This is a genomic window from Nocardia sp. NPDC004260 (assembly GCF_053603155.1).
In genome coordinates, this window is record NZ_JBSGEZ010000017.1 from 54,386 (window position 1) to 108,250 (window position 53,865).

The following is a 53,865-nucleotide window of genomic DNA, read 5'->3' on the forward strand; positions in this document are numbered from 1 at the left end:
CATAGCGCCACGTGTTGATCGGCATGCCCTGTGGTCCGAGCACGGTGAAGGCGAACTCGCGACCCGGCTCGCACGCGACGATGCGGCACACCGTCGCGTATTTCAGTCCCCAGCCGTTGCGGTTGACATGGCCGCGGAACTTCACGCCGACCGCGGGCCCGGTCGCGCCGCCGAGCCACTCGGCGGCGAACGTCTCCGGACTGAATCGCCCGGTGTTCTCGATGTCGCTGACCAGTTCCCAGATCTTGTCGGCCGGGGCGGCCATCCGGACCGTGACGCTGTCGTGCATGCGCCGAACGCTAGCAGGCGGTCCGGACGCCACCCCCGGCTCCGACCGGGCCGCGGCCAAGCGGGCCGCCCAGCCGTCCACGTCCGCCAGCCGCTGGCCCGGCCGCAGTACCCAGCAGGCGGCGAGCAGATCATGACCGAAGTGCGCCAGGGCCGTGTGCTCCGGCCAGTATTCGCGGGTCCACTCCGGGTCGTCGGTCGCCGAGTCGATGCCGCTGCGCACCACGCCGACCAACTCGAACTGCAGATGCTGGACCAGCACCCACGCTTCGGCGTCCATCGGCTTACGGCGCAGCCGGTCGAGCAGGGCGCGCGCGGTGGTGCGCACCCGGTCTTCCAGCCGGCGAAAGGTGCGCCGGTGCCCGCGGGGTGCGACGCCGTGCAGCGCGAGCACGGCGACGGCGACACCGAGCAGAGACGGTGAACCGCCTGTTCGTCGACGGCGCCGACGGGCCCGCGCTGGCCATCGCCGCCGAACTGGGGGACGCGGTGCGTCTCGGCGCGCCGGTGACACGTATCCGCAGGCAGGCGGATGGCGTTGTGGTGAGTGCCGACTCCGGTGACGTGCACGCCGAGCACGTGATCGTGGCGGTGCCGCCCACCCTCGCCGGACGTATCACCTACGATCCGCCGCTGCCCGCCGCGCGCGACCAATTGACCCAGCGCATGCCGATGGGCTCGGTGCTGAAAGCGTTCGCCGTCTACGAGCGGCCGTTCTGGCGGGACGACCTGCTCACCGGCCAATCGCTGAACCTGCACGATCCGGTGCCGGTCACCTTCGACGCGACCCGGCCCGGCGGTCCGGGCGTACTCGGCGCGCTGGTGCCCGGCCGGGCAGCTCAGCGGCTGGCCGCCCTGCCCCCGGCCGAGCGACGCGCCATGATCATCGGTTCGCTCGTCCGTGCCTTCGGGCACGCCGCCCGCGAGCCGATCGAGTGGCACGAGAAGGTCTGGGCGGACGATCCGTACACGCGCGGCGGCTACGGGGCCTTCTTCCCCCCGGGCGTCCTGACCACCGCGGGCTCCGCGCTGCGCGTCCCTGTCGGTGCGATCCACTGGGCCGGAAGCGAAACCGCGACGGAGTGGTCGGGCTACATCGAGGGAGCGATCCGCTCGGGCGAGCGCGCGGCCGCCGAAGTGCTCGCGGCGGATCGCTCCACGGCCACGGCGTGATTGCCACGGTGTTGCTGGAACGCTGGCTCTGGCCCAGCCGAGGGATCACAATGGAGAGGTGTTCCAGCGGATCGTGGTGGGTTACGACGATTCACCGGGCGCCAGGGCCGCCTTGACGATGGCGCTCGAGTTGGCGACGGTGCACCACGCCACGCTCACGGTCGTCGCGGTCGAGGAGTACCTGCCGCACTACGGACCGGTGGTCGGCGAGATCGAGGACGAACGCTCGATCGGCGAGTTGACCTGCCGCCGCTGGCTCACCACGGCCGCCGAGACCGCCGAACGGCACGGCATAGCGGTGCGGGCCGAGGTGCGCGCGGGTCAGGCCGCGCGCGAACTGGCCACGGCCGCCGCCGATCACGATGCCGACCTGCTGGTGCTTGGGCGCACCGGGCACTCGGGCATCTGGGGGCGGTTCATGGGCAGCACCGCGGAGAAGGCCGCCCGGCACGTCGGTTGCTCGGTTCTCGTCGCGCACGACGGCGCCGGAGAGGCCGAGCGCCGATGAGTGCGGCGGCGTGGTGACCGGCGGTGGCGCCGCCGCGGACGGTCGGGTAGAAGATCTGCGTGGCGGGTGAACTGACCGAGGAACCGACCGGCATCGCCGATCGCGCGCGTGGCCGCGCTCGCCGGTGGGAATTCTGGCGTACCCACGGCCCGGTATCGGTCGTCGTCGCCTTCGGCGGGGCGCTCGGCGCGCTCGCCCGCTACGGCCTGGCGCAGGGGTTGCCCGCTCGCCCCGGGCATTTCCCGCTGGCCACCTTCGTCACGAATGTCGCGGGATGTTTCGCGATCGGAGTGCTCATGGTCGCGGTAACCGAGATCTGGGCTGCTCATCGGTTGCTGCGTCCCTTTCTCGGAGTGGGTGTGCTGGGCGGGTTCACCACCTTCTCCACCTACGTCAACGAGATCCGCGCCCTACTGCGGCCCGGCACGATCGTCGTCGCGGCCGGTTATCTGGCGGGCACGCTGATCTGCGCCCTGTCGGCGACCCTCGCCGCCATGTGGCTCACCAGGGCGGGATACGAACGCCTGCGACGCGCGCGAAAGGCGGCTCGATGACGGTGTTGCTGGTCCTGGTGGGCGGCGCGATCGGCGCACCGCTGCGGTATCTCATCGATCGCGTGGTGCAGGATCGCCGCGACAGCCTGTTCCCGTGGGGCACCTTCATGGTCAACCTGCTCGGGTGTCTCGTCCTCGGCGCCCTCAGCGGAGCGGGATCGGCGCTGTCCTCGCCGCTTTTCCTGCTGCTCGGCACCGGGTTCTGCGGAGCGCTGACCACGTACAGCACGTTCAGCTACGAAACCGTGCGCCTGGCCGAGCGGGCCGCGTATTTCTACGCGGCGATGAACGTGGTCGTCAGTGTCTCCGCGGGGTTGATCGCCACCGTGTCGACTTATGCGTTGGTGCACGCCCTGTTCGGGTGAGGCGTTCCGTCGATTACCTCTGCGACGTGATCCAGCTCACTCGGCTGCCCTGTCGCGCGCCCCTGGTGGTGGGTTAAGCTGACGGAACAGATGCAGATATGCGCATACATCAGGTGTGGGAAGGGCTGGGTCGATGGGACACGAACACGGTCACGCGCATGGGCACGCGCTCTCCGGTCAGGCCGATCGCCGGTGGCTGACCATCGCGCTCGCCCTCATCGTCGGCTTCATGTCGGTCGAGGTCGTGATCGGTCTGCTGGCCAACTCGCTGGCCCTGCTGTCCGACGCGGCGCACATGCTCACCGACGCCGCGTCCATTGTCCTCGCGCTCGTCGCGATCCGGCTCGCGGCGCGTCCGGCGAACGGCAAGTACACCTATGGCTACAAACGCGCCGAGATCCTGTCGGCGCAGGCCAACGGCGTCACGCTGCTCGTGCTGGCGGGCTGGCTCACCTACGAGGCCGTGCGCCGCCTGCTGGAGCCGCCCGAGGTGACCGGCGGGCTCGTGCTGGCGACCGCGCTGGCCGGTGTGGTGGTCAACATCGCGGCCACCTGGGCGATCAGCAAGGCCGATCGCGCCAGCCTCAACGTGGAAGGCGCCTTCCAGCATGTGCTCAACGACCTGTACGGATTCATCGCCACCGCCGTGGCCGGCCTCGTCGTGCTGACCACCGGCTTCGCGAGGGCGGACGCCATCGCCACGCTCATCGTCGTCGCGCTGATGGTCAAGGCGGGGCTCGGGCTGGTACGCGAGTCCGGCCGGATCTTCCTGGAGGCCGCTCCCGCGGGCGTCGATCCGGACGCGTTGGGGCGCGGGCTGGTGGGCATCGATGGCGTCGACGAGGTGCACGATCTGCACGTCTGGCAGATCACCTCCGGTGACATCGCGCTGTCGGCGCATGTGCTGGTCCGGCCAGGCGCCGACTGCCACGGCCTGCGCCAGCGGATCGAGCATCTGCTCGACCACGACTACGGCATCACCCACACCACGTTGCAGGTCGACCACTCCCATGCCGTCGCCTCCTCGCCCGTGGTGGACGCGCAGCGCCTGCTGCCGGTGCTGGAGGACCACTGCGACGACGCCCACGGCCCGGTGCACCGCGACCGTCCGTCGTCCGCGGCGAATGTCGTCTGACCCACCGACCGCCACGCGCACGAACGACGCGAACATCGGATGGCTCAGCGATTCAGGCGGGGGAACGGCCGTTCGGCCTCGATCAGGTAGGCCAGCTCCAGCAGGGTGCGCTCGTTGCCGCGGGTGGCGGCGAACTGTACGCCGATCGGCAGTCCGGCGTCGGTCAGGCCCGCCGGAACCGTGATCGCCGGCGTTCCCGTGATGTTGTTGATCGGCGTGAAACAGACGTAGGCGCGCAACCGCTCGATGAGTTCGTCGAACGGCACGGTCGGGCTGAGATAGCCGAGCTCCGGCGTGGTGTGACCGAGCGTGGGGAGCAGCACCGCGTCGTAGGGTCCGAGCGCCCGCTCGTAGGTGGCGGCCGCCGCGCGGAGCCGGTATAGCGTGAGCGGGGCGTGCAGTGCCCGGCGCAGGAACAGGGCGCGGAGACCCACGGTCAGGTCGTCCACGCGGCGCGCGTCGAACCGGCGGTCGAGGAACCGGCCCGTCGTGGTGATCGCGGCCGCGAGCAGGCCCCAATAGTGCAGGAAGGCGCTCTCGATCGCGGCGTCGAACGGCAGCGGCACCGGCTCGACCGAATGGCCGCCTGATTCGAGTGTGCGCGCGACATTTTCGACGGCCGCCCGGGTGGGCCCGGCGGCCAGCGGCCCCGCGAGATTGTCGAGCACCAGCGCTACCCGCATGCGCCGGGTCGGGGGGCCGTCGACGCGGCCGATCGGCTGGAGCGCGGGATTGCGCCAATACTGTTCGGCCGCAGCGGCGTACGCGGCCGTATCGCGCACCGTCCTGGTCAGCACACCTTCGCTGACGATGTCGACCGGCAGCGTGCGGGCCAGCCCGGACACCACGTGCCGCCCCCGCGTCGGCTTCAAGCCGACCAGCCCCGCGCACGCCGCCGGAATACGGATCGAACCGCCGCCGTCGTTGCCGTGCGCGATCGGGACGACACCCGCCGCCACCAGCGCGGCCGCCCCGCCCGACGAGCCGCCCACGGAATGGCCGGTGTGCCACGGGTTGCGCGTTGGCGCGAGATGCGGGGTCTCGCTGCTGGCGTTGAAGCCGAATTCGGGCATGGCGCTCTTTCCGAGCACGGTGAGGCCGGTGCTGAGGAACTGCCGGGTGTAGCCGCTGTGCGCGCGGGCGGGCCGCGCGTGGAACGCGGCCGTGCCCTGATTGGTCGGCATGCCCGCGACGTCCGTGTTGTCCTTGACGAAACTGGGCACGCCGTAGAAGGCGCCGGTCGGCTCGGCGGGCAGCAGCGGCTCCGCGTAGCTCCGGTAGGCGACGGCCGCCAACTGTTCCACCTGCTCGGCGCGCGCCACCGCGGCGGCGGCCAGTTCGCGCGGCGACACCGCACCGTCGCGCACCAGCGTGGCCAGGGCGACGGCGTCGTGATCACCGAGTGCGTCGTCGCCGAAGGCGTGGACGCGCGAGGGTAGCGGAAGATGAGCGTCGGCGGTCATGACCCGAATCTAATGTGTCCAGCAGGTATATCGTCCAGAACAGAAAGGACAGCAGGTGGCCGCGACATACCCGGATCCGGTGCCACCGAAGGGCCGAGTCGGCTCGCTGTTGTTCGCTTTGCCGCCCGCGGGCCGGCGGTGGAGCGTGGCGTTGCGTGCCGCGCTCGCGTTCGCCGCTCCCGCCACGATCATCACCGGTCTCGGCCATCCGGATGCGGCGGTGTTCGTCATGTTCGGCGCCTTCGCCGTGCTCTACGGCGAGGGGCGGCCGTTCCGGGTGCGCGGCCGGGTGGTCCTTGCCGCAGGCTCGGCACTGCTGGCCGCCTGCGGTGTCGGTGCGATGGTCGGCAGCCTGCTGGACATCGGGTTCGGGTCATCGCTGCTCATGGTCGTCGTGGTGTCGGCGATCGCGGTCGTGGCCGTGTTCGTCATCGACGCGCTGCGGCTCGGTCCGCCCGGCGCGCTGTTCTTCGCGCTCGTCTGCGCGGGCGCGATGAGAGCCGCGGAGGTCGGGACCCCTGTGCTGACATTGTTGTTCTGCACGGCCTGCGGTGTCGTCGCGTCGATCGTAGTCTCGATGGCCGGGGTGCTGCGGGATCGCCGCAAGCCCGAACGGGTGGCGGTCGGCGCGGCGGTCCGGGCGGTCGACGCCTATGTCGCGGCGCGGGAGGCGGGAACGCCCGCCATCGACCTGCGCCACCGGGCGGGAGCCGCGATGGCGGACGCGTGGGCCGCGGTCTACGACGCGGGCTTGCCCTCGGAGCCAGGGGAAGCCGAGCTGCTGGCGACCTTGCAGGAGGCGCGCCGCAACCTCGCCGGGCACGCCCCCGACGACGACACCGACGATCTGCTGGTAGATCCCTTGGTCTCGTTCGCCCGCCCGGGCATCGGTTTTCGGCTCGAGCGTTCCCTGTCGTTCTCCTCGCACGCGGCGATCAGCGCGATGCGCGTCGCCGTGGGGTGCCTGGGCGCGGGTGCGCTGAGCGCGCTGCTCGGTCTGGAGCGGCCGCACTGGGCGGTGCTCAGCGCCCTGATCGTGTTGCAGACCGGACCGGACCGAGTGCGCGGACAGGTGCGGGCCATCCACCGGTTCGTCGGCACCATCGCGGGCCTGGGCCTGTTCGCGCTCATCTACCAACTGGGGCCGACCGGTTACGCGCTGATCGCGCTGGTCGCCGCGCTGCAGTTCTGCATCGAACTGTTCGTGCCGCGCAATTACGCGCTGGCCGTCGTCTTCATCACTCCGGTCGCCCTGATCGCGGGCGGAGTCGCCACGACGGGCGGCCCGATCGGACCCGTGATCCGGGATCGGTTGTGGGAGACACTGGCGGCGACCCCGGCCTCGACGCCGCCCGCCGAACGGATCGTGGTGAGCAGACCGAGCATCGAGATGCTGCCGACGTCCACGCACAACTCCTCGCCGATCATCACCTCGGCCAGGTTCCGCGCCCGCCGCTCCGGCAGATTCCGGCGCAACCAGGTGGCCGCCGTCATCGCGTCCAGCCGATCGGCGCCCGCTGTGGCCCATGGCCGCGTGAGATCCACCCGTGCGGCCATCCGTTCCAGCCGCCACATCGCCTGGGCGAGCACGACGAGGACGAACGTCGGAAGCGGTGGGCGGGCTCCGGTGAATGGCCGCCGGACCACGCCCTCGACCAGCAGGTCGACTCCTTCCGGCGGTGGATAGGTCGCGGCGCCGTACTCTTCGGCCAGCGTGGCGAATCGCGTGTGCGCGCCCGAGATCCACTGCCCGCCGAGGTCGACGGCCCATCCGGCGCCGACCCGCACGGTCCGGGTGCGACCGCCGACGCGATCGCTCGCCTCCAGGACGACGACATCCCGGCCGGCCGCTCGCAACGCCCGCGCCGCGCACAGCCCGGCATATCCCGCACCGACGACAACGACGTCCGTACGGTCCATGGTGGCCTCCCGTCGCCGCACCGTAACTCGACAACCACTGTTGATCACCCGTCGCCGTTCCGCAACCGCTTGCCCGCGCATCGACCGGGCGCCGATGCTCCTGACTCCCCGCCGCCCGGCGCGGTCCGACTGCACGCGAGACCGACCCGGCGGTTCGGTGTCTCGACGGCTGCACATCTCGGGCGCGCCGCGGCGGGACGCGCCACTCGGCCGAAGCCGTAGGAACCGCGGTGTTCGTCGCATCGCCACCCGAACCCGCTGCGCCGGTTCGCCTACGGCGCGCCGCCGCCTAGCGAGTCAGCGTGGCGAGGGCGGCGATGGCGGCCTCTTGAAAGGTCGCCGTCAGCGTGCGCGGCCGCGCCGCGACACGTCCGCGCACCCATTGCCTGCAGTACTCCTGCGCCGGTCCGGCACAGATCGCATGGGCCATCGGATAGCCGCCGCCGCGCGGCTCCGCGGTTCCGAGCAGCTCCCGATACCGGCGTTCCAGCGCATCGAAGAAGACCCGATTGTGCTGGGCGAGTTCGGGTTCGGCGAAGCCGGCCACCTCGTCCGGCAAGGTGGCGAACAGGAACCGGGCCAGGTCGCGATGGTCTTCCACCCAGGCGAGATGGGCCGCGAGCATCGCGCGGATCGCTTGCTCGGCGCCGACACCCGGCGCGTCGAGGCACGCCAGCATCGTCCGCTGGTAGTCGAGCATCCCGGAGACATAGACCGCGGCGGCCAATTCGGCTTTCGAACCGAACGCGTGGAACATGCTGCCGCTGGACAAACCGAGCCGATCACGCACACCGGCCACCGTGAACGACGCATACCCCTTGGCCAGGAGCTGTTCCGTGGCTTCGGCCAGAATGCGCTCGCGGGTGCGCACGGCGGACTACTCGCCGAACTCGGCATCGATGCCGGAACGGACCGCGGCGAGCACCTGCGCGCGCACACGCAGCTTCGTACCCGTGTGCGCCGCGAAGTCGATTCCGGTCAACCGGTGCGCTTCGGCCGTCGCGCGCGTGCGCAGGTCGTCGGCATCGGTGGTGAGCACGTCGAGAAAGCCCAGTTCTCTGGCCTCTTCGGGCGCGACCAGGATCCCGGTGTTCGCCGCCCGGTCGAAGCCCGGCGCGGTGAGCCGGTGCCGCGCCAACTCCACACCGTAGTGCGGAATGGTCAGCCCGATCGCGACCTCGTTGAGACCCAGCTTGAAATCCCCCGCTACGCCGAACCGTACGTCCGTGGCCAGCAACGCGAACGCGCCTTGGGCGATGGCGTGCCCAGGGCATGCCGCCACGACGGGATACGGGAACCCGAGCAGCCGGTGCACCAGGTTGCCGCCGGCACGCAAGGTGCGGCGGATGTCGTCGGCGGATCGGGAGAACGTCGCCAGGTCGTAGCCGGCGGAGAACACGCGCGCGCGGCCGGTCAACAGGACGACCGCCCGGTCCGCCTCGGCCCGGTCCAGGGCGGCGGCGATGGCGCCGAGCATGTTCTCGGACATCACATTCGCCTTACCGTCGTCCAGCGTGATCGTGGCGACGCCGCCGTCCAGCCGGTAGGTGACGAGTTCGGTCATGGCAGCCTCCTCTAGAGCATGACTCTAGAGTATCACTCTAGGAGCCGCTGGCTAACCGCGAGCTGCGGGGTCGGACGACCGGACCCGGACAAGGTGGCGTTGTGGCAACGACGCGAAACAGCGGCCCATGATCGCCCGATACAGGGAACAGACGATGCTGCCGAAAAAGCCTGGTGCCTCCGGGCTTCGGACTAGCCTCGGGACAGGCTCAGGTGAAGGAAGCGACATGACCGCAGCAACCGTCATCCGCCCGCTGGCGCCGAGCGAGGCGATCTTCGCCAACAGCGAAGTCCTCGTCGGCTACTCGATTCGGGTGGCGGGTCGGTTGGATATCGCCGCGCTGTCGGCGGCGTTCGAAGCCGTGGTCCGCTCTCGTCCGATCCTCAGCGCCCGCCTCGAGGCGGACGGCCGCGGCGGCCACCTGCTGCTCGAATCGCCCGGCGCCACACCGGAGCTGACGGTCGCCGCGGGCGATCCCGAGCGGCTGCTCACCGGAGCCAGGCTGGACCAGCGCAAAGCGCTCTCCTCGCTGTGTGTGGTCCGGGACGGCGATACCGCCGGAATCACGTTGGTGACCCACCACAGCGTCGCGGATGCCTACCATTCGCTGGCCGTGTTCGGCGAGCTGTGGTCCTGCTACACCGACCGCACCGAGAGGCGATCCGCCGAACTGCCGCCGCACGGCTTCCCGCGCTCGGTGGAGGACCTGCTGCGCGAGCGCGGCGTGCGGAAGATCGACACACCGGTCATGCCGCATCGCCCGGTGGGCGTCGCTCGAAGCTACTCCGGCCCGGACGATCCCGACTACCTCGTCCCGCGCACCGCGCGCTGCAGACTGACCCGGCAGCAGACCGCCGCGCTGATCGAACTCGGGCACCGGGAGAACACCACGATCAACGGCCTCGCCTCCGCCGCGATCCTGCTCACCGAGGCCGAGCTGCGCGGATTGCCGCTGGCCGAGCTGGCCTACACCTACTCGGTCGACCTGCGCACCCGGGTGTCCCCGCCGATCGGGATGACCGAAGGCACCAATGTGCTCGGCTTCGCGAATTTCATCCCCGCGCTCCGGACCGGCACGACGCTGGTCGAACTGGCCCGCGGCATCAGCGACACGCTGCGCGCCGGACTGGACACCGGCATCGTGCAGCAGACCCCACTGCACATACCCGAGATCGCCGCCGGTCCCCCGCCGCGCGCACCGGGAATCGTGCTGGCCACCAATTGGGGACGCGTGTGCAGGCCCAGGGTGCCGGACGAGTTGCGGATCACCGACTTCCGCTCGATCATGCTCGGCAAGCCCGACAAGACCGGGCACCGGCTCCAGCAGCCGAGCGGCACCATCATCATCAGCACCTTCGACGACCGGCTGAGCATAGAGATCCACCATCCCGAGGAAACCACCGAGGAGCAGCGGGTTCGGGTACGACTGCTCACCACCCACCTGTCGGAGTTCAGCGCGGCGGGAGCCGCCTGAACCCGTCAAGCGCGCGCGGCCTGCTTGCGGGACAAGGTCTGCAACGGATCGGTGAGCACGTCGGTGAAGGCCAGTTCCGCGGCTCCGATCAAGGTCGCGTCGCCCCCGAGCGCGCTGGTGCGCAACCTGACCCGTTCGCGGACGGCTTGCAGGCCGTTCACCGCGACGCGGCTGCGCACCTGGGCCGCCGAGGCCAGATAGATCTCCCGCAGCACGCCACCGAACACCACCATCGACGGATTGAAGATGTTCACCAGATTGGCGACGCCGTAGCCGAGCCATTCACCGACCTGGTGCAGCGCGTCGCGGGCCACCGCGTCGCCGCGGGCGGCGGAGTCGACGATCGCGTCGACCGCCGCCTGCCCCGCCGGATCGGTCCGTCCCGCCGCCGCGATCAACCCGAGTTCACCCGTTTCGGCCTCGAGGCAGCCGCGGGAACCGCAGGCGCACGGCCGCCCGCCGGGATTCACGATCATGTGCCCGACTTCCCCGCCGTAACCGCCTTCCCCGCCGAGCAATTCGCCGTTCATGATGATGCCGCCGCCGATGCCGACATCACCGTGCAGGTAGATCAGGTTCGCCAAGCCTTCGCCCACACCGCGTTCGCGTTCGGCCAGCGCGCCGAGGTTGGCGTTGTTGCCGACCGCGACGCGGAGGCCGAGTGCCAGTTCCCGCGTCAGCTCGGCGCCGAACGCGACATCCACCCAGCCGAGATTCGGCCCGTACCGCACCACGCCGTCCGCCTCGCGGACCATGCCGCAGAACGCGACCCCGACGCCGACGCACCGAGCGTCCGGAGCGGCCGCCGCGATCATCTCCCGCGCCATCGCCGCGAGCGCGGCGATCACGTCGCCCGGGTCGAACGCGCCGCCCGGACGGGCGGTCGCGGTGCGCTCGAGCACCGACCCGCCCAGCCCGACGCGTGCGGCGGCGAGCCGGTCCGCGCCGACGTCCAGCGCGACGACGTAGACCCGCTCCGCCTGCGGGCGCACCACCAGCGACGGCCTGCCCGCCCGTCCGGTCTGGCCCGGCAATTCCTCGCTGACCAGGCCCGCCGCCGCCAGATCCGTGGTGAGGGCGAGAATCGTGCTGCGATTCAATCCCATTCGCTCGGCGAGCGTGGCACGCGACACCGCCCCGTCACGGTGGACGTGCCGCAGCAGCGCGGCGAGGTTGCGCGTGCGGATCTCATCGGGCGAAGGTGCTGCTCGCATTCACCGGGCTTTCGTCACAGGGCTGGGATTCATCGCCGCGGGAGCGCACGCTTACGGGAGAGGGCGTCCACTCCGGCCGCCAAGAGCAGCACAAATCCTGTCACAACGAATTTCGTGCCCGCGCTGTAGCCCATCAGCCCCATGCCGTTGTTGATCACGGCGACCACCGCGGCGCCGAGCACCGCGTCCAGCATCCGCCCGCGGCCGCCGAAGAGGCTGGTGCCGCCGATCACCGCCGCGCCGACCGCGGTGAGCAGCACGTCGCTGCCGCCGGTGTTCGGGTCGACGGAGTTGGCGCGCGAGGCCGCGATCAGTCCGCCCACCGCCGCCATCGTCGAACACAGCACGAAGGCGGTGATCTTCACTCGATCCACCGCGATGCCCGCGCGCCGGGCGGCCTCCGCGTTGCCGCCGACGGCGTAGACGTGCCGCCCGAACGCGGTGCGGTCCAGCACGAACGTCCACAGCAGCAACAGCGCGGCGATCATCGGCACCACGATGGGCATCCCCGTCAGCGAGTGCACCGCGGGATTGCGGCTGCGCTCGCCGTTGAGCACCAGCACCGCCGCGCCTGCCACGAGCGCCAGCAGCACGACTCGCACCACGACCACCCGCGCCGTCGTGCCGGTGAGCCCGAGTTTCGTGCGCGCCCGCCACTTCCGGTACTGCACGAGGGCGAAACCCGCGACCAGTGCCGCGTACAGCGCCCAGCCGAGCAAGGGCGGCACGTTCTTGTTCGCGATGGCGACGATCGTCTCGTCGTGGATGGAGATGTTGCGGCCGTTGTCCATGATCTTCAGCGCCACGCCCTGCAACGCGAGGAATGCCGCCAGCGTCACCACGAACGACGGGATCCCGATCTTCACCACGACCGTGCCGATCACCAGTCCGATCACCATCCCGGTGAGCAACGAGACCAGCACCGCCGAATACCACGGCCACCCTTCGTCGGTGAGCAGCACCGCGAGCACGGCGGCGCAGACCCCGCTGGTGAAGCCGGCCGACAGGTCGATCTCCCCCAGCAGCAGCACGAAGATCAACCCCATCGCGATCACCGCGATCCCCGCGCCCTGCGTGAACAGATTGGCGAAATTGGCCTCGGACATGAAGACCGGGCGCGCCGCCCAGAAGACGGCCGACAGGACGACGAGCGCGATCACCGAGGGCAACGCCCCCATGTCGCCGCCGCGCACGCGGCCGACGTAGTCGCTCATCAGGCCGGTCACCGGCGCCGCCACCGGTCGCCGCTCGGTGGTGGTCACCGCGGTCATCGGGTCGCTCCGCTCGCCTCGAGGCCGAGCGCGCCGCTACGGCCTGCCGTGATCAATTCGACGACCTGCGCGTGCGTCACGTCGGAGGTTCGTACCTGGGCGGCCATCCGGCCGAGATAGAGCGCGGCGATCCGGTCGGACACCGCGAAGACGTCGTTCATGTTGTGCGAGATCAGCACCACCGCCAGGCCCTGGTCGGCGAGCTTGCGGACCAGTTCGAGCACCTGCTGGGTCTGCGCGACGCCCAGCGCGGCCGTCGGCTCGTCCAGGATCACCACTTTGCTGTTCCACAGCACGGCTTTCGCGATGGCCACCGTCTGGCGCTGGCCGCCGGACAGGCTGGCGACCTGCTGCCGGACCGACTTGACGGTGCGCACCGACAGGCTCGCCAACGTCTTATCGGCCAGTTCCTCCATCGCGTATTCGTCGAGCACGAGACCGCTCTTGCGTTCCCGGCCGAGGAACATGTTCTGGACGATGTCGAGGTTGTCGCAGAGCGCGAGGTCCTGGTAGACGATTTCGATGCCGAGCGCCGCCGCGTCGCGCGGGCTGTGCACCTGCACCGGCGCGCCCTCGAAGAGGAACTCGCCCGCGTCGATCGAATGGGTACCGCCGATACATTTGACCAGCGTGGACTTGCCCGCGCCGTTGTCGCCGACAAGTGCGGTCACTTCGCCGGGGAAGGCGCTGAAGGTGACCTGGTGCAGGACGTGGACCGGGCCGAAACTTTTCTCTACTCCGCGTAATTCGATGACCGGCAGTTCGGACATGGGTTGGCTCCTCCGAAGAATGGAGCCCCTTCCGCAATCCCCTCATCGAACCGCGGAAGGGGCGTGCGATATCAGATCCCGTTGTCCGCGCAGAGTTTCGCGAACTCGCCGGTGCACAACTCGGTCTTGGTGACATAGCCGTCGGCCACCACGTCCTTGACAGTGCGCGGGTAGACAACCTTCGGTTCCAGCAGCACCGACGGCACGTCGGCGTTCGACTCCGGATCGCGCACGGTGCCGTTGGTCGTGCCCGGTTCCCCCTTCACCAGGCCCACCGCCAGTTTCGCGGTCGCGTCGGCCTCTTTCTGGATCGCCTTGTAGACGGTCATGCACTGGTCGCCCGCCAGCACATTCTGCAGTCCCTGCACCGTGGCGTCCTGCCCGCTGACCGGCACCTGACCGTTGAGCTTCTGCTTCTTCAGCACCGCGATCGCGGCGTTGGCCAATCCGTCGTTGGCCGCGACGACGCCTCCGATATCCGGCCTGCCGGTGAGCATCTGCTCGAAGATGGTGCCCGCTGTCGTGTTGTCCCACCCTGGGACAGCCTGATCGGGGCCCTTGACGTACTGGCCCGCGTCGAATCGTGGCTTCAGCACACCGTCGTAGCCGACCTTCAGCAGGGCGGCGTTGTTGTCGGTCGGTCCGCCGTTCAGGTACGCGACCACCGGGCGCACCGCGCTGCGATCGGTCAGGCACTGCGCTACTCCCTCACCGAGCAGGCTGCCGACCTTCACATTGTCGAAGGAGACGTAATACTGGGCGCCGCCGCCCAAGGTGAGCCGGTCGTAGTCGATCACGGTGACGCCCTGCGACTTCGCCTTCTGGATCACCGCTTTGCCGGTGCCGCTGTCCAGGTTGGTCATCACCAGTACCGAGACGCCGTTGGTGATCATCTGGTCGGCGATGGTCTGGAAGGCGTTCTTGTCGCCCTGGGCGTTCTGGATATCGGCCTTGACGCCCGCGGCTTCGAACGCCTGCTGCAGGTACTTGCGGTCCGCCGTCTCCCAGCGGGCGGAGGTCTTACTGTCCGGAAGGATCACGCCGATCTGGGTTTTGCCGCCGGAGTCCCCGGAGTCGCCGCACGCGGTGAGCGTGGCGGCCAGGAGCGCGAACGACAGCGCGGCGGCGCTGAAGATGCCCTTACGCATAAGTGGGCCTTTCATCACCGGCCGGGACGATGCCCCGGCCGGTCGGAGTGGATCAAATGTTGTTCACAGCAACATATTGGACTGTGACGCAGTGCACAACAGCTAATTTGTTGTTCCGAATAACAATCTCGACACGCGCGCGTTCGCTCAGGTGGACGCCGCCGCGGCCGGATCGGCGAGGGATACAGGATGGCTCGTGAACAGGGATGTCGGCCGCCGCGCCACGAGGCGCCCGCGGACGCTTCGAGATCGCGCCCGCGCCGCGCGGAGGGTCGGACACGCGAAAGCGTTGGCCTACGCGCGAAACCGACCACCGAGGAACAGGCGCATGGCGGGGCTCCGGCACAGTACCCTTGGCGGTGAATCATGGCGCGGTAGCGACAGACTGGGATCCGGGAGGGGAACAGTGGATACGCTCAGGCTCGACCCGGCGGCGGTGGCCGCCTACACCGCGATCGCGGACGCGGTGTCCGAACAATTGGCGTCGGCGGCCACGGTCGCCTCCGGCGCGGTGGACCCGGAACGGCTGGCCGCCGATCTCGGCGTCGTCGGCGCGGAATTCGCGGCGCGCTTCTCCGCGGCCGTGTCCGAACACGCCGAAGCGTTGTCGACGGCCGGACAGCTGGTCAGCGCATACGGCCGGGTGCTGCGCGGTTACAGCGAGAACGCGCAGGATGTCGACGCCGCGACGGCGAGCGCGATCACGCGGTCCGGGGAGGCACCGGCATGAGAAGCCTGATGGGACTGCGCAAACGCGCCCACACCACCCAGCCCGCCGCCGAGACCACCAGGCCGGTGAGCACCGAACCGGGCGTCGATCCGCCGATCGTCGCCGCGCTGGTCAAGCCACTGCTGACGCTGCGCTCCGCACTCGGCACCGGTGTCGGCGTGCCGAGCGCCGCCGCGACCGGGGCGCTCTCGGCCGCCTCCACCCAGGCGGCCGACACCGAAGGCCCACACCGCGAAGGGCTGCACGCACTGGAATCGACCTGGACCTCCCAGGCCGCCGACAGCGCGGTGCCCGCGATGCGCACCACGCAGACCCAGATCGGCGACATCTCCGACCGAGGTCCGGCCTACCTGTCCGTTCTCGCCGACGCGCACGCCACCTCCGGGCGCGCGGCGCGGCGCGTCGACCAGATCATCGCCGACTTCCGGCGCGACGCGCGGGAGATCCTGGACAACGCGACCTCCGCACCGGAGACCGACGCCGTCATCACCCGCGCCACCCAGGCGCTGCGCGACGCGCTCACCACCGTGACGGCCGCACGCACCGAAATGGACGACCACACCAGGAAACTCGACGACATGGGACCGCTCACGGTCACCACGCCGTCCGGCGTCAGCCAGGGTCAAGCCGTCTATCCCGGTAGCACCGGGCAAGTCGTACCCGGCACCACGACACCCGCTACCACACAGCCCATGGACCCGGCCATGGTCGCGCAACTGCAATTGCAGCAGCAGCTCATCTCCGCGGGGGTGGACCTCGGCACCACGGCCATCAACGCGGGCGTCGACATCGGAACGCACATCATCGACAAGATCGCCGAAGTCGGCATCCACGGCATCGACACCGTCGCCGCGGCCGCGGCCGCGGACAAGGCGATCCCGGAACTGATCCACCCGGGCTCCACCACCAACTCCGGCACGACCGGCGACGACTCGAAGAATTCCTCGAAGTTGTTCGACTTCGGCGGATCGCCGGAGCACAAGTCGTCGACCAGCGGCCCGGGTTCGCTGATCCCGCCCGGCAATTCGTCGCCCGCCGCGCGAGCGGATGCGCCGAAGCCGGAGAGCAGGCCCGCGCCCGCGGTCGCGCCGCCCGCCGTCGACTCCGCGCCGCCAGCGCCCGCGAGCAGCCCGGACCATCCCGCTCATCCCGGCCCGACCGGCGGCATGGTGGTACCGCCCGCTCCGCCGCCGGGCGGCGAAGACCAGGAGCACAAGCCGCGCGACGGACAACTCGGCGTGACCATCCCGTCCGCCGTGACAGCGGTCGTACCGGTGCTGGGCGAATTCGACGATGACGCCCCCTGACCGGGAGCATCCCAGTCAGGGCGCGAGCCAGGCCAATCCGTTCGACACGGGTCTGCCGATGCTGCGCATTCCGGCAGGCAAGCCGTCCAAACGACGTCGTTCGCCGGGTCGGCGCAAGCAGGTTCGTCGTCGCGAGCCGCAGTACGACGCGCCGGAGCCACCGCGCCCGCCGGAGCGGCAAGACACCCGGCCGCGCCTCGGCGAGTGGGAGCAATGGCTCGAACCCGCGCCCGCCGACGTGCGACCGCCGCGACCCGTTGCCCCGCAGCAGCGCAGCGCACCCGCCGAGCCGGTGCGGGCCGAGCCCGAGGACGGCCACGTCCCGGCGCCCGCCATCGTCAACCGATCCGGCATCCATCCCGGCACCCCGGTGCGCCATCCGCGGCGCACCGAACAGCAACGCGGCAACCGCTCGCTGACCGTCTTGATCGTGCTCGCCATCGTGATCGCCACCGTCTCGATCGGCCTGGCCATGATCTACGGCTCCGAGGCGAATTCGCGCACAGCGGCGGCGACGTCACCGCCGCGCGCGGCCGGACCCGCGCCGACCACCTCGACGTCCACCTCACGGGTCAGGCCGCCGTGGGCCATCGCCACGCCGGGATGCGAGCAGAAACGCACCGCCGACGTCGTCTCCGGCACCGATCCGGGCGGCACCGGCAACGGCCCCGACGCCATCTTCGCCTTCGAGTACGCCTACTACGCCGAACGATCCGGGTATCGGGCTCGCGCGGTGGTCGCCCCCGACGCGGCGGTATCGCCCGCCGATCAGATCCAGCGCGGCATCAATCAGGTACCCGCGGGCACCCGATACTGCGTGCAGATTTCCCGGGCCGGGGACGGCCCCGACGGCCAGGCACGGTGGGAAGTCCGCTTGACGCAGCAGTTCCCCGGCGAGGAGGCGAACACCTTCACGCAGTTCATCACGACCCGTACCGGCACGGATCAAACGCTGATCACCGGAATCACGGCAGGCTGACGCTTCCGTTCGGCCACGACCGGGAACGGCACCGCCCCAGCTCCGCTCAGTGCGGCGTCAGTTTGACGACGGGAATCACCCGGTCGGTCTTGTCCTGGTATTCGGCGAAGCCGGGCATCACCTCGACCATCGCGGCGTAGAGACGGTCGCGCTCCGCGCCTTCGGTGACCGGAGTCGCGGTCGCCGCCAGGGTCTCGGTGCCGATCTCGAGCGTGACCTCCGGGTTCGCCCGCACGTTGTGGAACCAGTCGGGATTGGTCGGAGCGCCCGCTTTGGAGGCGATCACCACGATGTCGTCGCCGTCGCGAACGAACGCGAGCGGATTGGTGCGCGGGCGACCCGACTTCGCGCCGGTGCTGGTCAGCAACAGCAATTCGCGACCGGCGAAGGGGCCGCCGACCTTGCCCTGGTTGGCGCGAAATTCCTCGATGATCTGGGTGTTCCAGTCGCCTGCCATGGCTTGTCTCTCCTGGGATTCGGGTGCGCCGGTACGTCCGCGAGCCTACCCAGATCTGCCCGCCGTGGCCGGACTAACGTCCGCCCAACAGCGGTAGAGGGCACGATGGCGGGGTGCGGGTGCTTGTTGTCGAGGACGAGAGATTGCTGGCCGACGCGATCGCCGACGGGTTGCGCAGGCATGCCATGGCGGTCGACGTGGTGTACGACGGCGCCGCGGCGCTGGAACGCACCGGCGTGCACGACTATGACGTGGTGGTACTCGACCGGGATCTGCCCGGCGTCTCCGGTGACGAGGTGTGCGGCACGCTGGTCGAGTCCGGCGGCTCCGCCCGGATCCTGATGCTGACGGCGGCGAGCGCGGTGGCGGAACGGGTAACCGGTCTGGGGCTGGGCGCCGACGACTATCTGACCAAGCCGTTCGCCTTCGCCGAGCTGGTCGCCCGGATCCAAGCGCTCGGGCGGCGAGCCCGCAGCGCCGCTCCCCCGGTACTGGAGCGGTCCGGCATCCGGCTCGACCAGCACCGGTTCGCCGTCACCAGGAACGGTGAACCGCTGACCCTTTCGCGCAAAGAATTCGCGGTGCTGGCCGAACTGCTGCGCGCGGACGGCGGCGTCGTCTCGGCCGAGCAGCTGCTGGAGAAGGCATGGGACGAGCACATCGACCCGTTCACCGGCGTGGTGCGGTACACGATCATGAACGTGCGGCGGAAGCTGGGCGACCCGCGGCTGATCGAGACCGAGCCCGGCGTGGGATACCGGATCCGATGAGCGGGCGCACGATCCGGCTGCGGCTCACGCTGCTGTACGCGACGGCGTTCTTCCTGGCCGGCGCGGTACTGATCGCGTTGATGTACTTCTATCTGAATCAGTCGCTGGAGCGACGGCCCGGCGGCGGTGCGCAGCAAGTGGTGCGGGAGTATCTCCTCGAGCGGGCGGAGCGCAACCGTGCTCCGGTGTCCGCGGAACTGTTCAAGGCGCTCGGCGAGCAAGCCCAGCGGAATCGGCGGGATACTTTGCGCGCCATGCTGGTGTGGTCGCTGGTATCCCTGGGCGCGGTGGGGATCGCCGCGGGTGGATTCGGCTGGCTGCTGGCCGGACGCGCCCTGCACCCCTTGCAGCGGATCACCGCGACCGCGCGGCGCGTGGCCGACACCAGCCTGCACGAGCGCATCGCCCTCGACGGTCCGCAGGACGAGATCAAGGATCTGGCCGACACCTTCGACGCGATGCTGGAGCGCCTGGACCGGGCCTTCGACGGACAGCGCCGATTCGTGGCGAACGCCTCTCACGAACTGCGCACACCGCTGACCATCAACCGGACCCTGATCGAGGTGGCGTTGGAAGACCCCGAGGTTCCCGACTCCACCCGCAGGCTCGGCGCCACGCTCCTCGAGGTCAACCGCCGTCACGAACGGCTCATCGACGGCCTCCTGGTGCTGGCCACCAGTGAACAGCGGCTGACCGAACACCGCCGCGCCGACCTCGCCGACCTCGCCGCCGACGCGGTAGGAACCAGGGCAGAGCGGCCAGGGGCCGAGATAACCGCCGATCTCGAAGCCGCGCCCGTGCAGGGAGACCCGCTCTTGCTGGAACGCCTCGTCCACAATCTGCTCGACAACGCCGTGCGCTACAACCTGCCCGAGAACGGCTGGGTGAGCATCCGGACCAGGTCGGCAGGCGAGCGCGCGGTGCTCACCGTGACGAACAGCGGTCCCCCGGTGCCCGCATTCGAAGTCGACAGTCTCTTCGAACCGTTCCGCAGACTCGCCACCGCCGAACGCTCGGCCGATTCCGCTACCCGCGGCGCCGGGCTCGGCTTGTCGATCGTGCGCTCGGTCGCACAGGCCCACGGCGGCGCCGTTCACGCGACGGCCCGCCCGGAGGGCGGTCTGGCGGTCACCGTCGACCTCCCACGCGCGCGGGCGTAGCGAGGTGCGGGCGAGTCCGACACCTCGCCCGCAGCGTGTTCAGTAGTTGTGGCAGGTGTCGGCGATGACGCGCAGCTTCTCGCGGTGCTGCTGCGCCTCCGGCGAGTTGCGGCGCTCCTCGAACCTAGCCTTGGCCTCCGGGTGCTTGTCCAGGAATTCCTTGGCGCGCTGCTTGCGCTGCTCGACCGGGAGACTCAGTAATTCCTGGAGTTTCGCCTTCCGGTCCGGGTGCGCGTCAAGCCGGGCGGCGGCGTCGGGGAACTGGGCATGGACGGCGGCATCGATCTGGGCGAAGCTGCACGTCGTCTCCAGCAGTCCGCCCGGCTGCGGCTGCGCGGAGGCGGTCGCCGGAACCAGCAGCGCGCCCGCGGCGAGCAGACCGCCCAGAGCGAAGGTGGCTCGCACGATTCTCGTCATGTCGGATAACCCTTTCGGTGGGGACGTGGGGCCACCACCTCGTGACCCGGCGTTCAGTCCACCAGAACGGGTGTTTGGACGGCGCTAGGTCTTGCCGACCCTCATCACCTACCGTGGGTGTCGCTGTCGTGTACGGATCGGCCGGCCCACTCCGCTGGAGGCGTCTTGCGCACCATCGCTCGTGTATTGCTCGTCCTCGTGGCGCTTGTCTGCGCCGCGGTGTCCACACCGACCGTGGCACTCGGCGCTCCGGAGACCGTGCGCCTCGACGACGTCACCGCGAGAAAGCTCGACGAATTGCTGTCGCTGCGCGCTCAGGCGCCCGCCTCGGCGAGCAAGGCGGAACTGATCGAGCTGCTGTCGCGCCGGTTCCTCGGCACGCCCTACGGCGCGAACATGCTCGTCGGATCGGCGACCCAGCCCGAACAGCTGGTCATCGACTTGCGCCGGGTGGACTGCTTCACCTTCCTCGACTACGTCGAGGCGCTCACCCGCTCCACCGACCGCGAGCAGTTCACGACGAACCTGATCCGTACGCGCTACGCGGGCGGCCGCGTGGACTTCCAGCAGCGCAAGCACTTCTTCACCGACTGGTCGAACGTCCCTGACGTCGCGGCCACCGACATCACGGCGAGGTTGAGCACCGCCGCGGTGACCGTCACCGAACACCTCAACGCGAAAGCCGACGGCGGCACCTATCTTCCGGGGCTGCCCGTGGTCGATCGCGCCATCACCTACATTCCCAGCGCCGCCGTCGGCCAGGACGTCGTGAGCGGGCTGCGCACCGGCGACTACATCGGCGCCTATGCCGGCCAACCGGGGCTGGACGTCACCCACGTCGGCATCTTCGTCATGACCGACGCCGGTCCGGTCTTCCGCAACGCGTCCTCGCTCGCGGGCAACGACAAGGTGGTGGACTCGCCCTTCGCCGAGTACGTGCGGTCGACACCGGGCATCGTCGTCCTCCGGGCGCGCTGACCCCACTCCTCCGTTACGAGTCAGGCGACGGGCACCGGCCGCCGGACCGCCGATTTCGGCGTCGCGGTGAGCGTCTTGTCCAAGTCGGTGCGCAGCGTGGTCGCCGAGTCGAGCAGGTAGTTCTGGCGCACCTTCCACGGATGACGGCCGCCTTGCCGGGGAAAGTCGCCGATGGAGCGCTGGACGTAACCGGAGGCCAGATCCAGCAGCGGGTGCTCCTCGAGCGTGCCCCGTGGCTCTGGCACCACGGAGGCGTAACCCTTGCGGTCCATGTGGTTGAGCACCTTGCAGACCAGCCGAGAGGTGAGGTCGGCGCGCAACGTCCACGACGCGTTGGTGTACCCGATGCACACGGCGAAGTTGGGGACGCCGGTGAGCATGGCTCCCTGCCAGACGAACTGCTCGGACAAGTCGACCCGCACGCCGTCGACACTGGGCGCGATGCCGCCGAAGGCGAGCAGTCGCAGCCCGGTCGCGGTGATCACGACGTCCGCCTGCAGCACCCGGCCGGACTTCAGCCGGATGCCCTCCGGCACGAAGCTGTCGATGTGATCGGTGACGACCTCGGCCTTGCCCTTCTTCATGGCTTTGAAGAAGTCCGCGTCCGGGACCGCGCATAGACGCTGGTCCCAGGGGTTGTAGCTGGGCGTGAAGTGCTCGGCGACGGCCTGTTCGTCCTTCAGGATGCGCGTGGTGAGGCCGGTGAGCAGCTTGCGCGCCGCCTCCGGCCGGCGACGGCAGTACTGGTAGAAGCCGATGCCGAACAGGATGTTCTTGGTTCGGATCAGGCGATGCGCAGGCCGCGGCGGCAGCAGCTCGCGGATCTTGTCGGCAACTTTGTCCCGCCCCGGGACGGCGCTGATCCAGGTCGGCGAGCGTTGCAGCATCGTCACCAGCTCCGCCCGCTCCGCCATCGCCGGGACCAGGGTGACCGCGGTCGCGCCGCTGCCGATCACGACGACGCGCTTACCGCGATAGTCGATGTCCTCGGGCCAGAACTGCGGGTGCACCACCTCGCCCGCGAACGACGCGATGCCGGGGAATTCCGGTGCGTGCGGCTGGTCGTAGTTGTAGTAGCCGGCGCAGGCGTAGAGGAAGCCGCAGGTCAGCGTGCGCGTCTCGGTGGAGCCGGTCGCGTCGCGCTGCTCGAGCGTCAGCGTCCAGCGCGCGGCGCCGCTGTCCCAATCGGCCGCGAGGACCTTGGTGCGGAGGCGGATGTGCCGGTCGATGCCGTTCTCGGTCGCGGTCTCGGTGATGTAGCGCAGGATCGACGGACCGTCCGCGATCGACTTGGCGTCCCGCCACGGCTTGAACGGGTAGCCGAGGGTGAACATGTCGGAGTCCGAGCGGATGCCCGGGTAGCGGAACAGGTCCCAGGTGCCGCCCAGCGTGTCGCGGGCCTCGAGGATGGCGTAGGTCTTGCCACGGCACTCGGTCTGCAATCGGTAGGCAGCGCCGATACCGGATAGTCCCGCGCCGACGATCACGACATCGAGGTGTTCCGGTGCTGCGTCGGTCTGCGTCATGTGTCCAGTGTGCGAGCCCGACGGGGTCGCTATCTTGACTTTGCGCGACAACTATTTGATCCTCGACGACATGTCGGTGATTCGGTCCGCAGGGCTGCGCGGTTTCCGCGCGACCGTGGCCGAACTCGGTGGCGACGCGGAGGCGCTGGCCACGGCGTGCGGTCTGCCGGTGGCCGCCTTGGACGCCGACGATCTGCTCGTGCCGGACGAGCGCGTCGCGGCCGTCCTGGAACTGGCCGCGCAGCAGCTGCGCTGCCCCGACCTGGGTCTGCGGATCTCCCAGCGGCAGGATCTGGACATGCTCGGCCCGCTGGCGCTGGCCATCCGGAATTCGCCGTCGCTGGCCGACGTGCTCGAGTGCACGGCGCGGTACCTGTTCCTGCACGCGCGGTCGCTGAGCCTGACGCTGGAACCGGACCCCTACGGGGATCGCGGCGTGATCGCGCTGCGCTACGGCGTGCGGCCGGGACTTCCCACCCCCGTCCAGGGCACCGACCTGGGCTTGGCGTTCGTGCATCGCACCATTCAGCGCTTGGTGGGCGACCGATACGGGTTGCGCTCGGTGGAGCTGCCCTATCGGCCCGAGGCCGCGGTCGCCGGTTACGAGGAATTCTTCGGCGCCCCGGTGCGGGTCGAGCGGCCCTTCGCGGCGCTACGTATGCCGCGCAGCCTGGCGGGCAGGCCGCTGACCGGCGGTGACGAGAACCTGCACCGGCTGGCGATGGCCTTCCTCGCGGAGCAGTCCGGTGACGCGGCGGCGGCGCTCGCCCCGCAGGTGCGCGCCGCCGTCCAGCAGCTGCTCGGTACGTCCGCGCCCGAGATAGGCGCGGTGGCACGGCTGCTCACCGTGCACCCGCGCACCTTGCAACGACGCCTCGCCGCCGAGCACACCTCGTTCGCCGCGATCCTGGACGAGGTCCGCCGGGACGCGGCCCGGCGTTATCTGACCACGACGGATATGCCGATGAGTCAGGTCGCCTCGCTGATCGGGCTGTCGGAACAAGCGACCTTCACCCGATGCGCCCGAAGATGGTGGGGCACAACGCCGACCACTCTGCGCCGCGTGGAATCCGACGGAAGAACACAGCAGCACAACACTTTCGGGTGACAGGCCGGCAACGGTCCGGTGTCCGATCCGCCCGTTTCGATAACGGTTGTCCCGGAAAGCCCTCAGCGCATTCCCTCCTCGCCGCGGTGTCTTTACCGTCGAAGACGGGGTAGGTGTGCACCGGAAGGGGGACTCCATGAACGCCTGGCTTTCGCGTGTCACGGACACGCTGACCCGCATCCCCGGCCTGACATCGCACCAGCGCACATTTCTCGCCGAGGCGCTGGCCGAACCGGGCCGATACCTGCTCGTCCACCGCGACCCGGTGGACCTGCCCGCCGCGCACGCCCATGCGTTGCTGGTTTGCGGGACAGGACTTTTCGCGTTGCGCTTCGCCGAGGGCGTCCCGGCCGAACTCGACGAGATCCGCCGCGATGTCGAGGCGCGGTTCGGCCGATTGCAGTTCGGGCGCGAGAAGCTGGTCCCCCATGACGTGCAGCTCGTCCTGCTTGTGCCGGCCGGAACCGGGGTGCGCGTGGACGGCCGGTTCGCCGTGGCCGGGCCGGGCGAGCTCGATCGGGTGATCCGCGCACGACAGCGGCACTTGCGACCCACCCGGGCACAGGCCATCGCGAACACCGTCGCCCACCAGTCGGCCCGCGAATACGACTTGCTGGAGTTCGAGGAAGCGGCGCAGGGCGCACCGGATCCCGCTCTGCTCGATCGGTCGGAGGTGCTCGCGCCGCAGCGGAATACGGCGTTGCAGAGGCCGTTCCAGCACTGGATGACCTTCCTGGATCCCGAACAGGAGATCCTGGTCGCGCGCAACTACACCGGTCCCGCCCGGCTGACCGGCCCTGCGGGGACCGGGAAGACCGTTGTGGCGCTGCATCGAATGGCCAGGCAGGCGCAGCGATCCACCGGCCGTCAGCTGTACACGACGTTCGTGAAGACGCTCGCGAACTGCCAGGAGACCTACTTCCGCAGGCTCGCCCCGGGAACCGAGAGCCGCGTCCAGTTCGCCGGTCTGCACGCCTGGGCCCTGGATTTCCTCGCACAGCGGATCGCCGCGCCGAAACTCGACCCGCACGGGGCCGACCGCGTATTCGGCCGCGTCTGGGAGCGGGCGAGGGCCGACTTCGAGGACATCGAGCCGTACGCGAGCTATTGGCGGGAGGAGATCGACCGGGTGATCAAGGGGCGTGAGATCGACGATCTGGACGTCTACCAGCGCGCGGACCGATACGGGCGCAACGGTATTCGCCTCGGCGACGACCGGCGCGCCGACGTGTGGCACAAGCTGTACGTGCCGTACGTCAGCGAGATGCGCGAGCGGGGCATTTCCGACTACAGCGACGTCATCGCCATCGCGCTGGCCGAGATCCGCAACGAACCGCTCCCGGAACCCTATGACGCGGTCGTCGTCGACGAGGTGCAGGACATCACGCTGGCCGGGCTGCGGCTGGCCCACGCCATCGCGGGCGGCAATGGGTCGAGTCCGCTGCTGCTGCTCGGCGACGGCCAGCAGCAGGTGTACGCCGGAGGCTGGCGCATGGCCGAGGCGGGCATCGATCTGCGCGGCCGTGGCGAGATCCTGCGGGTGAACTACCGCAACCGCCGCCGCGTCTGGGAGAACGCCGCGGGCATCGATGCGGTGAACGAGCTCGGCGATTTCGACGACGCGCCCGGCGTGCCGCTGCGCGATGCCGACGTCACCCTGCCCGACGGCGTGGTGCGGATCTGGCGCGGACCGGATCAGTACCTGGAGGCCGCGCTGGTCGACGGTATCCGCGGATGCGGAAAGCCGTTGTCGGATATCGCCGTACTCACCCGGACGCGGCACGAGGCCGGACGGCTCGCCGGGGCGCTGGAGGCCGTCGGCATCGCGACACTGCCCCTGGAAGACTACGACGGAACACCGCGGGCAGCGGTCAAGGTCGGCACGGTGCATCGCGCCAAGGGGCTCGATTTCGCGGCGGTCTTCCATCCGACCTGGCCCGCGGACGCGGACTCGCGCACCGGCGCGGGACGCGAACGAGCCGAACTCGCCGAACGGCAGAAGCTCGTCGCGATCACCAGGGCGCGGGATTACGCCTGGATCGGCATTCGAGACGACCGGCCGCAGACCCAGCGCGGCGGCGGGTAGCGCTCCACGACGATCCGACTCCCGGCTCGCAGTACCGCGTACGTGCGAGGATCGCGACCTTCGTTCACCCGAGGACCGGGGCGAATCCGAACGCGGTGACCAGATCCGGGTCGCCGAACGCGGTGACCCGGATGATCGAGTCCGTGGTCGTGGTGAGCACCGCGACGCCGAAAGCGCGGTAGACGCAACCCGATTGCCGGTGATAGGCGACCGCGGCGAGCTGCCCGTTCGCCGCGGCCGGGAACAGCAACCACGCGCCGGGAGCGCCGAGGACGTGCTCGGCCAGGTAGGCGACGCACGTCCGCTTACCTGAGAACCAGGTGGCCGACGGCGGCATCTCCAGCACCGCGTCCCGGTGCAGCAGGCGTTCGATGGCGGCCGGGTCGGCGCGCCGGAAGGCCGTCAGATACTCCTCGAGCAGCGCGCGCTGCCCCGGCTCGCTCGGCGGCACCGCCTGCTCTGCCGCCGCCGAGACCTCCGTCAACCGGGCTCGCGCGCGCTGCAACGTGCTCTTCACCGCCGCGGTGCTGGTATCGAGCACTCCGGCGACTTCGGCCGCGGGCATACCGAGCACGTCGCGCAACAACAGCACCGCGCGCTGCCTGCCGTTCAGGTGTTGCAGGCAGGCGATCAGCGCCAGGCGCAGGCTGTCGCGAGCCACCGCGACACCCGCCGGGTCCGCCGACTCCGGCGTCACCAGGGTGTCCGGCAGCGGCTCGAGCCACCGGACGCCCGCCGCGGCCACGGGCCGCGCCGACGGGTCCGTGCCCGCGGCGCCGAGTCCGGACGGCAGCACGCGCCGACCGTGGTGCTCGAGCGCGGTCAGGCACGCGTTCGTGGCGATCCGGTAGAGCCAGGTCCGCACCGAGGAGCGGCCCTCGAAGGCGCCGAACGAACGCCAAGCCCGCAAATAGGTCTCCTGCACCACGTCTTCGGCGTCGTGGATCGAGCCGAGCATGCGATAGCAGTGCGCGAGCAGTTCCCGGCGATACGGCTGAGTACGGCGAGTGAATTCGGCGTCTGGTAGCGCACTGGTCGAGGTCATCCGCGGGTCCTTTCCCGGTTCACGAAGCGTGAGCCGTCGCAGATATGGACCGGGTGGGACTCGGCCCGCACGCCGCCGTACTGGCCACCGCGAACGCGGACGGCCGCCCGCAGTCCTCGGTGATCTTCGTCGACCACGACGGCGACACCCTGCTGTTCAGCACGATCGAAGGACGCCTGAAGACCCGCAACATGCGGCGCGATCCGCGGGTGAGCCTGCTGGTGCTCAGCCGCTCCGACGGCCGCTACGCGGAGGTGCGCGGCCGATCGCGCGGATCGCGCCGGAGCGCGTCTACGTCTTCCCGCCCGCTTGAATCGTCACTGGGAAGCCGCGATTCGGCCGCTAGACTCTCCGAACGACTGGGAAGGGGGCCGCATGGACGCGGTTATCAAGGAGGTCGCCGAGGAGGGCAAGCGGCTGATCGACCGGGCTTGGCTCGGCGAGCTCAGCCGCGACCAGGCCGTGCACATGTTCGTCCAGGTCGGCGACGGCATGGTGCGCTACGAGACGGCGCTGACCATCATCGACGACGGTGTGCAACGGCTGGCCGCCAACGCCAGGCGGCTGCGGATCCTGCGCTGGTGCGCGGTACTGGAGTTCCCGGTGTTCGGCGCGTTCGCCGTACTGGCCGTTCTGGTCGGGGATTTCACCACCGCCGGACTCTCGGTGCTGTTCCTGCTGATCCTCCAGATCATCCACCGCACGATGCCGCCGCATCCGTTGGCGGTCCCCCGCCAACCCCGCGCTTAGCCGTGCGAGCTGTGCGGTTCCCGCCCGCGTCGCACCGTGGCGATTAGGGTTGCGTTTCATGGATCGCACGACCGACGCCTCCGGCGCACATCCGCACGAACCGCATGGCAACGGCTTCGCGTCCAAACTCAACTGGCTGCGCGCCGGTGTGCTCGGCGCGAACGACGGGATCGTGTCCACCGCGGGTCTGGTCGTCGGCGTCGCGGCGGCCACCACCGATACAGCGGCCCTGTTCACCGCGGGCATCGCGGGCCTGACGGCGGGCGCGATCTCCATGGCGGTGGGCGAATACGTCTCGGTCAGCACTCAGCGCGATTCCGAGCGGGCCCTGCTGGCGAAAGAGCGCAGGGAGCTGCGCGACGAGCCGGACTACGAGCTGATCGAGCTCACCGGGATCTACCAGGCAAAAGGGCTGACGCCCGAAACGGCGCGCAAGGTCGCCGAGGAACTCACCGCGCACGACGCCTTCACCGCGCACGCGGAGGCCGAACTCGGCCTGAATCCCACCGAGCTGACCAACCCCTGGCTGGCGGCGTTGTCCTCGGCGGTGGCCTTCACCCTCGGCGCGCTGCTGCCGTTGCTGGCCATCCTTCTCCCGCCGGTCGACGCGCGTATTCCGGTGACGTTCGCGGCCGTGCTCGCCGCGCTGGCGCTCACCGGGTCGGTCAGCGCCCGGTTGGGGGGAAGCGCCCGTGGCCGGGCGGTGGTCCGGGTGGTGCTCGGCGGCGCGCTGGCGATGGCCGTCACCTACGGCATCGGACAACTCGCCGGAATCGCCGGAGTCTGACGCGCACGCGAGAATTCGGGCGTTCCCTTCGCGAGAACACGACGATGCCGGGCGGAGGCCATCGGCCTTCGCCCGGCACCGGTCGAGCGGTGCGCGGTCAGCGCTTGAACGCGTGCCGCACCTTGTCCGCGGCGCGTTTCAGATTGCCGCGGGCCTGCTCCCGCCGCCCCTCGGCCTCCAGCCGGGAGTTGCCGGTCGCTCGGCCGACGAATTTCTTCACGCTGCCCCTGGTCGCTTGCACTTGATGCGCGAGGCGATCTTCGAACTTCATGCGGAATCCCTAGTAGTACCAGCGGCGGCCACCCACCGGACGGCCCACCGAACCAGCCACCAGCAGCACGAGCCCGATGATCAGCACGATGATGCCCGCGGTGGTGAGCAGCCCGATTCCGAGCAGCCAACCCAAGACCAGGAGGATGAGGCCGAGAATGATCATTGTCGTATTCCTTTTCTTCTCAATTATTTCGCGGTCACGGGTTTCGAGGTCGATACCGTGGCGCCGCGATCGGTGCGGGCAGTACCCGAACCGGGTGTGCGCAACCACCGCCGCCAAGCCGGCTCCTGCGAAGTGCGTTCGACCGGCGCGGTAGTGCCTGCGGCCAGATCGCGCCGCACCGCCGCCATCTCGCGACGGGACTGTGCGAGTTCACGACGCGCGGCCACGCCGCGGCGGGTGACCCGCCAGGCGCCGGTCAGGACGAGGGCTAGTCCGAACGCCCCGATCGCACCGAGCGTTACTCCGTAACCGAACAGTGCTCCGGTGGAACCGTGGAAGTGATAGTCGAATACCGCGAAATCGCTCGTCAGTTGCTGAGCGGGGCCGGTGTTGCCCACTACCGCGGCAACTCCGATGATCACGGCCGCGATCAAGGCGATGAGCCCGATGATGATGATCATGGCAATTCCTGTTGCGTCGAGTCGTTTGACAACCCGGCTATTCCCGGGGTCCCCACGATCAAACGGGACGGAAAGGAAAGTTTGAGCGAGCGCGATCGGTCAATGCGAATCACATGACGTACACGGTTACTCTGCACAACGTTACCCGCGAGTCCGCGTCCGCGATCGAATCGTCACTGCGCGGCGTCAACGGTATCGATTCCGTCGACATCGACGTGGCCTCGGAGCGCGCGCTCGTGAACTCGACCACGCTGACCTACGGTGAAGTCCTCGACGCGATCCGGCAGACCGGAGCCGCCGCCTCCTGATCGGCCCGCCGCGGGCACCGGCAGCCCTCGGCAGCCACCGTCCCCAGGACACGGTGCGGGATGATGGCCGAGTGACGGATGTGTTCGACTCCGACTTCGCCCGCAACCCGTGGCCCACGCTCGAGCGACTGCGCATCGAAGGGGGCGTTCACCGCGTTCGCACGCCCGACGGGCCACCGGCCTGGCTGGTGACGCGATACCGCGACGTACGGGCCGGGCTGCTGGATGAGCGGCTGTCCACCCGGGTCCGGTATGCCGAGGGAGACGACTACCGGGGCTTCTCGGTGCCGCCACCACTGGACGCGATGCTCAGTGCCGCCCCGGCCGACCACGCACGCCTGCGTAGTCTGGTGACCTCCGAGTTGTCGCCACGCCGATTGGCCGAGTGGACCGACCGCGCGCCCCGCTTGGTGGATTCGCTACTGCACGAGGATGATTCGGGCGAGACCGTCGATCTCGTCGAGCGTCTCGCCGTGCCGCTTCCCGGCGCCGTGCTGGGCGAACTACTCGGCCTCGACGACCACACTGCCGAACGCCTTCGCGGCTGGGCGAATTCGACGCTACTGCCGTCGGCCGCACCACCCCGCGCCCGCGACACCCTAGCCACCATGCTCGCGATCATCGCGGACGCCACCGCGCGGCCACCGCGCTCCGACACCGCGCTAGGGCGCTGGGTAGGCGCATACCGGGCCTGCGGGTCGCCGACCGGTGCTGAGCTGACCGGACTGCTGTTCTACCTGCTGTTCGTCTGGTACGAAGTGCTCGCCGATCTGATCGCGGGTTCGGTGCTCACCTTGCTCGGCCGTCCGGGCCTGCGGCAGACATGGTACGCCCTCGGCGACAAGCAATCAGCCGTGGACGAGCTGCTGCGGCACCTCTCCCCGCAGGTGCTGGCCGGACCGCGCTTCGCGACGACCGACCTGGTCATCGGCGACATGACGATCGCCGCGGGACAGACGGTACTGCTGTGTCTGGCATCGGCCAACCACGATCCCGAGATCTTCCCGCGCCCAGCGGAACCGGACCTCACCAGGGACCGCGCGGACCAGCTCGCGCTCGGCTACGGCATGCACGCCTGCTTGGGGAACGCGCTGGTACGCACCGTCACCGCGGCCGCTCTCGAGCACGTTCTCACCCGATGGCCGGATGCGGCGCTCGCGGTGGACGAACGAGAGATCGCCTGGCGCTCCGGTTTCCGCCATCGCGGACCACTGGCGCTACCGGTGCGGCTCCGATGAGATGGGGCGAGCGACGATGATCGCCCCACCTGCTACCGCTCTGGGATGCCGGGCCTCTCGTGGTCGGCGCCCCTTCGGGGGCGACCACACCGGCATGTGCCGGCGGAGCAGGGACGAGTATGATCTACGCCACAGACCCTGTCAACCACAGGAGACACGCTGACATGGGGGACGGCTTACACCCGTTTACGCGGGCTCTCAACACACTCATCAACGGAATGCACCCGCCCACGGGCAAAGATGGGCGGCCGCAGGAGATCACCCACCGGGCGCTCGCCGAAGACATCCACCGCACCACCGGAACGCGCCTGTCCGCCAACTACCTCTGGAAGCTGCGCACCGGGCAGGCGGTGAACCCGTCCTACGAGACGCTGGAGGTGTTGCGCGGCTACTTCGGGCTCGACAGCCTGGATCCGTTCACCGACCCGCGACTGGCGGCATCGCGCGGCAGCGAATTGGCATTGATCAACGCGCTCAAGGGAAATGCCGAACACGAGGTACTCGAACTGGTGCTGCGCGACGGGCTGCAACAGGGTACGGTCCGCGCTGAATCGGTGCTGGCGATGCTGGACATCCTGCGGCGCATCGAGAACGAGCACAACGGGTGAGCGATGCGGATCGCGGCTTGGAGCAAGGACGGAGGTGACCAGCCGGTGCTGGATCGTCGCTGGCTGCGCCGGGAGCTGCGCGCCATGGGACTGCCCGGCCGGTTCACCGTCGCCGAGCTGGCCGAGGCCGTCGCCGAGCGGCGCGCCCGTCCCCTGCGGCTGCGCCCGGAGAGCTTCCCGGTCACCGGCCTGACCGGCGGCCTGCTGGTCACCGACGCGATCGATTTCATCGCCTATCAGCGCAACACCTCCAAGATGCATCAGGATCACATCGTCTGTCACGAGCTCGGCCATCTGCTCGCCGGGCACCGCACCGTCGACGTGCGCGGCGCGGAAGCCGTGCGGCTGCTCGCGCCGAACATCGACCCCGCGGTCGTGCGGCGCATGCTCGGGCGCACCAGCTACGCGCAGCCACAGGAACGCGAGGCCGAACACATCGCGAATATGCTGATGACGCACCACATCACGCAGTGGACGGCACGGGAGGAGTGGGTCCTGCCCGATTCCGCGCCGGTCGCCGCGCGCCGACTGCTGGACGCGCTGGGGCCGGGGCAGGGCTGAGCATGTGGTTCGCGCTGGTGTACGGCGGCGTGGGCGTCTTCGCCTTCGCGGCGTTCCTGTGGCGAACCGGTCTGGCCCTGCGCAACCCGGGCAATCCCGCGCGCTGGGCGGTCGCGTTCGCCATCCTCGCGGCGGGCATCGGGTTCGAAGCGGCTGTGCCGCGCACCTATACCTGGATCGATGACGTCTCCGGCGTGCCCAACCTGGCGTCCCTGGTGGTGTACGGGGCCATCGCGGGCGCGGTGCTCGCCCAGGTGGTCTGGACCGGGTTCATGGTGGCGGAGCGGGAACCGGACGCGAGCGCGGCACGGCGGGTGCTCGTCCCGCCGATGCTCGTGCCCGTCGTGCTGGCGGCGCTGTTCACGACGGCGCCGGTGCACGACGAGAGTCATCCCACCGACTTCGACGACCACTACGCGAGAGTCCCGCTGGCGGTGGCGTTCCTCGGCGTCTACCTCACCGTCTACTCGGCGGCGCTGATCCGCATCATCGTGTTGTGCCGCCGGTGGATGGGCGAGGTCGATCGAATCTGGTTGCGCCGCGGCCTGCGGTTGCTCGCGCTCGGCAGCGCCGTCGCGCTCGGCTACAGCGTGGGCAAGGTGATCGCGATCGGCGCGGCGTGGTTCGGTATCGATCTGCGCCGCCTCAACACCGATATCGCGCCCGCGTTCGCGAGCCTGGGCGCCACCGTCATGCTGATCGGCTACCTGTGCCCCTCGTTGGCGCCGTGGCTGCTGCACACTACCGCCCGGCTGCGGGCGCTGCCGCGTCTGCGCCCGTTGTGGCTGGCCCTGCGCGAGGTGGACCCGGAACTGGCGCATTTGCCGGACCGGCGCGGCACGGCGGCACGAGATCGGGTGTACCGCAGGGTGATCGAGATACGGGACTGGCTGTTGCGGTTACGACCGCATCTGTCCGCCGAAGCGGTGGCGATCGCCGAGCGGTTGGCGACCGAACTGGAGATCCCGGATCGCAACAGAGCCGCCGCTATCGAGGCCGCCAGCATCGCCGCGGCGCTACGGGCGCACCGGCTCGGTCTGCCGCCCACCGGCGACGACCAGCCGTTCCGTGAACCGAGTCGACCCACACTGGCCGCCGAGTCGGCCTGGCTGGTCGAGGTCGCCGTCCAATTCGCTACGGGGCCGTTGGTTTCGGCGACCCTGGCCGAGCTGGAGAACACCGGCGATCCAGCGGCCCCGCGCTGAACTCAGTACGGACGGCTCGGCACGCGCGTCCGCCGGATCGGCACCACCGTCCACCAGGTGACGCAGCGCCACACCCATTCCAGCGGGCCGTACTCGAACAACCGCAACCACACGGCACTGCACACCGCTTGCACCGCGATGATCCCGACCGCCAACCCGAGCACCGCCGCGTAGCTGCCGAAGCCGGACAGGCCGAGACGCGGTGCCGCGAGCAGGATCAGCGCGGTGGCGCCGACGTAGTTGGTCAAAGCCAGGCGACCCAGCGGCCGCAACACCTCCGCCAGTACCTGGCCCGGCTCGATGCGCAGCAACAGCAGCAGCCCGGTGACATAGGCCAGAGCGCCCAGTAGACCCGCAATAGCCACGGCGGGAGTGGACCACAGTTCCAGATACGGTGTGCGGTATTCCCACCTGCCCGCCACTATCGCGGCGGGCAGGGCGAGGGCGAAGACCGCAGCGATCTGCCAGCCCCGCTCATCGAGTGTGTCCACGATCCCGGCGCGCGCGGTGGCCAGGCCGAGCAGGAACAACCCCGGCGCGAGGGCCAGCCCGCCGCCGAGGGCCAGCGCTACGCCGAATGTTCCTACCAGTCCCGCCAGCAGCACCGCCCAGTTCGGCAGCGCCGAGGCGGGCAGCAGGATCGCCAGCCCGGCCAGCGCGTACGGCAGCAGCGCCTCACCCGGCTGGAACTGCTGATGGACCAGGCCGATCACCCCGAGCGCGAGCAAGCGGCGGATCAGGACCAGTCGCGGGCGCTCGCTCCGTTCCTCGGCACTGTCCAGCAGCAGTGCGAAGCCGATCCCGAACAGGAACGAGAAGATCGGGAAGAACCGTCCCTCGAACACCACCGACAGCGTGTGCCGGATCGGTAGCACCACGCCCGATTCGTCCGTCGCCGCGATGTCGGTGATCCGCCAGATGTTCACCACCAGCATGCCGCACAGCGCGAAGCCACGAACCGCGTCGAGTTCCTCGATGCGTAGCGGACCCGCGTCGTGGTGCATGGATTCACGGTATCCAGCGGCGGCCCCGAAGCCGGTATCTCGCGCCGAGATGTCGCCCACATTGATTAACACACGAACTATTCATGCGCTAATTTAGCGGTAGACAAGGAGGACCGATGGAGACCGAGATCGAGGATCCGCTGCGCCTGGACCGGCAGGTGTGCTTCGCGCTGGCCGTGGCCAATCGCGCGGTGCTGGCCGTCTACCGTCCGCTGCTCGAACCGCTCGGGCTCACCCACCCGCAGTATCTGGTGATGCTGGCGCTCTGGGGCGAGGCGCCGATGTCGGTGAAAGCGATCGCCGAGGCCATCCAGCTCGACTCCCCCACACTGTCCCCGCTGCTCAAACGCCTCGAAGCCGCCGGGCTGATCAGTCGCGAACGCGACAGCCGAGACGAGCGCAACCTTGTGGTGAACCTCACCCCGGCCGGAGCCGAACTGCGCGCGAAGGCCGAGCGGATACCGCCCGCCGTCGTCCAACGCCTCGGCGTGACCCTGGCCGACCTCGAGCAGTTGCGCGATGTCCTCACCCGGGTGAACGAGGCGGCCCGCCGGTCGATGCTCGCCGAGCCCCACGCCCCGTCCTCGAACACAGGAGCCCGGTCATGACCCGACAGCAACGACGGCCAGGTCCGATCCAGTGGATCGGCTACGCCTTCGGCCGCCGCCTGCCCGATTCGATGCGTGAGTGGGTGCGCGACGACCTGACCGGTAGGTTCGCTGCCACCCGGCACGTGCTGCGCGGAATGGTGCCGTTTACACCCCTGTTCGCGGTGTTCCTGCTCTTCCCCGGCGAGCTGTGGCTACGCGGCGCGATGGTCCTGCTGGCGCTGCTGCTGGCCCTGTTCTACACGATCGCTTTCATGCCGATGAACCGTGCGCATCGGCTCGCGAAGCACGGCTTGCCCGCGGATCTGGAGAATCCGCAGCGCGCGCAGCGCCGAGCGCTGGAACGAGCCAGGTACGCGGCTCAGCACCCACACTGAGCGCACGGCTCGCGGCCACCGAAGGCGGGGTGTCTTCCGTCCGGCGGTCCCCGTGCTCGCACCGCTAGAACCGCACCAGTTCGGCGGTGCCCGCGTCGAGGCGCTCGTCTGCGCCGTCCGCTAAGGGCTGGCGGCGAGGCCGACGAAGGCGGCGAACACCGCCAGGTGGACGCCGCCCTGCAGCAGCGTCGCCCGCCCCGGAACGATCGTCAGCCCACCGACCACGACGGTCAGCGCCAGCAGCACCATCTGCGTCGCCCCCAAGCCGAGCACCAAGGGGCCCTCCAGCCAGATGCTGGCCACGGCGATCGCCGGAATGGTGAGGCCGATGCTCGCCATGGCCGAACCCAGCGCCAGATTGAGACCGATCTGCACCTGGTCGCGGCGCGCGGCCCGCACCGCGGCGATCGTCTCGGGCAGCAGCACCAGCAACGCGATCACCACGCCGACCGCCGATTGCGGCAGACCCGCCGACTGGACCGCCGATTCCACGGCGGGCGAGACCACCTTCGCCAGCCCCACCACGCAGACCAGGGCGACCAGCAGCAGACCGAGGCTGGTGACGGCGTCGCGCACGGTAGGTGGCTCGACACGCTCGTCGTCCTCGGCGACGACGCCGTCCGCCTCCACCGGCAGGAAGTCGTCCGGATGACGCACGGTCTGCACCATCACGAACAAGCCGTACAGCGCGAGCGAGGCCACCGCGGCGAAGGCCAGCTGCGCGGGCGAGAACTCCGGGCCGGGTTTGCTCGTGGTGAAGGTCGGCAACACGAGGCTGAGCGTGGCCAGCGTCGCGACGGTGGCCAGCGCCGCACCGGTGCCTTCGGCGTTGAACACCGCCACGCGCCTGCGCAACGCCCCCATCAGCAGGCAGAGACCGAGGATGCCGTTGCAGGTGATCATCGCCGCGGCGAAGACCGTGTCGCGGGCCAAGGTCGCGGTCTTGTCACCGCCCTGGGTCATCAGCGTGAGAATGAGCGCGACTTCGATCACGGTCACCGCGACGGCCAGCACCAGCGAGCCGAACGGCTCACCGACCCGGCGCGCCACCACCTCCGCGTGATGAACCGCCGAGAGCACCGCCCCGATCAACGCCACCACCACAACCGTCACCGCGACACCGGGCAGACTTCGGCCCCAGGTGACCGTGAGCGCGACAACGGCGAGCAATGGTACGAGCACGGTCCAACGGGCGATCAACAGACGGATCATGCCCACCATGGTTCCAGCAAATTGCTCGCATCCAGGTCAGGCGACCAATGCCCCCGCCCCGCCGCGGGTTCAGTCGTCCAGATCGATGCGCAGCGTGAGCAGGTCGGTGCCGACCAACCGGACGGCCGCGCTGTTTGCGCGCGGCAGGGCCGCCAACCGGGCACGCGGGTCGTCGTCGGGCAGCAGGTGGGCGGTGCCCGCGTGCCAGCGGCCGTGCAGCCGCAGCCGGACTCGATTGTTCGCCTTGATGTTTCGCACATACTGGGATCGCTCGCCGAACTCGGAGACCAGCCAGAACTCCCGGCCGATCTTCCGTCCGCCGATCGGAGTGATCCGCGGCTGCCCGCTCACCCGGCCGGTGGTCTCCAAAAGAGTCTGCCCGGGCAGCGTACTGAGGATCGGATTGCCCAGTCGGCGCTGGAACGTCGTCACCACACGATGCTGGATATCGCGCAAGTTCGGCATGCCGCGACCGTAACACCGGGCGCACCGGTCGGCAGGCTTCGCCGCGTGCGCGATTCGGGCCTTGACCAGGGCACAGCCCCGCACGCGGCGGACCGCGGCAGCCACAGGAACCGGGACGCAAACGCCCGCCCATCGCGTCGCGCAGTGTCGACCGTCCACGCCGCCGCACCGAGCTGGACAGGGCACGCGGTGAGCAACCACGCGAGTCGCCATGCGCCGCAACAGCGCAATGTGATGCGCGGCATAGATCTCCGGTCGGGCAATGCATCTCCTCCGCTGCCCCGGCCGGCATGCGTGCGTGAGTGCCGCGAGACGCACGCGCCGGTGCATCCGATCCGCCATAGCGTGTTCCGGCCGCGAAAAGCACCGCTTGAAACGTGTTTTCCCGTCGTCCTCCTGGCGAAGCGATCGCGCGTGGTCCGCGTTCCCATCCGCGACGGCATGTCGAGGCGATGTCGTTACCGAAGAACATCCGGCGAGGAATCGACCCCGCCCCGGTCGATAGGTGAGAATTTGGCGGTGCGCACCCAGTTCACTGCCGAGCTCATCGCGTTGACCAATGATCTGACGCTGATGTGCACGCTGGCCCACGACGCCGTCGAGCGTGTCACCGACGCGCTCGTCGACGCCGACCTCACCGCGACATACGAGGTCTTCGCGCTCGACGAGCAGTTGCAGAAGATGTACGGCGCATGCGAGGCGCGCACCGTGGTGTTACTGGCGCTACAGGCTCCGGTGGCCCGCGACCTGCGGCACGTGGTGACCGCGATCCAGATCGCCGGTGAGCTGTCTCGCATCGGCTGGCTCGCCAGCCGGGTCGCCGACAAGGTGTATCAGAGTCACCCCGGACATGCTGCCGAGCAACCCATCCTGGACATCCTCGCCGCGATGGGCAAGCTGGCGGCCGAGCGTACGGCTTTGGCCGGGCGAGCGGTCGCCGGCCGACATCCGCTGCCGGAGGAGGAGACGCCTGCGGACCACTCGATGGAAACGCTGCACCGGCAACTGCATTCCGCGCTGCGCGACCCCGCGTCCCAGCCATCCACCGAAGTCGCGATCGACAACGCACTCTTGGGACACCACTTGGAGCGCTGTGCCGATCACACCGCGCGCATCGAGCGGCTCATCCGTTTCCTCGACACCGGGGTACCCCCGACCGCCCAGCCCACCGACGACGAGTGAATCCGCGTCCTACAGTGGAGCCGTGCTGTTCGACCCTGCCGCGGGGGCACTGATCTCGGACGGTGGACTGGCCACCGAGCTGGAGGCGCGCGGCCACGACCTCTCCGACGCGTTGTGGTCGGCCCGCCTGCTCGTGGACGATCCCGCCGCGATCCGGTCCGGGCACGAAGCTTATTTCCGGGCGGGCGCCGACATCGCGACCACCGCCACCTACCAGGCTTCTTTCGAGGGCTTCGCCGCACGCGGGCTGACCAGAGCGCAGACGGTGGAGCTGTGGCGACGTGGCGTGGCGCTGGCCCGTGCCGCGTGCGACGCCGAGGCCGCTGATCGGCGCCGCTGGGTCGCCGCCTCGATCGGCCCCTACGGCGCCGCGCTGGCGGACGGATCGGAATACCGTGGCCGCTACGGGCGCACCGTAGCTGAACTGCGGGCCTGGCACCGACCGCGCATGGAGGTGCTCGCGGAGGCGGGCGCCGACCTGCTGGCCATGGAGACCGTTCCCGACGTCGACGAAGCCGAAGCGCTGGTCGACCTGGTGAACGACCTCGGCGTGCCCGCATGGCTGAGCTACACCGTCGACGGCGCGCGCACCAGAGCCGGGCAACCGCTCGCCGACGCCTTCGCGGTGGCCACGGGCTCAGACTCGATCGTCGCGATCGGCGTGAACTGCTGCGCGCCCGCCGATGTCGCCGCCGCGGTCGAACTCGCCGCCGGAACCGGCAAGCCCGTGGTCGCCTACCCGAACAGCGGTGAGGACTGGGATGCTGCGCGCCACCGTTGGACCGGCCCCACCCGGTTCACCGCAGGACAAGCCAGGGACTGGTTCGCCCGAGGCGCACGGATCATCGGCGGCTGCTGCCGGGTCGGCCCCGCGCAGATCACACGCCTGGCAACGGAGCTACGAGGAACCCCGCCCGGCACCGGTTCACCCAACGCGGAAGCACCGGGCTGATCACCGACGCGGCGGGTTCACGTCTCCTCGAGCATGGGGAAACGCCCCGAACCGAGCAGCCCCGCGATCGCGTCCATCTTCGCCTGCGGCGCGGCGTAGTCGGGGTGCGCGCGCAGCACCGACGCCGCGTCGTGCAGCCGGATCATCTGCCGTTCGGCCTCGGCCGCGGTGCGCCCGCCCGCGCTGACCGGATGGCGCGCGTACACCGGACGGCTCCGGTCGACCCGTCCCAGCGCCAGAGCTTTGTCCACGCGGCGCGAGCAGCGGCAGAACGCCGCCGGGTCGACCAGGCCACAGGTCGAGTTCAGGAAGTTCCCGAGCCGTTTCTTGGCGCGCTCCAACCGCTTTCGATAGGCGGTGGGGGTGATGTCTAGGATCCAGGCGGCCTCGGTGGAGTTCAGCTCGAACACGTCGCCGAGCACGAAGGCGATCCGTTCGTCCCGGGCCAGGCATTGCAACATGCCTTGACTACAGGTGAGCCGCACCTCGGCAGTGAGAAGCACCGCTTCCGGTCCGCGATAGTCCGCCTCCGACAGTCCGTCGGCCAGCCCGTCCCGGTAGGCGTCCAAGCTCAGTTCCGCGGCCTCCTGCGGGGTCTGCCGCCGCAGATTCAGCAGATGGTTGACGCCGATGCGGTAGGCCCAGGTGAGCAGCTTCGCCTCGCCGCGCCAGGTGTGCAGATGATCGAGGACGCGCACCATGATCTCCTGCGTCGCGTCCTCGGCCTCCGCGGGCCGCCAGACCATGCGCAGCGCCAGCCGGTACAGCGGATCCTGCAACAGGCGCACCACCTCGGCGACGGCGGCCCGGTTGCCCGCGACCGCGCGGGCGACCATGGCCTTCTCGTCCGCCGCCACTCGCTCGTGCTCCGTGCTCATCCGGCCATCATTCGGCCCGCGCGCGGTCGGCGCAAGCACTGCCGGATCACATCGCGGCCGAGATCACGCGCGAGCGGCGGCACCGACCAAGGCGTGCCGGTCGAGCCACTGCGCGACCGCCCGGCCGATCTCGTCCGGCCGATCCTCCGGCGCGTGGTGGCCCGCCGGAGGGATCGCGACGACCTCGGCGCTCGCGAAGGTGCTCGCGGCCCAGTCGATCGCCTCCGCCGATCCCAGCCCGACGCCGTTCTCCAACGCCATCAGCAACTTGGGCACCTCGGGCGTCGCGGCCGCCCAGTCGTCGTAGTGCCGCACCAGGGCAACCACGTCGGCGGGCTCGCCGTCCAGCGGGAACTCCCGCGGCCACGCCAGCAGCGGCTTGCGCGAGGCCGGGGTCGGATACGGCGCCCGGTACACGTCGTGGTCCTCGGGCGACAGGTCGGCGACGCCCTTCGGCAGGTTGAACTCGATGAAGATGTTCTCCTCCAGGATCATCCGCTCCCCTTCCGCGGAGCGGAACTTCCGGAACAACTCGGCGCCGAGCGGAGGCAGCTCGTCGAAGCGCATCGGCCGCAGGAACGTTTCGATCAGCGCGATCCCGCGCACCCGGCCGGGATGCCGCGCGGCCCAGTCCATGCCCAGCGCGCCGCCCCAGTCGTGTCCGACCAGCACCACTCGGTCCAGCCCGAGCGCGTCGAACCAGGCGTCGAGGTAGGCGGCGTGATCGGTGAAACGGTAGGCGCTGTCCGGCTTGCCCGACTCCCCCATGCCGATCAGGTCCGGCGCCAGCACCCTGCTCCGGTCGGCCACGTGCGGAATGACGTTGCGCCACAGATGCGAGGAGGTCGGATTGCCGTGCAGGAACACGACGGGGATCTCTCCCGCACCGGTATCGCGGTAGTTGATGAACGAGTCGATGACGTCGACGGTGGGCATGACGTGGTCCTTTCGGGTCCGGCTTTATCGCCTGCACCCGTTTGGACACACGATTCACACCGCCTGTGACCGGATATGAAGTGAGCATCGTCACAGCCCCGTCGAACAGGTCGTCGCGAAGGCGTCAACTCTCGGACACATCCGTACTCATACAGTAGATATATGGCCGAAACTGAAGATCGGCTGAGAAACTTTCCGAACCGTCCGAACGAACTTGCCAATTCGCGCGGCATCTATCTACTGTCTTGATACGTAGAAAGAAGCGTGATCGAGACGGAGCGGATGCGTGCGGCAACGGGAAACGGCTTCCCTGGTCACCGGCGCCCGCCGGACATCGAACACCCCTGATCATCACGAGTGAGTCCGGAGCAGGCGCGGCTCGACACCTCGGGACCTCCCCCTCATCAGCCCCGTGGTGTCGTCCCAGTGCGGGTTTCGGAGTGGACAACCATCCGCACAACCGCGCGGCTCCACCGGCCTCCTCGTGATCACCGCCCCCGAATCGGCGCCGGCACGGCGATTCGGGGGCGGCCCCGTTCTCCGGCTCGGCAGCTCTGACGCACGGCCCGTTACCGGCCAGCTGTGCCGAATCTCATACGCGCCGATCGGTTGTGCGAACCCGGTCACTGGATACCTTTTCGCCGGTTACAGTTTCAAGTGGATTCGGCGTTAGGAAGTTCGATGAAGTCCACAGTGCAACGGCTGGCTCTGATCGGCATCATGGTGGCGACTTCCATCGGACTGGTCTCCTGCACAACCGTTCCGCCCGGCCAGTCGACCGCGTCGGGCTGCGGTTCCGGCGGACGGGCCTGCGCCGACGCGCCCGCCCCGCTTCCCTCGCGCGACGCGCTCGGGCTGTTGAACGCGCTGCGCGTAGCCGACCGTGCGCCCAAGACCGGATACAGCCGTGACGAATTCGGGCCGCCCTGGTCCGACAATGTCTCGGTGCCCGGCGGCAACAACGGCTGCGACACCCGCAACGACATCCTCCAGCGCGACATGACCGACGTGACGTTCAAGTCGGGCAAGTGCATCGTCGCGACCGGAACGCTCGCCGACTTCTACACCGGAAAGACCATCGACTTCAAGCGCGGCACGAAGTCCTCCGACGACGTGCAGATCGACCATGTCGTCGCGCTCTCGGACGCGTGGCAGAAAGGCGCACAGAAGCTTTCCGCCGAACGCCGCCGCGACCTGGCCAACGACCCGCTGAACCTGCAGGCCGTGGACGGTCCGACCAACCAGTCCAAGAGCGACTCCGACGCGGCCGATTGGCTGCCGCCGAACAAGGGTTACCACTGCGCCTACGTGACCAGGCAGATCCAGGTGAAGACGGCCTACCAGCTCTGGGTCACCGCGGCCGAAAAGGACGCCATGACGCGGATTCTCACCGCCTGCCCCTGAGTCCTAGGGAAACTCGATCACCACCTTCCCGAAGGGGTCTCCGGTGCGGAAGTACCGGTAGGCCGCTTCGGCTTCCTCGAACGCGAACACGCGGTCGATGACAGGACGCATCCCGTGGGCGGTGATCGCTCGGTTCATCGCCTCGAACTGCGTCCGGCTGCCCACCGCGATGCGGCGGATGGACAGATACGACGTGCCGAACGGGTTGCCTACGGGCGCGTCGGCGGCGGGCATCGCGCCGATCATCGTGATCCGCGCGTTGTATCCGCCCGACCGCACGGATTTCGCCAGGGTCGGCATACCCACCGCGTCGAGGATGTGTTCCACACCGTCGCCTCCGGTGTGGTCCAGCACGGCCAGCTCCCAGTCCGGTGTCCGGCTCCGATCGATCACCTCGTCGGCTCCCAGCGCGCGCAGCCGCTCGGCCTTTCGCGCGCTCGAGGTCACCGAGATGACCTGAGCGCCCAGCATTTTCGCGTGCTGCACACCGAAAAGGGCCACCGATCCACTGCCGACGGTCAAGACGGTCTCGCCGGGCAGCACCGGCACCGGCGTGGTCAGCGCCGCCCACGCCACCACTCCGGCGCAGGTCAGCGTGGCGGCCTCCACGTCGCTGAGATGGCCGGGCACGTGCACCACCGAATCCTCTTCCAGCACCGCGTACGTGGCGAGCATGCCGGGATAGGTGGCGCCGTACTGCTCGACCACGTGCGCTTGGCGCTGCGGACCGTCGGTCCAGCGGACGAAGTAGGAGGCGGTCACCCGGTCGCCGACCGCGGCGCGCGTCACTTCCTCGCCCAAGGCGATCACCTCGCCGACACCGTCGCTGAGCGGGACGACGCCCGGGGTCGCGGGCAGCGGATACGTTCCGTCCAGCAACATCAGATCGCGACGATTCAGTGACGCCGCCAGCATCCGGATCACCACTTGGCGTGGCCCTGGCTCTGGCATCTCCTGCGGCGCGACGGTCAGCGCGTCCGCCCCGCGCGCAGGGTCGAGATGGTAGGCGACGGCCCGCATCACGCGACGCCGATGTATTGGTGGTCCCACCGGATCCGGCCCGCGTCGTCGAGCGCGATGACGTCGTATCCGCCGCCGACGACCGCCCCGCCGGTCTTCGTCACCATGTGCCAGGTCAGGCCGATCAGGTTCAGTGAAAGGCGAACCGCCTGCCCCTCGGGTACGAACACGTGCTCACCAGGGGCGACGAATTCCTCGTAGGCGCGGTCCACGCGCCGGTCCAGCGCTTCGTAGCCGCGGATCTCCACGGTCGGGATCGGGAAGGACAGTCGCGCCAGCGCCTCCCGCATCTCCTGCGGCGGATCCACCAGTACCTGGGCGCCGTCCTCGGACCACAGTTCCCGGATCCGCTTGTGCCTGGCCTCCGCGTCGGATTCGTTCCACAGCGCGATGTAGCGCTCGGCGAATCGGGACAGTTCCCGCTCATCGAATTGATTGCTCATGGGACGGAGTCTCGCCGTCGTCCGAAGCCTGTGCGATTCCCCGCAAGGTATGGCGAGCCCGCCGCCCGACGCCCGATACTGCTGCCATGACGACGGCGGCCGAGTCCACCGGGTTCGCCCGGCAGCTCAAGCATTGGCGCACGCTGCGGCGGGTCAGCCAGCTGGATCTCGCGATCCGCGCCGACACCACGCAGCGTCATCTCAGCTTCCTGGAGCAGGGCCGCTCACGACCGGGACGCACCATGGTGGTGCGGCTGGCCGAATCATTGGAGCTGTCGCTGCGTGAGCGGAACGGACTACTGCTCGCCGCGGGTTACGCGCCGGTCTTCCCCGAATCGGCGCTCGACACCGCGGAATTGGCGCCGATACTGGAGGCGTTGCGGGCGATCCTGGACGGCCACCTGCCCTACCCGGCGCTGGTGGTCCGGCCGCACGGCATCCTGCTCGCCGCCAACGCGGCCTTCGAGGTGCTCACCGAGGGCGCCGCGCCGTGGCTGTTGGAACCGCCGGTCAACGTGCTGCGGCTCGCGCTGCACCCGGAGGGCCTGGCCGCCCGCGTGGTCAACCTGCCGGAATGGGGACGGCACGTCACCGAGGCGCTGCGCAACCGGATGGCCCGCAGCCCCGATCCCGGCTTGGACGAGTTGATCGACGAACTGGAGACCTATCTTCCGCAGACCGAGCCGGGACCGGACCATCTCGGTTTCGCGGTGCCGCTGCGCCTGCGCTGCGCCGAAGGGGAATTGCGTTTGATCACCACGCTCACCTCGTTCGCCACCGCGGTAGATGTCACGCTCGCCGAGTTGCAATTGGAGGCGTTCCTGCCCGGCGACGAGCAGACCGCGCGAATTCTGCGCGACCGCGCGGCGCGATACTGAGCGGGCCTGCGGTCACCAGTGCCGCGCGGCGGCGGTCAGCCGCTGACGGACCAGCTCGACGTGCGGGCGAACCGCGGGTCCGGGCCGACGCACCAGGAATGCCGTGTTGATCGGCGGGTCCTCCGGTTCCAACAGCGCGACGAGCGATCCCGAAGCCAGTTCGGCCGCACAGAGATACCGCGGCAGCACGCTGATCCCCGCACCCGCCGCGACCGCCGCGGCGACCGCGCGCAGGTCCGCGACGACCACCGCGGCCTCGGCGGCGAGCCGGACGCCGAAGACGTGCCGCCAATACCGGCGCAGGATCGGCAGATCCGGGGCGTAGCTGACCAGCGGAACATCGGACAACGCGACCGGGCCCTTGGCCCGCAACAGATCGCCGTCGACGCGCGCGGCGATCTGCGGCCCGGCGACGAGCACGAACTCCTCGTCGCCCAGCGGTTCGGCGACCACCGTCCGGCCTCTGGGCCGGACCGTCGACACCACCAGGTCGAAGTGCCCGGCCCGCAGCCCGCCGAGCAAGTCGTCGGTCAGCCCCGCGTGGACCGCCAGTCGGACCCCTCGCTCGACCAGCGGCGCCAGCGCGGGGAGCCCGTGCACCGCGAGGAACTCGGCGGGCCCGGCGAGACGAACGGCGGGCTGTGGCGTGGGTTCGGCGCGGTGGACCGGACCCGCCACGGTGTCCAGCGCGTCCAGCGGCGCGGCGATGCGCTCCGCCAGCTCGGTCGCCGCCGCGGTCGGCGCGACGCCGCGCGGCAATCGGTCGAACAGTCGCGCGCCGAGCCGCTTCTCCAACGCCTGCAATTGGCCGGTCACGGTCGGCTGGGACAAGCCGACCAGCCGCGCCCCGGCTGTGATCGAACCGGCCCGGTGCACTGCCAGGAAAGTGCGCAACTGGTTCAGATCTAGATTTCCATCGGAATCCCTATCCCTCACCGCGCAAGTCTATTCTGCCGCCGATAGCTGCACCGGAGGTCCCGCGGGTCGTTCGAACCCGCGGGACCTCCGGCCGGCTCAGACCGACGCGAGCTCGTGCTCGGCGGGAGCGTCCCAGTCGATCCGGTAGCGCTGCTCCGGTCCCATGGTCTTCTCCGGTTTCATCACGGTCTTGGCCATGACCGGCATGAGCAACTGCATCACCTTGCGCCCCACCGGCCCCGGCGTCTTGCTGTGATTGATCTTCGCCGCGCGGGCCGCGACGCCTTCCACCCGCTCGCGCCGCAAGCGCTCGTACACCGCGAACGCCTCCGGCGCGGGCAGATCACGCAGACAGCGAGCCAGCTGCACGGCGCTCTCGATCGCCAGCGACGCGCCCTGACCGGAGCTGTTGGACGGAGCGTGCACCGCATCGCCCACCAGTACCATCCGCCCGCGATACCAGTGCGGCACCGGCGGCATGATGTGCAGCGCGCCGACCACCTCCAACTGCTCCTCGGTGGTGCGCCGAGCGAGCTCGCCGCCAGGGGTGTCGTCGGCGTAGGCCTCGCGCAAGATCCGCAACCAGTGCGCGCTCGGCACCGCCCGCGCCGCGGTGAGCGACAGATACTCCTTGTGCGGCAGGTTCGCTCCCCATGCCACCCGCCCGTCCCCGAGCGGCCAGTACAGGTAGTAGGCCCGCTTGCCGAACGCGAAGGTCATGGTGTCCGCGGGGATGTCGGCGTCGCACTCGGTGGTCGCGCCGAAGCCGAGCATGCCGGTGTAGTCGGGGCCGGGCGCCTTCGGGTCGATCAGCGTGCGTACCCGCGAGCGGATACCGTCCGCGCCGATCAGCACGTCGGCGGTGGCCGTGCTGCCGTCCGCGAACTGGGCGGTGATGCCCGACGCGTCCTCGCGCACATCGACCAGGCGCTTGTCGTACTCGAACGGAACGCCCGCCGCGACCGCGTGCCGGTGCAGCGTTTGGTGCAGCTCGCTGCGATCGACCAGTTGCAGCGGCGGCATATCGGGGATGCCGGGCATCGCCAGCACCTTCGCGCCGACCGACATGTTCATGTTGCGGACCGGCAGCGCGATGGCGCGGACCGGGTCGCCCGCCCCGATGATGTCGAGCGCGGCGACGCCGTTCGGCGCCAGCGCGAGTCCGCTGCCGATGCCATAGGAAGGGCCGGGATAGGCCTCGTAGACGCGGGCGTCGATGCCCGCTTTGCGCAGGGCCGTCGCGACGACGGGGCCGGCGATGCCGCCACCGATCACCAGGGCGGTACGTGTTGTGGACATGGGTGTCTCCAGGATTCGTGCGATACGGGTTTCGGTTCCCGGACCGACACACGCGCCACCCACCCGGTTATCCTGTGGTTGCCAGCCTTGTAGCCGGGTGCGCGTTCGCGGGCGCGGTTCGAGACTGTTCGATCGGGCCCGGCGGCGGTGTTGCCGCACCTTCGCCGGGTCCGGTTTCTCGGCTAGTCCTCGGCCATCCCCCTCTCCACCATTTCGGCGACCTCCGACGGCAGCGTGCCGCGCTCGTGCCACTCGCGCCATTGCGCCATTCCGGGGAAGGTGCCCTCGGTCAGCTCCGCGCGCAGCGAGCGCGTCCACGCCGCCTCGGCTTCCAGCATCGCCAGCCCGAACTCGGACTCGATGAGGAACAGCCGCGGTAGCGTGCTCGCGAGCTCGCCGAGTTCGCGACGGACGGTCTCGATGGTTCGATCCAGCGCTTCCAGGCGAGTGCCGAGCAGTTCGGCCACCTCGGCAGGGGGAAGCACCGCGAGAATCGACAGCCCCGCGACGAACCGGTGCGGTTCCGGCTCCGGCGTCGACAGCAGTTCCCTGGTCCAATCGGCCATCTCGGCGCGGCCCGCGTCGGTGATCCGATAGATGACTCGCTCGGGACGGGCGCCCGCCCGCTCACTGCCGACGACTTCGAGAAACCCGACCTTGGCCATGTTCTGCACGACCGTGTAGAGCGAACCCCATTTGATCGCCATGTCGTGGTCCTTGCCCCGGTCACGCAGGGTCTGGGCGATTTCGTAGCGGTGCATCGGGCGCTCGACGATCACGGACAGCACCGCGAGCGCCAACAGGTTGTCGACCTTGCGTTTCTTCATCGCGGCACCTCCTCCTTACTCGTCTACGAATATACGTCTACGAGCAATTGGCCGCAAGAGCGGTCAGGCGGGCACCGTTTCCTGCTCGCGCGCGTGGTCCTCCAGCAACTTTGTGGCGATGTTCGTCAGCGCCTGATCCAGCAGTGCGCGATCGGCCGGGTCGGCCTCGTTCCAGTCGTCGAGCCTGGTGTCGAGCCAGCGCCGCCAGGCCGCCTTGATCCGATCCATCTCGGCCGCACCGGAATCGGTGAGCCGCAAGCGTTGTCCCTCGCGCGCCAGATAGCCTTCCGCGCCGACCTGGTCGTAGATCGGCTCGATCACCTCTTGGGGCACTCGGTGCGCCCGGGCGATTCCGGCCAGCGTGGCGTCACCGCGCACCCGGTCGCGCAGATACACCTGGCCGAGCGCCCATGCCTCACCGCGTGTGAGGTCGCTGTCCGCGTCGGCGAGGATGCGCGCGCCGATCGGATCCTCCGCCCCCGCTCGGTGCATGGTGCCCGCGATGGCGCGTTCCAGTTGCACCAGCCGATCGGGCGAGTCGGGCACCGAAAACCCTTCGCCCACATCGCCGACCCCCGCCCGCGCGCTGTCACGCAGCGGCACCTCGGGCAGGAACCACGCGACCACGAATCCGGCCAGCACGATCGGAACGACCCAGAAGAACACGTAATCGATCGAGTCCGCGTACGCGTCGATGATCGGCGCCGACTGTTCGGCGGGCAACGCGCGCAACGCCTGCGGGTCCGCCGCGACCTCGGGCGGCACCACGCGCACCTGAGCCAGCGCGGCGGCGAGGTTGGGGCCGATCTGGTTGCTGTAGAGCGTGCCGAAGATGGCCGTTCCGAAGGCGCTACCGAGCGTGCGGAAGAACGTGACACCGGAGGTCGCGGTACCCAGCTGGGCGTAGGGCACGGTGTTCTGCACGACGATGGTGAGCACCTGCATCGCCAGTCCGATACCCAGGCCGAGAATCAGCATGTACAGCGACTCCAGCAATGTGCCTGTGGTCCGGCCCATCGTCGACATCAAGTACAGGCCGAGCGCCATGACCAACGTGCCCGCGATCGGGAAGTACCGGTAGCGGCCGGTCTTGCCGACCACCTGCCCGGACAGGATCGAGGTGGTGAACAGGCCCACCACCAGCGGCAGCGTGCGAACACCCGACATGGTGGCCGAAACGCCGTCGACATATTGCAGATACGCGGGCAGGTAGGTCATCGAGCCGAGCATGGCGAAGCCGACGATGAAACTGAGGATCGAGCACACCGTGAACACCCGGCTGCGGAACAACCCCATCGGCAGCATCGGTTCCGCCGCTCGCAACTCGACCCCGACGAACGTGGCGAGCAGGAAAGCCGCCGCGGCGAACAGACCGATGATCGTCGGCGAGCCCCACGCGTACTGCTGCCCGCCCCATTCCAGGCCGAGGATCAGGCAGGAGACGCCCAGCGCCACCAAGCCGATGCCGAGGTAATCGATGATCGGCCTGGCCGCCGCGCGCACCCGTGGGATGGTGCGGGCCGCCAACGCGATCATCACCACCGCGACCGGCACGTTGACGTAGAAGCACCAGCGCCAGCTGGCGTGGTCGGTGAACAGGCCACCCAACGTCGGGCCGATCACCGTGGTCACGCCGAATACCGCGCCCAGCGCGCCCTGGTACTTGCCCCGCTGCCGCAACGGGATGATGTCGGCGATCAGCGCCATCGACGTGACCATCAGTCCGCCCGCGCCGAAGCCCTGGATCCCGCGGGCGAGGACCAGCACCAGCATGCCGTCAGCCAGGCCGGCGACCATCGAGCCGACGATGAAGATCACCGCACTGATCTGGAACACCAGCTTGCGGCCGAACAGATCGCCGAGCTTCCCGGCGAGGGCGGTCGCCACCGCCTCGGCGAGCAGGTACGAGGTGACCACCCACGCCATGTGCCCCGCCCCGCCGAGGTCGGCGACGATGGTGGGCAGCGCGGTGGACACGATGGTCTGGTCCAGCGCCGCCATGAGCATGCCGAGCACGATGGTGCCGAACACGATGTTGGTCTTGGCCCTGCCCATCGGGGCAACAGGGTCCGCGGCGACAGCAACCGAACCGGCCATCAGCCCAGTATGGGCTTTTGCCGCTTCGATGGATATCCAGCGACACGGCAGCGAATCAGCTGGGTTCGCCCTCTGGCGCTTCCTCCGGCCGCTCGATGAGCGACATCGCGATGGGGACGAGCAGATCGACGAGTTCGCCCACCGACGGACGGGGGTCGGCGAGCACCCACTCGTGCGCCAGCCCGTTGATCGCGCCGATCAAGGCGCTCGCCCCCCACCCCGGCGTGCCGCGCACCCGCGAACCGGGAGCAACCACCGGCACCACGTGGGTTTCCAGCACGGAAGCCCACGCGTGCCTGCGTTCGCGGCGGTGCCGCTCCATCCGTTCGCTCACGCCGACCACTTCGATGAAGGCGACCTTGGCGCGGTAGGGATCGGCGCCGATCGATTCGAGATAGGCGGTCACCACGGCGGTCATCGCGGCGCGCAGATCGAACCGCGGGTCGAGCGCGTCCATCCGCGCGACCACGGCCGCGGCGGCCTCGTCCTGGATCCGGTCGTACGCGGCGACCAGAACGTCCTCCCTGGTCTGGAACTCCTCGTAGAACTGACGCTTGGACAGACCCGCGGCGGCGCACACGTCGGCCAGCGAGCAATCGGCGTAACCGCGCTCGGCGAAGATGCGGGTGGCCGCGTCGAGGAACCGCTGACGCCGCTCGGCTTTCCGCTCCACGACGGCACGCCCGCCGTATTGCCTGCCCACTGTCGCCGTCATATCTCTCACCGTAGCGAAATCACGGCGACCACGAACTACCCCGCATGCCTCGGCCGCCGCCCGATTCGTACTTGTGATCCGGGTCATGACGCCGCATACTCGGGTCCAGTCTGAAACCGATGGGGCTCACAAATGTGGCTCACCGAACGAAGAGGTTCTCGCGTGGTCATTTCCCGCAAGCACGCACCGAAGCTGCTCGCGGCGCTCGCCGCGGTGGCGGTGGGACTGCCCTTCCTCCCCGCCTCGGCAGCCGCCGAGCCCGCGCCGGACGATCCGGTGGTCCAGCCCGCACTGCCGTTCCCTCTTCCGCCGCTGCCGCCGGGCTTCGACCCGGCGTTCTATCGCCCGCCCGCGCAGACCTACACCGACCTGGCCCCCGGCCAGATCATCGCCGCACGCCAGGTCAATCTGGCGAACCTGTCGCTGCTCCCGGTGAACGTGGACGCCTGGCAGTTGTCCTTCCGCTCCACCAACTCCCGCGGCGAGGCCATCCCCGCCGTGGCCACGGTGATCAAGCCGCGCGGCTACGTCGCCGACCGACCGCTGTTCTCCTACCAGATCGCCGAAGACTCGACCGGCAACTACTGCATGCCGTCGTATCAACTCCAGATGGGTTCCATCCCCGCGACCTTGACCGGCTCCACCCTGGTGGCCGCCCAGTTCCTCGAGGTGCAGGCTGCGCTGGCCCAAGGCTGGGCCGCGGTGATCCCCGACCACCAGGGGCCCGACTCGGCTTACGCCGCAGGACCTTTGGCGGGCCGCATCACGCTCGACGGCATTCGCGCCGCGGAGAACTTCGCACCGATGCAACTGTCCGGGACCGGGACCAGGGTCGGGATGATGGGCTACTCCGGCGGCGCGATCGCCACCGGCTGGGCGGCCGAACTGAAGCGCGACTACGCCCCCGAACTGAACGTGGTCGGCACCGCGGAGGGCGGCATCCCCGCCGACCTGTCGGCCGCGTTGCGGATGGCCAACGGCAATCTCTCCGCCGGGCTGATCTTCGCGGGCGCGCTCGGCGTCTCGCGCGAATATCCCGAACTGCGGAAATTTCTCGACGAGAACGCGAACGGCCTGGGCAAGCTCATGATCGCGGGCAAGGAACAACTCTGCGCGAGCTACCAGGCCGCCCTGTTCCCGTTCGCCGACAACCTCGGGATGCTGGCGAAGAACCCCTTCACCGACCCCGCCGTCACCGATGTGCTGCAAAAGACGAAGCTCGGCAAGGCCGTGCCGGATATGCCGGTGCTGATGTACCAGGCCAATGCCGACTGGTTGATCCCGGTCGGACCGGTCAACGAGCTCGTCGGAACCTATGCCGCGGACCCGGGCGCGCGGGTCGAGTACATCCGCGACCACTTCAGCGAGCACCTGACCCTCGACCCGATCGCGGCGCCGCGCGCGCTGCTGTGGCTGAAGGACCGCTTCGCGGGCGTGCCGGTGGCCGACGGCGTCACCATCACCGATGTCGGCTCGATGACGTTGGACCCCGCCACCTGGCAGGTATGGAGCGACACGGTGGGCGCCGTACTCGCGGCCGCCTTCGGGCAACCCATCGGCAGCGGCCGCTGAGCGATCCGGCCGACAGCTCGTGTCGCGGGCGCGTTCCGCGACACGAGCTCTTGCGTCTGAGACGATCGATGCCGATATCTTCCCCGTAAACTTACTCCAGAGTAAGGTTGGCGCATGGCGTGGAAACCAGCTGAGATCCCGGACCAGACGGGACGCACCTTTGTCATCACCGGCGCGAACGGCGGCTTGGGCGCCGTCACCACGAAAGTCCTGGCGTCCAAGGGCGCGACCGTGATCATGGCCTGCCGCAACGCGGTCAAGGCGAAAGAGGTCGCCGCGGGCATCGACGGCGATGTCCGCGTGGCGGAACTGGACCTGGCCGATCTGTCCTCGGTGCGCAAGTTCGCCGACGACAGCGGCGAATTCGACGTCCTGGTCAACAACGCCGGCCTGATGAACATCCCGTTCTCGCGGACCAAAGACGGCTTCGAGACCCAGTGGGGCGTCAATCACCTCGGGCACTTCGCGCTCACCGGCCTGCTGCTGGACCGGATCACCGATCGGGTGGTCACTCTCTCCAGCATCGCGCACAAGCAGACGCCGAAGCTCTGGATCGACGACCTCGACTACGAAAAGCGTCGCTATCAGCGCAATCTCGCCTATGCGCAGGCCAAGCTGTGCAATCTGATGTTCGCCCGCGAACTCCAGCGCAGGCTGCGCGAATCCGGCTCGGGCAAGCGCTCCTACGCGGTGCACCCCGGTGTCTCGGCCACCGACCTCTTCGCGCACACCGAGACCCCGCTCGACCACATCTCCAAGCCGTTCATCCGCCTGATCGGGCACTCGCCCGCCAAGGCGGCGCACTCGACATTGTTCGCCGCCACCATGCCGGACGCCGATCCCGAGACCTACTGGGGCCCGACCCGGCTCTTCGGCAGCCAGGGCCCGGTGAAACCCTCGTCGTCCACCCGCCTGTCGCAGAACAAGGACCTGTGGCAGCGGCTGTGGGCCGAGTCGGAGCGCAAGACCGGCGTCACCTACTCGTTCTGAGCGGAGCAACGCCGGAGCGCACGCCCTGTGCGCGCTGCCACAAGGCGGCGAGCGGCACCACTCGTGACGACTGGACTGCGTGATTTGTAGCGGCCCGCTGCCACATCGGAAGCCATGTCTGGCAGCGGGCGCGCGGCCGCTCGTCTCGGCATCCGGCACCGCACCGAGCGCCGGTCCGCTCCGCACCGTTCGTCGCCGCGATGACCGTGGTCACAGCAGGCGCCGGACGGCGTACCTTGTTCTACGGCCCGCGTAGTAGAACGGGTACCGTAGAAGCCGTGTCCGCCTCACCCCGCCGCTCGGCACACAACCGCCCGGCCCTCA

At 69.4% G+C, this 53,865-nt stretch carries 58 protein-coding genes and 2 pseudogenes (2 of these 60 only partly in view); 32 read left to right on the top strand and 28 right to left on the bottom strand.

All coding sequences use genetic code 11. The features are described 5' to 3' along the window. On the bottom strand, window positions 1-289 hold the 5' portion of the coding sequence (locus tag ACWEO7_RS12825; protein WP_355075977.1) for an SRPBCC family protein. The gene continues 164 nt to the left of window position 1, outside the view; 289 of the gene's 453 nt are visible here — the first part of the coding sequence; it begins with the start codon at window positions 287-289; its stop codon lies off the left edge, out of view. A 419-nt stretch (window positions 290-708) separates the two neighbouring features. Here ACWEO7_RS12825 and ACWEO7_RS12830 point away from each other — a divergent pair, with 419 nt between their 5' ends. The 5 genes from ACWEO7_RS12830 to ACWEO7_RS12850 all read left to right on the top strand — a co-directional run bounded on the left by ACWEO7_RS12830 (window position 709) and on the right by ACWEO7_RS12850 (window position 4,023). Beyond that, on the top strand, window positions 709-1,461 hold the full coding sequence (locus tag ACWEO7_RS12830; protein ID WP_452423171.1) for a flavin monoamine oxidase family protein: 753 nt from the start codon (window positions 709-711) through the stop codon (window positions 1,459-1,461). Between the two features lie 58 nt (window positions 1,462-1,519). Further along, entirely contained in the window at window positions 1,520-1,969 is a 450-nt protein-coding gene (locus ACWEO7_RS12835) for a universal stress protein (RefSeq protein ID WP_452423173.1), read from the top strand. A gap of 59 nt (window positions 1,970-2,028) precedes the next feature. After that, window positions 2,029-2,523, top strand: a complete 495-nt coding sequence (locus ACWEO7_RS12840; RefSeq protein ID WP_452423175.1) for a fluoride efflux transporter FluC — start codon at window positions 2,029-2,031, stop codon at window positions 2,521-2,523. Next, window positions 2,520-2,888: a fluoride efflux transporter CrcB gene (gene crcB / locus ACWEO7_RS12845; protein WP_452423177.1), complete on the top strand. Its 369-nt coding sequence runs from the start codon at window positions 2,520-2,522 to the stop codon at window positions 2,886-2,888. The genes ACWEO7_RS12840 and crcB overlap by 4 nt, the downstream gene beginning before the upstream one ends. A 133-nt stretch (window positions 2,889-3,021) precedes the next feature. Beyond that, complete coding sequence (locus tag ACWEO7_RS12850; protein ID WP_452423179.1) at window positions 3,022-4,023, top strand: cation diffusion facilitator family transporter; 1,002 nt, start codon at window positions 3,022-3,024, stop codon at window positions 4,021-4,023. A gap of 44 nt (window positions 4,024-4,067) precedes the next feature. Here ACWEO7_RS12850 and ACWEO7_RS12855 read toward each other — a convergent pair whose 3' ends face one another. Further along, entirely contained in the window at window positions 4,068-5,486 is a 1,419-nt protein-coding gene (locus ACWEO7_RS12855) for an amidase (RefSeq protein WP_452423181.1), read from the bottom strand. Window positions 5,487-6,429: 943 nt separating this feature from the next. On the opposite strand from ACWEO7_RS12855, the pseudogene ACWEO7_RS12860 reads away from it, so the two are divergent. Then, a pseudogene (locus tag ACWEO7_RS12860) lies at window positions 6,430-6,807 on the top strand (FUSC family protein); the annotation flags it as partial. On the opposite strand, the gene ACWEO7_RS12865 reads toward ACWEO7_RS12860, so the two are convergent. The 3 genes from ACWEO7_RS12865 to ACWEO7_RS12875 are packed head-to-tail and all read right to left on the bottom strand — an operon-like array spanning window position 6,702 to window position 8,970. Beyond that, complete coding sequence (locus tag ACWEO7_RS12865; RefSeq protein WP_452423258.1) at window positions 6,702-7,649, bottom strand: flavin monoamine oxidase family protein; 948 nt, start codon at window positions 7,647-7,649, stop codon at window positions 6,702-6,704. The pseudogene ACWEO7_RS12860 and the gene ACWEO7_RS12865 overlap by 106 nt on opposite strands. A gap of 46 nt (window positions 7,650-7,695) precedes the next feature. Continuing rightward, window positions 7,696-8,277 (bottom strand): TetR/AcrR family transcriptional regulator, encoded by a 582-nt coding sequence (locus ACWEO7_RS12870; RefSeq protein ID WP_452423183.1) that lies wholly within the window; start codon window positions 8,275-8,277, stop codon window positions 7,696-7,698. A 6-nt stretch (window positions 8,278-8,283) separates the two neighbouring features. After that, a complete protein-coding gene (locus tag ACWEO7_RS12875; RefSeq protein ID WP_452423185.1) occupies window positions 8,284-8,970 on the bottom strand; it encodes a crotonase/enoyl-CoA hydratase family protein in 687 nt (228 codons plus the stop codon). A 226-nt stretch (window positions 8,971-9,196) separates the two neighbouring features. Between ACWEO7_RS12875 and ACWEO7_RS12880 the strand changes: the two genes are divergently transcribed. After that, on the top strand, window positions 9,197-10,444 hold the full coding sequence (locus tag ACWEO7_RS12880) for a phthiocerol/phthiodiolone dimycocerosyl transferase family protein (RefSeq protein WP_452423187.1): 1,248 nt from the start codon (window positions 9,197-9,199) through the stop codon (window positions 10,442-10,444). Window positions 10,445-10,449: 5 nt separating this feature from the next. On the opposite strand, the gene ACWEO7_RS12885 is transcribed toward ACWEO7_RS12880, so the two are convergent. The 4 genes from ACWEO7_RS12885 to ACWEO7_RS12900 form a co-directional block, all read right to left on the bottom strand. Continuing rightward, window positions 10,450-11,658, bottom strand: a complete 1,209-nt coding sequence (locus tag ACWEO7_RS12885; protein WP_452423189.1) for an ROK family protein — start codon at window positions 11,656-11,658, stop codon at window positions 10,450-10,452. Window positions 11,659-11,687: 29 nt separating this feature from the next. Further along, window positions 11,688-12,929 (bottom strand): sugar ABC transporter permease, encoded by a 1,242-nt coding sequence (locus ACWEO7_RS12890; protein ID WP_452423191.1) that lies wholly within the window; start codon window positions 12,927-12,929, stop codon window positions 11,688-11,690. Continuing rightward, window positions 12,926-13,699 carry an ATP-binding cassette domain-containing protein gene (locus ACWEO7_RS12895; RefSeq protein ID WP_452423193.1) on the bottom strand — a complete coding sequence of 258 codons (774 nt, stop codon included), beginning with the start codon at window positions 13,697-13,699 and terminating at the stop codon, window positions 12,926-12,928. Before ACWEO7_RS12895 ends, ACWEO7_RS12890 begins: the two co-directional genes overlap by 4 nt. 71 nt (window positions 13,700-13,770) lie before the next feature. Further along, on the bottom strand, window positions 13,771-14,847 hold the full coding sequence (locus ACWEO7_RS12900; RefSeq protein ID WP_452423195.1) for a sugar ABC transporter substrate-binding protein: 1,077 nt from the start codon (window positions 14,845-14,847) through the stop codon (window positions 13,771-13,773). A gap of 406 nt (window positions 14,848-15,253) precedes the next feature. Here ACWEO7_RS12900 and ACWEO7_RS12905 point away from each other — a divergent pair, with 406 nt between their 5' ends. The 3 genes from ACWEO7_RS12905 to ACWEO7_RS12915 are packed head-to-tail and all read left to right on the top strand — an operon-like array spanning window position 15,254 to window position 17,863. Further along, the gene (locus ACWEO7_RS12905; RefSeq protein WP_355075675.1) at window positions 15,254-15,577 is read left to right on the top strand and encodes a hypothetical protein; all 324 of its coding nucleotides are present in this window, start codon (window positions 15,254-15,256) and stop codon (window positions 15,575-15,577) included. After that, window positions 15,574-16,884, top strand: coding sequence for a hypothetical protein (locus ACWEO7_RS12910; RefSeq protein WP_452423197.1), 1,311 nt, complete (start codon window positions 15,574-15,576; stop codon window positions 16,882-16,884). Before ACWEO7_RS12905 ends, ACWEO7_RS12910 begins: the two co-directional genes overlap by 4 nt. Beyond that, window positions 16,871-17,863 (top strand): hypothetical protein, encoded by a 993-nt coding sequence (locus tag ACWEO7_RS12915; protein WP_452423199.1) that lies wholly within the window; start codon window positions 16,871-16,873, stop codon window positions 17,861-17,863. The genes ACWEO7_RS12910 and ACWEO7_RS12915 overlap by 14 nt, the downstream gene beginning before the upstream one ends. A gap of 46 nt (window positions 17,864-17,909) precedes the next feature. Here the strand turns inward: ACWEO7_RS12915 and ACWEO7_RS12920 are convergent, their stop codons facing one another. Beyond that, on the bottom strand, window positions 17,910-18,320 hold the full coding sequence (locus tag ACWEO7_RS12920) for a nitroreductase family deazaflavin-dependent oxidoreductase (RefSeq protein WP_452423201.1): 411 nt from the start codon (window positions 18,318-18,320) through the stop codon (window positions 17,910-17,912). A gap of 113 nt (window positions 18,321-18,433) precedes the next feature. On the opposite strand from ACWEO7_RS12920, the gene ACWEO7_RS12925 reads away from it, so the two are divergent. Beyond that, window positions 18,434-19,090: a response regulator transcription factor gene (locus ACWEO7_RS12925; protein ID WP_450019952.1), complete on the top strand. Its 657-nt coding sequence runs from the start codon at window positions 18,434-18,436 to the stop codon at window positions 19,088-19,090. Further along, window positions 19,087-20,250, top strand: coding sequence for a sensor histidine kinase (locus tag ACWEO7_RS12930; RefSeq protein WP_452423203.1), 1,164 nt, complete (start codon window positions 19,087-19,089; stop codon window positions 20,248-20,250). The genes ACWEO7_RS12925 and ACWEO7_RS12930 overlap by 4 nt, the downstream gene beginning before the upstream one ends. 39 nt (window positions 20,251-20,289) lie before the next feature. On the opposite strand, the gene ACWEO7_RS12935 is transcribed toward ACWEO7_RS12930, so the two are convergent. Continuing rightward, window positions 20,290-20,667: a hemophore-related protein gene (locus ACWEO7_RS12935; RefSeq protein ID WP_364430061.1), complete on the bottom strand. Its 378-nt coding sequence runs from the start codon at window positions 20,665-20,667 to the stop codon at window positions 20,290-20,292. A 165-nt stretch (window positions 20,668-20,832) separates the two neighbouring features. On the opposite strand from ACWEO7_RS12935, the gene ACWEO7_RS12940 reads away from it, so the two are divergent. Next, entirely contained in the window at window positions 20,833-21,645 is an 813-nt protein-coding gene (locus ACWEO7_RS12940) for a DUF1460 domain-containing protein (protein ID WP_452423205.1), read from the top strand. A gap of 20 nt (window positions 21,646-21,665) precedes the next feature. Here ACWEO7_RS12940 and ACWEO7_RS12945 read toward each other — a convergent pair whose 3' ends face one another. After that, complete coding sequence (locus ACWEO7_RS12945) at window positions 21,666-23,171, bottom strand: flavin-containing monooxygenase (RefSeq protein WP_452423207.1); 1,506 nt, start codon at window positions 23,169-23,171, stop codon at window positions 21,666-21,668. 34 nt (window positions 23,172-23,205) lie between these two features. Between ACWEO7_RS12945 and ACWEO7_RS12950 the strand changes: the two genes are divergently transcribed. Further along, a complete protein-coding gene (locus tag ACWEO7_RS12950) occupies window positions 23,206-24,279 on the top strand; it encodes an AraC family transcriptional regulator (RefSeq protein ID WP_452423209.1) in 1,074 nt (357 codons plus the stop codon). Between the two features lie 136 nt (window positions 24,280-24,415). After that, window positions 24,416-26,365, top strand: a complete 1,950-nt coding sequence (locus tag ACWEO7_RS12955) for a UvrD-helicase domain-containing protein (protein WP_452423211.1) — start codon at window positions 24,416-24,418, stop codon at window positions 26,363-26,365. Between the two features lie 64 nt (window positions 26,366-26,429). On the opposite strand, the gene ACWEO7_RS12960 is transcribed toward ACWEO7_RS12955, so the two are convergent. Then, complete coding sequence (locus ACWEO7_RS12960) at window positions 26,430-27,410, bottom strand: sigma-70 family RNA polymerase sigma factor (RefSeq protein WP_452423213.1); 981 nt, start codon at window positions 27,408-27,410, stop codon at window positions 26,430-26,432. 44 nt (window positions 27,411-27,454) lie between these two features. Here ACWEO7_RS12960 and ACWEO7_RS12965 point away from each other — a divergent pair. From ACWEO7_RS12965 to ACWEO7_RS12975, 3 genes and pseudogenes are all read left to right on the top strand, one after another. Beyond that, window positions 27,455-27,676: pseudogene (locus tag ACWEO7_RS12965) on the top strand (TIGR03618 family F420-dependent PPOX class oxidoreductase); the annotation flags it as partial. 109 nt (window positions 27,677-27,785) lie between these two features. Then, the gene (locus ACWEO7_RS12970; RefSeq protein WP_379254129.1) at window positions 27,786-28,160 is read left to right on the top strand and encodes a hypothetical protein; all 375 of its coding nucleotides are present in this window, start codon (window positions 27,786-27,788) and stop codon (window positions 28,158-28,160) included. Window positions 28,161-28,218: 58 nt separating this feature from the next. Beyond that, window positions 28,219-28,947: a VIT1/CCC1 transporter family protein gene (locus ACWEO7_RS12975; protein WP_452423215.1), complete on the top strand. Its 729-nt coding sequence runs from the start codon at window positions 28,219-28,221 to the stop codon at window positions 28,945-28,947. A gap of 97 nt (window positions 28,948-29,044) precedes the next feature. Here ACWEO7_RS12975 and ACWEO7_RS12980 read toward each other — a convergent pair whose 3' ends face one another. Genes ACWEO7_RS12980 through ACWEO7_RS12990 form a run of 3 tightly spaced genes read right to left on the bottom strand, consistent with a single transcriptional unit; the run spans window position 29,045 to window position 29,844 of the window. Beyond that, a complete protein-coding gene (locus ACWEO7_RS12980; RefSeq protein WP_452423216.1) occupies window positions 29,045-29,218 on the bottom strand; it encodes a CsbD family protein in 174 nt (57 codons plus the stop codon). Window positions 29,219-29,227: 9 nt separating this feature from the next. Beyond that, window positions 29,228-29,383 carry a DUF6131 family protein gene (locus ACWEO7_RS12985; RefSeq protein WP_086006372.1) on the bottom strand — a complete coding sequence of 52 codons (156 nt, stop codon included), beginning with the start codon at window positions 29,381-29,383 and terminating at the stop codon, window positions 29,228-29,230. Between the two features lie 23 nt (window positions 29,384-29,406). Beyond that, on the bottom strand, window positions 29,407-29,844 hold the full coding sequence (locus tag ACWEO7_RS12990; protein ID WP_452423218.1) for a hypothetical protein: 438 nt from the start codon (window positions 29,842-29,844) through the stop codon (window positions 29,407-29,409). A gap of 113 nt (window positions 29,845-29,957) precedes the next feature. Here ACWEO7_RS12990 and ACWEO7_RS12995 point away from each other — a divergent pair, with 113 nt between their 5' ends. The 5 genes from ACWEO7_RS12995 (at window position 29,958) to ACWEO7_RS13015 (ending at window position 33,764) form a co-directional block, all read left to right on the top strand. Next, on the top strand, window positions 29,958-30,152 hold the full coding sequence (locus ACWEO7_RS12995; RefSeq protein WP_067802986.1) for a heavy-metal-associated domain-containing protein: 195 nt from the start codon (window positions 29,958-29,960) through the stop codon (window positions 30,150-30,152). A 71-nt stretch (window positions 30,153-30,223) separates the two neighbouring features. Next, window positions 30,224-31,390, top strand: a complete 1,167-nt coding sequence (locus ACWEO7_RS13000; RefSeq protein ID WP_452423220.1) for a cytochrome P450 — start codon at window positions 30,224-30,226, stop codon at window positions 31,388-31,390. Between the two features lie 218 nt (window positions 31,391-31,608). Further along, window positions 31,609-31,998, top strand: coding sequence for a hypothetical protein (locus ACWEO7_RS13005; protein ID WP_450019930.1), 390 nt, complete (start codon window positions 31,609-31,611; stop codon window positions 31,996-31,998). A 3-nt stretch (window positions 31,999-32,001) separates the two neighbouring features. Beyond that, entirely contained in the window at window positions 32,002-32,559 is a 558-nt protein-coding gene (locus tag ACWEO7_RS13010; protein ID WP_452423222.1) for a hypothetical protein, read from the top strand. Window positions 32,560-32,561: 2 nt separating this feature from the next. Continuing rightward, window positions 32,562-33,764, top strand: a complete 1,203-nt coding sequence (locus ACWEO7_RS13015; protein WP_452423224.1) for an MAB_1171c family putative transporter — start codon at window positions 32,562-32,564, stop codon at window positions 33,762-33,764. Window positions 33,765-33,766: 2 nt separating this feature from the next. On the opposite strand, the gene ACWEO7_RS13020 is transcribed toward ACWEO7_RS13015, so the two are convergent. Next, complete coding sequence (locus ACWEO7_RS13020; RefSeq protein ID WP_452423226.1) at window positions 33,767-34,768, bottom strand: DUF418 domain-containing protein; 1,002 nt, start codon at window positions 34,766-34,768, stop codon at window positions 33,767-33,769. A gap of 116 nt (window positions 34,769-34,884) precedes the next feature. Here ACWEO7_RS13020 and ACWEO7_RS13025 point away from each other — a divergent pair, with 116 nt between their 5' ends. Further along, complete coding sequence (locus ACWEO7_RS13025) at window positions 34,885-35,376, top strand: MarR family winged helix-turn-helix transcriptional regulator (protein WP_355075635.1); 492 nt, start codon at window positions 34,885-34,887, stop codon at window positions 35,374-35,376. Then, a complete protein-coding gene (locus ACWEO7_RS13030) occupies window positions 35,373-35,753 on the top strand; it encodes a DUF5313 family protein (protein WP_355075633.1) in 381 nt (126 codons plus the stop codon). The genes ACWEO7_RS13025 and ACWEO7_RS13030 overlap by 4 nt, the downstream gene beginning before the upstream one ends. Before the next feature lie 120 nt (window positions 35,754-35,873). On the opposite strand, the gene ACWEO7_RS13035 is transcribed toward ACWEO7_RS13030, so the two are convergent. Continuing rightward, window positions 35,874-36,965 carry a calcium:proton antiporter gene (locus tag ACWEO7_RS13035; RefSeq protein WP_452423228.1) on the bottom strand — a complete coding sequence of 364 codons (1,092 nt, stop codon included), beginning with the start codon at window positions 36,963-36,965 and terminating at the stop codon, window positions 35,874-35,876. 69 nt (window positions 36,966-37,034) lie between these two features. Next, window positions 37,035-37,430 carry a nitroreductase/quinone reductase family protein gene (locus ACWEO7_RS13040; RefSeq protein WP_450019919.1) on the bottom strand — a complete coding sequence of 132 codons (396 nt, stop codon included), beginning with the start codon at window positions 37,428-37,430 and terminating at the stop codon, window positions 37,035-37,037. Window positions 37,431-37,949: 519 nt separating this feature from the next. Here ACWEO7_RS13040 and ACWEO7_RS13045 point away from each other — a divergent pair. Together ACWEO7_RS13045 and mmuM are read left to right on the top strand one after the other, a co-directional pair. Next, window positions 37,950-38,612 carry a phosphate signaling complex PhoU family protein gene (locus ACWEO7_RS13045; protein ID WP_355075627.1) on the top strand — a complete coding sequence of 221 codons (663 nt, stop codon included), beginning with the start codon at window positions 37,950-37,952 and terminating at the stop codon, window positions 38,610-38,612. A gap of 49 nt (window positions 38,613-38,661) precedes the next feature. Then, complete coding sequence (gene mmuM, locus ACWEO7_RS13050; protein WP_452423260.1) at window positions 38,662-39,564, top strand: homocysteine S-methyltransferase; 903 nt, start codon at window positions 38,662-38,664, stop codon at window positions 39,562-39,564. Between the two features lie 17 nt (window positions 39,565-39,581). On the opposite strand, the gene ACWEO7_RS13055 is transcribed toward mmuM, so the two are convergent. After that, on the bottom strand, window positions 39,582-40,442 hold the full coding sequence (locus ACWEO7_RS13055; RefSeq protein WP_452423230.1) for an RNA polymerase sigma factor: 861 nt from the start codon (window positions 40,440-40,442) through the stop codon (window positions 39,582-39,584). Window positions 40,443-40,505: 63 nt separating this feature from the next. Continuing rightward, window positions 40,506-41,378: a haloalkane dehalogenase gene (locus ACWEO7_RS13060; RefSeq protein WP_452423232.1), complete on the bottom strand. Its 873-nt coding sequence runs from the start codon at window positions 41,376-41,378 to the stop codon at window positions 40,506-40,508. A 681-nt stretch (window positions 41,379-42,059) separates the two neighbouring features. Between ACWEO7_RS13060 and ACWEO7_RS13065 the strand changes: the two genes are divergently transcribed. Next, a complete protein-coding gene (locus ACWEO7_RS13065) occupies window positions 42,060-42,782 on the top strand; it encodes an HNH endonuclease family protein (protein ID WP_452423234.1) in 723 nt (240 codons plus the stop codon). Between the two features lie 3 nt (window positions 42,783-42,785). Here ACWEO7_RS13065 and ACWEO7_RS13070 read toward each other — a convergent pair whose 3' ends face one another. Together ACWEO7_RS13070 and ACWEO7_RS13075 are read right to left on the bottom strand one after the other, a co-directional pair. Continuing rightward, window positions 42,786-43,802, bottom strand: coding sequence for a zinc-dependent alcohol dehydrogenase family protein (locus tag ACWEO7_RS13070; RefSeq protein WP_452423262.1), 1,017 nt, complete (start codon window positions 43,800-43,802; stop codon window positions 42,786-42,788). Continuing rightward, complete coding sequence (locus tag ACWEO7_RS13075; protein ID WP_452423236.1) at window positions 43,802-44,245, bottom strand: hypothetical protein; 444 nt, start codon at window positions 44,243-44,245, stop codon at window positions 43,802-43,804. Before ACWEO7_RS13075 ends, ACWEO7_RS13070 begins: the two co-directional genes overlap by 1 nt. Window positions 44,246-44,331: 86 nt before the next feature. Here ACWEO7_RS13075 and ACWEO7_RS13080 point away from each other — a divergent pair, with 86 nt between their 5' ends. Continuing rightward, a complete protein-coding gene (locus tag ACWEO7_RS13080) occupies window positions 44,332-45,123 on the top strand; it encodes a helix-turn-helix domain-containing protein (protein WP_452423238.1) in 792 nt (263 codons plus the stop codon). A 12-nt stretch (window positions 45,124-45,135) separates the two neighbouring features. Here the strand turns inward: ACWEO7_RS13080 and ACWEO7_RS13085 are convergent, their stop codons facing one another. The 5 genes from ACWEO7_RS13085 to ACWEO7_RS13105 form a co-directional block, all read right to left on the bottom strand. After that, window positions 45,136-46,059 carry a LysR family transcriptional regulator gene (locus ACWEO7_RS13085; protein WP_452423240.1) on the bottom strand — a complete coding sequence of 308 codons (924 nt, stop codon included), beginning with the start codon at window positions 46,057-46,059 and terminating at the stop codon, window positions 45,136-45,138. A gap of 78 nt (window positions 46,060-46,137) precedes the next feature. Then, window positions 46,138-47,340 carry an FAD-dependent oxidoreductase gene (locus ACWEO7_RS13090; protein ID WP_452423242.1) on the bottom strand — a complete coding sequence of 401 codons (1,203 nt, stop codon included), beginning with the start codon at window positions 47,338-47,340 and terminating at the stop codon, window positions 46,138-46,140. A gap of 182 nt (window positions 47,341-47,522) precedes the next feature. Next, window positions 47,523-48,167, bottom strand: a complete 645-nt coding sequence (locus ACWEO7_RS13095) for a PadR family transcriptional regulator (protein WP_452423244.1) — start codon at window positions 48,165-48,167, stop codon at window positions 47,523-47,525. 63 nt (window positions 48,168-48,230) lie between these two features. Next, window positions 48,231-50,264, bottom strand: coding sequence for a DHA2 family efflux MFS transporter permease subunit (locus ACWEO7_RS13100; protein WP_452423246.1), 2,034 nt, complete (start codon window positions 50,262-50,264; stop codon window positions 48,231-48,233). A 55-nt stretch (window positions 50,265-50,319) separates the two neighbouring features. Next, complete coding sequence (locus ACWEO7_RS13105; RefSeq protein WP_452423248.1) at window positions 50,320-50,979, bottom strand: TetR/AcrR family transcriptional regulator; 660 nt, start codon at window positions 50,977-50,979, stop codon at window positions 50,320-50,322. A 132-nt stretch (window positions 50,980-51,111) separates the two neighbouring features. Here ACWEO7_RS13105 and ACWEO7_RS13110 point away from each other — a divergent pair, with 132 nt between their 5' ends. From ACWEO7_RS13110 to ACWEO7_RS13120, 3 genes are all read left to right on the top strand, one after another. Next, window positions 51,112-52,551 (top strand): lipase family protein, encoded by a 1,440-nt coding sequence (locus ACWEO7_RS13110; protein WP_452423250.1) that lies wholly within the window; start codon window positions 51,112-51,114, stop codon window positions 52,549-52,551. 114 nt (window positions 52,552-52,665) lie between these two features. Further along, window positions 52,666-53,541: an oxidoreductase gene (locus ACWEO7_RS13115; protein WP_452423252.1), complete on the top strand. Its 876-nt coding sequence runs from the start codon at window positions 52,666-52,668 to the stop codon at window positions 53,539-53,541. A 278-nt stretch (window positions 53,542-53,819) separates the two neighbouring features. Then, a protein-coding gene (locus ACWEO7_RS13120) for a transcriptional regulator (RefSeq protein ID WP_452423254.1) crosses the window boundary here: on the top strand, window positions 53,820-53,865 show its 5' end (the start). 428 nt of this gene lie beyond the right edge of the window; 46 of the gene's 474 nt are visible here — the first part of the coding sequence; the start codon lies at window positions 53,820-53,822; its stop codon lies off the right edge, out of view.

What these genes read in the sequence shown, in the direction of transcription:
- ACWEO7_RS13015 (WP_452423224.1), top strand. Translation starts at nt 32,562, where the DNA reads ATGTGGTTCGCGCTGGTGTACGGCGGCGTGGGCGTCTTCGCCTTCGCG.
- ACWEO7_RS13030 (WP_355075633.1), top strand. Translation starts at nt 35,373, where the DNA reads ATGACCCGACAGCAACGACGGCCAGGTCCGATCCAGTGGATCGGCTAC.
- ACWEO7_RS12990 (WP_452423218.1), bottom strand. Translation starts at nt 29,844, where the DNA reads ATGATCATCATCATCGGGCTCATCGCCTTGATCGCGGCCGTGATCATC.
- ACWEO7_RS13025 (WP_355075635.1), top strand. Translation starts at nt 34,885, where the DNA reads ATGGAGACCGAGATCGAGGATCCGCTGCGCCTGGACCGGCAGGTGTGC.
- ACWEO7_RS12915 (WP_452423199.1), top strand. Translation starts at nt 16,871, where the DNA reads ATGACGCCCCCTGACCGGGAGCATCCCAGTCAGGGCGCGAGCCAGGCC.
- ACWEO7_RS12970 (WP_379254129.1), top strand. Translation starts at nt 27,786, where the DNA reads ATGGACGCGGTTATCAAGGAGGTCGCCGAGGAGGGCAAGCGGCTGATC.
- ACWEO7_RS13065 (WP_452423234.1), top strand. Translation starts at nt 42,060, where the DNA reads ATGAAGTCCACAGTGCAACGGCTGGCTCTGATCGGCATCATGGTGGCG.
- ACWEO7_RS13100 (WP_452423246.1), bottom strand. Translation starts at nt 50,264, where the DNA reads ATGGCCGGTTCGGTTGCTGTCGCCGCGGACCCTGTTGCCCCGATGGGC.
- ACWEO7_RS13090 (WP_452423242.1), bottom strand. Translation starts at nt 47,340, where the DNA reads ATGTCCACAACACGTACCGCCCTGGTGATCGGTGGCGGCATCGCCGGC.
- ACWEO7_RS12935 (WP_364430061.1), bottom strand. Translation starts at nt 20,667, where the DNA reads ATGACGAGAATCGTGCGAGCCACCTTCGCTCTGGGCGGTCTGCTCGCC.
- ACWEO7_RS12850 (WP_452423179.1), top strand. Translation starts at nt 3,022, where the DNA reads ATGGGACACGAACACGGTCACGCGCATGGGCACGCGCTCTCCGGTCAG.
- ACWEO7_RS12880 (WP_452423187.1), top strand. Translation starts at nt 9,197, where the DNA reads ATGACCGCAGCAACCGTCATCCGCCCGCTGGCGCCGAGCGAGGCGATC.
- ACWEO7_RS13115 (WP_452423252.1), top strand. Translation starts at nt 52,666, where the DNA reads ATGGCGTGGAAACCAGCTGAGATCCCGGACCAGACGGGACGCACCTTT.
- ACWEO7_RS12890 (WP_452423191.1), bottom strand. Translation starts at nt 12,929, where the DNA reads ATGACCGCGGTGACCACCACCGAGCGGCGACCGGTGGCGGCGCCGGTG.
- ACWEO7_RS13105 (WP_452423248.1), bottom strand. Translation starts at nt 50,979, where the DNA reads ATGACGGCGACAGTGGGCAGGCAATACGGCGGGCGTGCCGTCGTGGAG.
- ACWEO7_RS12930 (WP_452423203.1), top strand. Translation starts at nt 19,087, where the DNA reads ATGAGCGGGCGCACGATCCGGCTGCGGCTCACGCTGCTGTACGCGACG.
- crcB (WP_452423177.1), top strand. Translation starts at nt 2,520, where the DNA reads ATGACGGTGTTGCTGGTCCTGGTGGGCGGCGCGATCGGCGCACCGCTG.
- ACWEO7_RS12855 (WP_452423181.1), bottom strand. Translation starts at nt 5,486, where the DNA reads ATGACCGCCGACGCTCATCTTCCGCTACCCTCGCGCGTCCACGCCTTC.
- ACWEO7_RS13070 (WP_452423262.1), bottom strand. Translation starts at nt 43,802, where the DNA reads ATGCGGGCCGTCGCCTACCATCTCGACCCTGCGCGCGGGGCGGACGCG.
- ACWEO7_RS12980 (WP_452423216.1), bottom strand. Translation starts at nt 29,218, where the DNA reads ATGAAGTTCGAAGATCGCCTCGCGCATCAAGTGCAAGCGACCAGGGGC.
- ACWEO7_RS12875 (WP_452423185.1), bottom strand. Translation starts at nt 8,970, where the DNA reads ATGACCGAACTCGTCACCTACCGGCTGGACGGCGGCGTCGCCACGATC.
- ACWEO7_RS12985 (WP_086006372.1), bottom strand. Translation starts at nt 29,383, where the DNA reads ATGATCATTCTCGGCCTCATCCTCCTGGTCTTGGGTTGGCTGCTCGGA.
- ACWEO7_RS13005 (WP_450019930.1), top strand. Translation starts at nt 31,609, where the DNA reads ATGCACCCGCCCACGGGCAAAGATGGGCGGCCGCAGGAGATCACCCAC.
- ACWEO7_RS12975 (WP_452423215.1), top strand. Translation starts at nt 28,219, where the DNA reads ATGGATCGCACGACCGACGCCTCCGGCGCACATCCGCACGAACCGCAT.
- ACWEO7_RS13040 (WP_450019919.1), bottom strand. Translation starts at nt 37,430, where the DNA reads ATGCCGAACTTGCGCGATATCCAGCATCGTGTGGTGACGACGTTCCAG.
- ACWEO7_RS13055 (WP_452423230.1), bottom strand. Translation starts at nt 40,442, where the DNA reads ATGAGCACGGAGCACGAGCGAGTGGCGGCGGACGAGAAGGCCATGGTC.
- ACWEO7_RS12920 (WP_452423201.1), bottom strand. Translation starts at nt 18,320, where the DNA reads ATGGCAGGCGACTGGAACACCCAGATCATCGAGGAATTTCGCGCCAAC.
- ACWEO7_RS13020 (WP_452423226.1), bottom strand. Translation starts at nt 34,768, where the DNA reads ATGCACCACGACGCGGGTCCGCTACGCATCGAGGAACTCGACGCGGTT.
- ACWEO7_RS12900 (WP_452423195.1), bottom strand. Translation starts at nt 14,847, where the DNA reads ATGCGTAAGGGCATCTTCAGCGCCGCCGCGCTGTCGTTCGCGCTCCTG.
- ACWEO7_RS13110 (WP_452423250.1), top strand. Translation starts at nt 51,112, where the DNA reads ATGTGGCTCACCGAACGAAGAGGTTCTCGCGTGGTCATTTCCCGCAAG.
- ACWEO7_RS12865 (WP_452423258.1), bottom strand. Translation starts at nt 7,649, where the DNA reads ATGCGACGAACACCGCGGTTCCTACGGCTTCGGCCGAGTGGCGCGTCC.
- ACWEO7_RS13095 (WP_452423244.1), bottom strand. Translation starts at nt 48,167, where the DNA reads ATGAAGAAACGCAAGGTCGACAACCTGTTGGCGCTCGCGGTGCTGTCC.
- ACWEO7_RS12910 (WP_452423197.1), top strand. Translation starts at nt 15,574, where the DNA reads ATGAGAAGCCTGATGGGACTGCGCAAACGCGCCCACACCACCCAGCCC.
- ACWEO7_RS12955 (WP_452423211.1), top strand. Translation starts at nt 24,416, where the DNA reads ATGAACGCCTGGCTTTCGCGTGTCACGGACACGCTGACCCGCATCCCC.
- ACWEO7_RS13075 (WP_452423236.1), bottom strand. Translation starts at nt 44,245, where the DNA reads ATGAGCAATCAATTCGATGAGCGGGAACTGTCCCGATTCGCCGAGCGC.
- ACWEO7_RS12895 (WP_452423193.1), bottom strand. Translation starts at nt 13,699, where the DNA reads ATGTCCGAACTGCCGGTCATCGAATTACGCGGAGTAGAGAAAAGTTTC.
- ACWEO7_RS13035 (WP_452423228.1), bottom strand. Translation starts at nt 36,965, where the DNA reads ATGATCCGTCTGTTGATCGCCCGTTGGACCGTGCTCGTACCATTGCTC.
- ACWEO7_RS12945 (WP_452423207.1), bottom strand. Translation starts at nt 23,171, where the DNA reads ATGACGCAGACCGACGCAGCACCGGAACACCTCGATGTCGTGATCGTC.
- ACWEO7_RS13010 (WP_452423222.1), top strand. Translation starts at nt 32,002, where the DNA reads ATGCGGATCGCGGCTTGGAGCAAGGACGGAGGTGACCAGCCGGTGCTG.
- ACWEO7_RS12995 (WP_067802986.1), top strand. Translation starts at nt 29,958, where the DNA reads ATGACGTACACGGTTACTCTGCACAACGTTACCCGCGAGTCCGCGTCC.
- ACWEO7_RS13060 (WP_452423232.1), bottom strand. Translation starts at nt 41,378, where the DNA reads ATGCCCACCGTCGACGTCATCGACTCGTTCATCAACTACCGCGATACC.
- ACWEO7_RS12885 (WP_452423189.1), bottom strand. Translation starts at nt 11,658, where the DNA reads ATGCGAGCAGCACCTTCGCCCGATGAGATCCGCACGCGCAACCTCGCC.
- ACWEO7_RS13080 (WP_452423238.1), top strand. Translation starts at nt 44,332, where the DNA reads ATGACGACGGCGGCCGAGTCCACCGGGTTCGCCCGGCAGCTCAAGCAT.
- ACWEO7_RS12960 (WP_452423213.1), bottom strand. Translation starts at nt 27,410, where the DNA reads ATGACCTCGACCAGTGCGCTACCAGACGCCGAATTCACTCGCCGTACT.